Genomic DNA, 57,671 nt, shown 5'->3' on the forward strand with positions numbered 1-57,671 from the left:
TATTAATATATATCGGTGGCTTTGGATTATCATTCGCCCTTTTATATGCATCATTCAATTATTTACAGTTAAGCATTGCCTATGTTGTTTGGGTTGGTATTGGTACTGTTGGCGCTGTGCTTGTAAATATCATTTTCTTTGGAGAATCAAAAAACCTAACACGTATTATAAGTATTATTGCTATTATCATTGGTGTTGCAGGTTTAAAAGCAGTCTCTTAATCGGACAATATTACAGGACGCCCCTCAGAGGCGTCCTTTTTAATCCACTTCTTGCTGTATCCAATCTTTTCCTTCTATTGTTCTTGTTACAATCATACTTGCCACAGTATCACCTGTAGCATTTACCATTGTAGCAGGAGGGTCTACTACTACTCCTATAGCAGAGATCATCGGTAAAGCTTGAACTGGTAGACCGTACAATGTGACTATAAGCATTTCTCCAATGAAACCTCCACCTGGAATACCACTCATCACAATACCTGATAGTAAGGCGACGCCAATTGCGGTTACAAAAGTACTGAATCCTGTAAAATCCATATTAAACACACCGAAAACAAACGCTATTTTCAATATGGCGGACAAGCATGAGCCATCCATATGAATGGTGGCACCAAGCGGTAATACGGTTTCACGAATATCCTTTGGCACTCCAATCTGTTTGGCAGCTGTTAGATTAACAGGCAGTGTTGCAAAGCTACTTCCTGTACCTAATGCTGTCACAGCAGGCGTTAAAATATTTTGCCAGAACTTTATAACTCCTACTTTTCCACCTGCAATAAAAGCGTATAAAGTAAAGCCGATTAAAAAATAAAGGATAGCAACAGGATAGTAGAGAATGATGGCTTTAGCATAATCCCCAAGCAATGCCGCTCCAAAATCCCCTATTAATGTTGCAAAATAAGCCATTAATCCAATTGGTGCATAGTACATCACTAGCTTGATGACCTTCATAAATACTTCCGAACCACTTATTAAAAAACGCGCAAACGGCTTACCTGCTTCTCCTGTTAATCCTGTGCCAAGCCCGATTAAGACAGCAAATAAAATAAGTGCTAGCATATTACTTCTGGATAATAAATTCATAAAATCAGGCACAGTGAAGGTGTTAACTAATTGTTCAGCAAAGCTTAAATCCTCTGTTGTTTCAGGGGATACAATCTGAACGGATACCTCAGCCCCAGGGGGATAAATAGTAACAGCAATTAACATGATAATGGCGGCAATAATGCCTGTTGCTATAAATACGAGCATCATTGAGCCCATAATTTTACCTAAACGTTTGAGGCTTTCCATACTAGCAACGGAGGATGCAATGGAGAAAAACACTAATGGCACAACAATCATAAATAATAAATTAATAAAAATATCACCAAAAGGCTTTAACACCGTAGCCTTCTCACCAAAAAGCAAGCCAATAATAACACCTAGAAGAATGGCAATTAATAAAAACATAGAAAACCGATAAGCCCTCAGTTTTCCCATCTTCACATCCCTTCAAGGATCATTTACACTTCAGTGATATTGCTTGTAAATTTTTTAAGCATGCTCCGAAGAACAATGTGACTTGCTAGACGCTATAAAAATTCGTATATCCCCTCTGCAATAAACTCCGCTGGGCCTCGCATCCAAACATGGTCATCGTCAGCCCATCGTATGTTTAAGTCACCTCCACTCAGATGAACAGTTATCTCTTCTCCCCTCTGACAAAAACCATTTAAAATAGCAGCTACTACTGCAGCACAAGCACCTGTTCCACACGCCTCCGTAACACCAGAACCTCGCTCCCAAACTCTAAATTGTAAGGCTTTTGAATGGATGACCTGTACAAATTCAACATTAACACGATTAGGAAATCTCACATCATTTTCTATAATGCCTCCTAGTGTTCTTAACGGCGCTTTTTCTATATCATCGATAAAAAATACCGCGTTTGGATTTCCTAAAAACAACGCTGTTAGGAACAAATTATGTGGAGGCACTGTAAATAATTCATTGATGACGAGCTTATTAGGGGTACCTAACATCGGTATATCTTTACGATACAATAAAGGTTTACCCATATCGACAATCACATCTATGACTGTATTATCCTGAACCACTACCTCTACGTACATAATGCCTGCTTTTGTTTCAATTGTAAAAAACTTTTGTCGCACAATTTGGCGTTCAAAAATATATTTTGCAACACAGCGAAGTCCGTTTCCACAGTTAGATCCCTCTGTACCATCCTTATTAAAAATGCGCATACCACAGTCAGCAATTTTAGAAGGTTGAATAATAATTAATCCATCCGAGCCAATGCCTGTATGGACATTTGCTATCTTTTTAGCTAATTCACAAAAGATATTGTCATTATAATCATACCTGAAAAGATCAAGATAAATATAGCTGTTGCCAATACCATGCATTTTCGTAAAGGCTATTTTCATACATTCACTCCTTGTAAAGGATGGTAGATGTATAGACTTTTAACTTTCTTATGATTGGTTAACCTTTTTGGCAAATTGCTCTGGAACATATGTAAGATAAGGCTTACCAGTTAGTGGATGTATTTGAATATCAGCAAAAACATGAAATACTTCCCGTAACAACGTTGGAGTAAGTACTTCTTCTGGCGTCCCATGACAAACTATTCGTCCATTCTGTAAAACGTAAATTTGATCACAGTACATTGCTGCGATATTTAAGTCATGTAAAGCCGCGACTACAGTTAAATGTAGAGTTTGAATTAAGTCCATAAGCTGGAGTTGATGCTGTATATCTAAATGATTCGTCGGCTCATCTAATATCAATACCTTAGCTTGTTGTGCCAGAGCACGTGCAACCATTACGCGCTTTTTCTCTCCACCGGAAAGAGAGCTAAAGCTTCGTTTCTCCAAATGTGAAATACCAGTTTGTAGAAGAGCATCTGCCACAATTCGGAAATCTTGTTCTTGATCAAGCTCCAATAGTTTTTTATGTGGCGTTCTTCCCATACTGACTAAATCATGTACGGTGAAGTCAAATAAAACAGGTGTTTCTTGACTAACAACGGCTAAATTTTTAGCAATCGATTTACTTGATTGCTTTAAAATATCTTGTTCGTTTAATAATACCGTACCACTTTCCGGTTTTAGCAGACGGTACATATTTTTTAGCAATGTGGATTTGCCGCTACCATTAGGGCCAATGAGTCCAACAAGTTGTTTTTCTTTTATTTGAATACTTACTTCATGTAGTATACGCTCATCGTAAATGGAGAATGATAGCTGCTTTGCTTCTAATGTCATATAAGTTAGTCTCCTTCACCGAAAGAATAATTGTTACGACGGAGTAGCCAAATAAAAAATGGTCCTCCACAAAAGGCCGTTATAATACCAATTGGCATTTCTTGAGGTGCGATGATTATTCGGGCAAAAGCATCTGCCCACACTAAAAAGATTCCTCCAATTAAAGCACTAATAGATATCACATATTTATAGTTTGACCCCACAATTAACCGAACGATATGTGGAATGATTAATCCCACAAATCCAATAGAGCCACTGACTGCGACAAGTACACCAGTTAACAACGAAACAAGTAAAATGAGCTGAATACGAAATTGCTGTAAATTAACCCCTAACGTTACAGCTGCCTCTTCCCCTAGTAATAATAAATTTAAATTTCGATAGTGTAGCCATAGTAGCCCAAATACGAGGAAGAATATGAAAGCCGGGATTACAATATTATTCCACTTGGCTCCAGCTAGACTCCCTAGCATCCAAAACATAACAGCCTTTAAAGCCCCTTCTTGTTTCGACATCATCAAAATGAAATTGGAAACGGCCGTTAAAATAAAGGACACAGCCATCCCCGCCAATAACAAGCGAAAAATTGAGACACGACCACCAACTCGTGATAAGAAAAATACGAGCGCAATGGCAAGTAATGACCCTAAAAATGCAGATACAGAAAGAGCATAGATTCCTAAAAATGAAAAGGCACCTAAAATAATTACTGAGGTCGCTCCAACAGCTGCACCTGACGAAATCCCTAATATATAAGGGTCAGCAATGGAATTTCTCACAAGTGCCTGAATTGCTGCCCCAGCAATAGCTAGACCAGCTCCAACAATAGCTGCGAGTAAAACACGTGGTGCTCTTATTTGCCAAATAATGATTTCCTGTGAGCGACTCCAGTCTTGCTCTATGCCATTTTGTATAATGGGGATTTTAGAAAGAATAACTTTCCATACATAGAAGGGTGTAACTGATACAGACCCAACCATAACGGCTATTGTCATAGAAACGATTAATACGAAGAAAAGTATTAAGGAAAAAAACATAAATTTTTTATTCATCCGTTTAAAGCTCCTACTAAGTATTGATGGATGAAGCAATAAAAAAAGGTATTCCATACGAAAATACGCATAGAAATACCCTAGATTAAACAAAGTCAGAAAATATCCAGCTATTGTCCGTAATTGCTTGCATCCTCGTGGGCATTACAGGTATTACTAATGGCAGGTCTCCTGGCTTCGAATCAGCATCCTATAATGGCCTTCCCATACTAACACAGTGGCAAAAAATATTATAAGACTCCTCGTTACAGTTGCGGGACAGCGTCGGACTTCCACCGACTTCCCTTTTAAGTGACATTCAAAAAATATCACACCAATAGTACTTAAAGTTATAAAATTGTGACGATTCTATCATACATTTTTATAATTAGTTAGTCTACACTATAATTGAGTTAACTTAAAATTAAAATAAGGTTGACACAATTATATTCGTTTTTTACACTAGCAGTAAGAAGGTTTATAACGAGGTGAAATTTATGGCTACTGCTACACAACAGAGTCATCATAAATTAAGAACTATTGACATTACCTATATTGGGTTATTCTCAACACTTATGATGATAGGGGCTAATATTACCTCCTTTGCCCCATTTATGATGGTGGGTGGTGTACCGATTACACTACAAACGTTTTTTGCTATTTTAGCAGGACTGGTTCTTGGTAGCAGAAAGGGTGCGCTCGCCTGTACAGTTTATATGTGCATAGGATTAGCAGGAGCGCCTGTTTTTGCTCGTTTTGGTGGGGGAGTTGGACAAATTTTAAGCCCTACCTTTGGGTTTATTATTACATTTATTGGAGCAGCATTTGTTGCAGGACTAATTGTAGAACGAAGTGCAACAAAGAAAAGCTATATTGCGGCAGCGTTAATCGCAACTGCGCTTAATTATTTCCTAGGGACAAATTGGATGTATTTTGCCTACAAACTATGGGCAAGTGCACCAGAGGTCTTTTCATATAAACTAGCTTGGCTCTGGATGATCCCCCCACTACCAAAAGATTTTATCTTAGCGATTTTCGCTGGCATCCTCGCCTATCGATTACAAAAAACATTGAAAATCATGCCCATTCAATAAATAATTCCTCACATCTTTCTTGTTAGATGAAAGATGTGATTTGATTTTTGGTAGTAGATCATGTCCATTATTTCTGCACATTTATTTGCTACAGTATTAGCAAATAGTGAGGAGGATATGACATGATATTCAAACAAAAATGGTCAATGGCACTACTATCAGTATTAGCTTTACTTACTTTATCTGCTTGTACGGAGGATCAAACGAAGCCTGCGTCTACATCTAATCATACGACTGAAGAAATGGATCATTCGACAATGAACCATTCAAGTTCAGGCGAAGTACCAGCTACATTAAAAATTGCTGAAAATCCGAAGTTTCCTGTAGGAAGTACAGCTATTATTACGAACGGGCATATGGACGGTATGAAAGGTGCAGAAGCAGAAATAGTCGGGGCCTATGATACGACTGCTTATGTTATTTCCTATGAACCAACTACAGGTGAAGAACCTGTTAAAAATCATAAGTGGGTCATTCACGAAGAATTAATTGATCCCGAAGAAGCACCTCTGGCTCCTGGTACAGAAGTAAAAACGGATGCAGCGCATATGGAAGGTATGGAAAATGCGCTTGTCCATATTGAAGAGGCTGTACAAACAACTGTTTATATGGTGGATTACACTTCCACTTTAAATGGTGAGGCAGTAAAAAATCATAAATGGGTAACAGAAGAAGAGTTAACTTCAAAATAATTTAAACAACCTCTCCCAGTAGGTATGGTAGAGGTTGTTTTCTAGTTTTTATGTTCAAGTGCTGCGGACTTATGCCATTTATAACCGATACCCCATACTGTTTGTAAATAATCATCCGCAGGGAAGCCGCTTTTTCTTAATTTTTCTCGTAAATTACGCACATGTGAATCAATCGTACGATCTTCAATCATTACATTATATCCCCAAACTGTGTTGATAAGATGTTCTCTGGAAAATACTTTATTTTGATGATTTAAAAATAAGGCTAGCATGGAAAATTCCTTTGGTGTTAATGAGATTGCCTTTTGTTGAAAATAAAGTTCAAACGCTTCCTTATCTAATCGTAGCCCCTCAATGCATATAACTTTTTCATCTATTTTCGCCCTTCTTAATACCGCATGTATACGCGCTAATAACTCTTCCTCATCAAAAGGCTTTAAAATATAATCATCAGCACCCATGTTTAAGCCTTTTACAATATCAGCATGCTCTCCTTTTGCCGTAAGCATAATAATAGGCACATCCCAAAACTTCCTAATTTCCTGGCAAGCTTGCCACCCATCCATCTCCGGCATCATAATATCCAACAGAACTAAATCCACATGCTCTTCTTCTAAATAATCGAGTCCTTCTAGAACGGACGACATGGCTCTACAATGAAAAGTAGGCTCTAAGTAAAGGGTCAATAAATCTAACATTCTTGGCTCATCGTCTATGCATAAAATAGTCTTCATTCGCTTCTACTCCCTTAAACAATAATTCAAAAGTAGTTCCTTTATTGATTTCACTGCTAACCTTCACTTTCCCCCCATGTGCCTCTACCAATTCCTTAACAATAGCAAGTCCTAGACCAGAGCCACCTAGAGCACGACTACGGGATTTTTCCACTCGATAAAACCGTTCGAAAATATAAGGTACATCCTCCGCTGGAATCCCTTTTCCTGTATCTTTCACAATGATGCTTATCACATCTTTGTTTTTTTTAACAGTGACTGAGGTGGTTTCTCCAGGTGCACAGTAGATTAACGCGTTATTTAATAGATTAAGGAGGATTTGCTCTAGTCTTGCTTCATCTGCCCATAGAAGTAAGCCTTTTTCACAATGTACATCGAAATATATACCTTTCTCTTGAAAAGCAGGATGTAATTTTTCTTCCATGCTTGTAATAAATGAATGTAGCTGGATACATTGTTTTTCAATTACAAATGAGTTTTCATCCATTTTCGCTAAATCAAATAAATCCTTGATGAGTCGAGAAAGTCTATTGGTTTCTTCTATTATAATGGCTAAATACTTTTGACGATCTTGCTCTATCAAATCCCGTTTGGCAAGAATGTCGGTATAGCCTTTAATAAATGTTAGTGGGGTGCGGAGCTCATGTGCAATGCTTGACAAAAACTCCTTACGCTCTTGCCTTAAATGATTTAAGTCATTAGACAACAGTTGGATGGCATTCGCTAAATCACCAAGTTCGTCTTTTGAATTCGTAGAAAGGTCGACTGTAAAATCACCTTTACTCATGTTCAATGTAGCCTCTTTCATCTGGATTAATGGTTTTGCAAGCTTTTTAGATAGCACGATAATCACCGCTATAGTGACAAGACCAGAAACAATGCCAACTATAAGAAAATGCTTATTTAAACGTTTCATTAAGGCGTGGATGGAATCTGTATGTTGAAACATAAAAACGTAGCCAATCGTTGTTTGCTGTTCTTTAATAGGACTGATAGTGGCAATAGCCTTAGCCTCTTGCCAGTTAGCTTGCAATACTCTTCCCTTATAAGGTATTTCCCCGTCTATCTTACTGAACATATCTCTAATTTCTGGATGGGGTTGCGATGAAGCTAGTATTTCTCCCTGATGATTAGTAACCACTACATCCGTACTTTCATCCGATTCCATAAGTACTATATGGGCCAAGGTTTCGTTATTAAAGTTCTGTTCTAATATTGTACGATGGGAGTTTCCCCTTGCTTGTAAGCTTGCTAATTCCTCTTCAACACGAGAATTAGTCAAGGAGGCATGTAAAAAAAACATCATAAATGTTTCGATACAAAATAATGTGATGAAAAAAATGATACCTAACTTCAGTGATAACTTTCTCATCTATAACCACCATTTTTCTTTTTCTTAAAAGTATAACGTGTAAATGTGAAAAATCCATGCAGAAGTAAAAAAAGCCCATAAGTATATTGAATACCTATGGGTCAGATTAATTTAAATGTATTTTTTTGCCCAGTTTAAGAAGTTATCAATGACAACGTCAAGGAATTTCACAGTGCCTTCATCTGTTAAATTGCCTTCTGCATCGAATTTAGTGTGAACAGCACCAATATAAACATCATTGCCACTTAGTAATGGTGAGTTAATACCAGGAGAGAATAAAATATCTCGTAAATGTAATTGAGCTTTTACAGTACCTAAGTTCCCCATAGATGCGCCCATAATGATAGATGGCTTACCAATCATTACTTTATCTACACGAGACAACCAGTCAATGGCATTAACCATCACACCTGGAACTGTACCATTATATTCTGGTGTAACCCATAGCACAGCATCTGCTGCTTTTACTTTTGCTTTAAAATCAAGAACTTCTTGTGGTGCTTCATTTTCGATATCTTGATTGTACATTGGTAAATCCTTTAAGCTTAAAACTTCAAGCTCTAATTTTTCTGTATAACGCTTTTGAATAAAGTGAGCTAATTGCATGTTATAAGATTCTTTACGAATACTACCAACGATGGCTACTACTTTCATGATGTTTCCTCCTAAATGTACATTAAACTTAGTATTTGTATAGCTATTGTATTTTATACCACTTTAATAGTAAGTGGCAAATTCTTCAACTGGCTTTCGATAACCACGAAGACGACGACTACTTTCTTTTTCTTTCCCAATTGTGATCATTAGAGCTATTTCATGTGTTTCTGGTACATTAAATAGTTCACGCATTTTTTGATCATCAAAACCAATCATTGGACAAGTGTCCCAGCCGCGATTTTTTGCAGCTAGCATAAATAACATGGCAGACAAAGATGCATTACGAATTGCTTCATCTTTCATAAATGCATCCCCACGTTCTTCATAAAAGTTTGTATTTTCAGCTACTAGCTCATCTAATTCACAAGCTGTAATAATACCTAAATCAACCATACCTTGACTTAATTCAGCAGTATTTTTATACGCCTCTTTATCACCTAATACAAGTATTACCGCTGAAGCTGAATGTACTTTATATTGTCCATAGGCTGCTTCTCGAACCTTTTCTTTCATATCTTCATCCAACACCACTATATAATTAGCATGTTGTAAGTTAAATGCTGATGGAGCGAGCTTAACATCCTCCAAAATAGGACGTATGTCTTCCACAGTCATTTTGACGTCCTTGAGAAAATTATTAGCAGAGCGACGCTTATCAATCAGCTTGGAAAATTCCATTTTTAAACCCCCAATACAGTTATGTATTCATTCAGTAGAGAAACATCTCTCTACTGAATGGAATAGTATTACTCATATTCTTTATCGAACGTAATAGAGCTTCTTACAGTGTCAATTGGACGTACAAGTCCTTCAATCTGTGCGCGTTTAGGTTCTAAAAATGGTGGTAATGATAATTTTTCTCCTAGTGTTTCATATGGCTCGTCTCCCATAAATCCAGGACCGTCAGTAGCTAATTCAAATAAAATTTGCGGTGCAACTCGTGCGTACAATGATTCAAAGAAATGACGATTTACATAGCCAGAAGTGTGGAAACCAAAGCTTTCAAAGCGTGCAGTCCATTCATCTAATACCGCACGATCTTCTACACGGAAGGCTGCATGGTGAACTGTGCCAAAACCTTGACGAGCAACTGGTAACACAGTGTTATGCTCAACAATTATTTGAGCGCCATTCCCTCCCTCACCTACTTCAAATAGGTGGAAGTCGCCTTCTTCAGCAATTTCTTTAAAGAGCATTACTTTTTCTAACATATCTTTAAAGTATTTAAAATTGGCCACACGGACGAATACTGGACCTAATCCTGTAATCGCATATTCAAGTGGAATAGGGCCATCTTGCCAAGGCGTACCAGAAGCAACACCTGTATTATGTTCATCAGAAATAAGCTGATAGTGCTGATCGTCAAAATCAACGAACGACAGAGTTTTCGCACCAAATTGTTCCTTAATACCAGTATGTTTTACATTTAAACGATCAAAGCGTTTAACCCAATAATCTAAAGCTGCGTCCGTTGGTACACGGAAAGAAGTTTTTGAAATTTCATTTGTACCATGCACTCCTTTTGGAATGTTCGGGAAATCAAAGAATGTCATATCAGTTCCTGCACTACCTTTATCATCCGCAAAGAATAGATGATATGTTTGAATATCATCCTGATTCACTGTTTTCTTCACTAAACGCATTCCTAAAACAAATGTAAAGAATTTGTAATTCTCTTCAGCACTACTTGTGATAGCCGTTACATGGTGTACACCTTTTAAATGATTCATTTTCTATTCCTCCTATTTATCTCGATATCGAGATATATGTGTAAAAATTTTTTTATTGTTTTAAAGCATTTTTGCCAACCTTTTTAAGAGACAAAATCATTGTGTCCAGCTCTTGAGATTCCAATACTTCAAAAATCTCATTTATTTTTTGTTCATGCTTAGGGAAAATCTCTTCCATCAATGTCTGTCCCTCATACGTTAATAATACGTAAGTAACACGGCGATCTTTTGGACACGACTTTCGATATACAAAGCCTTTTTGTTCGAGCTTATCAATCACATAGGTAATACTACTACTTGCAATTAATATTTTTTTACCAATTACTTGAATAGGTTGTTCTCCGCGATGGTACAAAAATTCAAGAACCGAAAACTCGGTTTGATTTAAATCATATTGAAGTAAATCTCTTTTAGTTGCATCCTGAATCGTTTGATATGCTCGGAACAAGACCGTAAATGCTTTTAAGTTACGATTGTTATCCTTCATACGACTCCCTCTTTTACTTCGAATTCAATTATCTTTAATTCGAGATAATAATAACACATTCATTTTTAATCGGCAACTATTTTCTTTCTTCATGTTTGTTATCTTCTTGTACGGGTAGAAGGTAGTTGTAACTTATAAAGGAGGATTCTAAATGAAAAAAGATGTAAATCAAAAACAACAGCAGCTAGAAGCATTCCGAGTAAGTGATAAAGGTCAACCTCTCACAACCAATCAAGGCTTGAAAATATCAGAAGATGAACATTCATTAAAAGCAGGTGAACGAGGACCTACTTTAATGGAAGATTTTCATTTTCGTGAAAAGATGACGCATTTTGATCATGAACGAATTCCTGAAAGAGTAGTACACGCACGTGGATCTGCAGCACACGGAATTTTTGAAACATATGAATGTGCAAGTGACATTACAAAGGCACAATTTTTAAACGGAAAAGGAACCAAAACACCTGTCTTTGTTCGTTTTTCTACTGTTGCAGGCTCAAGAGGCTCAGCAGATACTGTCCGTGATGCACGTGGCTTCGCTACAAAATTTTATACACAGGAAGGTAATTACGATTTAGTCGGCAATAATATTCCTGTATTTTTTATTCAGGACGCTATTAAATTCCCCGATTTTGTACACGCAGTAAAACCTGAACCGAATAACGAAATTCCTCAAGCTCAAAGTGCCCATGATACATTTTGGGATTTCATTGCAAACAATCAGGAATCTGCTCATATGGTGATGTGGCATATGTCGGATAGATCCATTCCACGAAGTTACCGAATGATGGAGGGCTTTGGTGTGAATACCTACCGCTTCGTCAATAAAGAAGGAAAAGCGCATTTTGTTAAATTTCATTGGAAACCTAAACTTGGCGTTAAATCACTTGTCTGGGATGAGGCACAAATCATTGCCGGAAAAGATCCCGATTTCCATCGTAGAGATTTATGGGAATCAATAGAGCGTGGTCATTTTCCAGAGTGGGAGTTGGGTGTGCAGCTAATTCCTGTTGAAGATGAGTTTAAATTTAGTTTTGATATTCTCGATGCCACAAAAATATGGCCAGAAGAGGAAGTTCCAGTACGCATTCTTGGTAAGATGACATTAAATAAAAACGTTGATAATTTCTTTGCTGAAACAGAGCAAGCTGCATTCCATGTCGGACATGTTGTACCTGGTATTGATTTTTCAAACGACCCTTTATTACAAGGTCGCTTATTCTCTTATACAGATACGCAGTTAATAAGACTTGGAGGACCAAACTTCCATGAAATCCCTATTAATAAACCGATCTGTCCTTTCCATAATAATCAGCGTGATGGCTATGGCCGACAAACAATCAATGTTGGGCAAGTTAGCTATCATAAAAATTCCTTAGCTAGTAATACACCAAGCCCTGTCTCTGAAGCAGATGGAGGATACACACATTATCAGGAAAAAGTGGAAGGCCATAAAGTACGTGCACGTAGCGATAGTTTTAAAGACCATTTTTCACAAGCGAGATTATTCTGGCTTAGTATGACAGAAATTGAGAAAAAGCATATCATCAATGCCTTTAGCTTTGAATTAGGAAAAGTAAAGAATAAATCGATTCGAAAACAAGTTGTAGATATGTTTGCTCATGTCAGTTATACACTCGCAGCGTCTATCGCAGATAATATTGGTATTATTCCGCCAGTACAAAAAGAGGTACCCCCTATTACACAAACTTCACCTGCTGTTAGCCAGATCATCAATGCTGTTGAAAGTGCCCAAACTTCTAAAGTAGCGGTAATCGTTTCAGAAAACACGAATGAAAAATTAAATGATCTGATTGCTACTCTATTAAGTGAAAATATAGTAGTTGAACTTGTGAGTACTAAACAGGGCATAATAAATGGTTATGAAGTTCACGAAACATTTTCTACTACTTCTTCAGTGCTCTATGATGGTGTTTATGTTACGGGGACATTCCAAGATTCCTCACTACAAGTAAAATCAGAACAGTTCATTGAAGAGGCCTATCAACATTGTAAAACGATAGGCTTTACAGAAAATATTTCGTTTTTACAGCATATTGCCAATCAAAATGGTGTGACAAACAATCTAAACTCTTTTATTCATTTACTTGCAAAACATCGACATTGGGTACGCTAATCAAAAAGCCAGCTAACGTTTGTTAGCTGGCTCATATTATTTAATTCGTTTAAATTCCTTTTCATTGCCGTCAACAAACTCTACATCCACCTCAATGGATTGGAAGCTATCATCAATATTAAATACTTTGATTACTTGATCAATCACTTCATCATTAGGCGTTGTCGAATCAAAATTCAACTGCTTAAATAACGGCTCTAATTTTGTATAAGCCTCATCACCCTGCAGTTTTTCATTTTTTCGATCATCTTGTAACTTTGCCTCTATCCCTGTTTTCTTATCCTCATACTCTACCTCATAAGACTCCGTTGCAGAGTAATCAACATCTAATGAAAACTCAATAAAATTAAATGTCATTTGGTCTGTAGGCGTTTCACCAGTTTGTTGACTAGCATTCTGATCTGCTGGTGCATTAGCAGGTACATCCTTAACTTCATCCTTATTACAACCATAAAGAATGACAGTTACTAAAGAAACTGCTAATAAAAGTTTACATTTCATATAGACACTCCTTTCTTACATATTCTTCCCCGTTTCCTTTCAAACTAACCTAAAAAAGACATCCCCTTCAATTGAGGAGATGTCTTTGGATTTATTAATAGTAGAAGTTGCGATCACTTGTATTTTCTTGAATTGCTTTTGCTAAACGGACAGTTGAAACAGCAAGGTCTGCATAAGACACATTCTTAGTGGCATTAAAGTTATTTTGCTGTAAATCAATTAGTCCCATACCATTTGCTATGGCAATATGACCTGCATACGCTGGATCAATAGATGCCGCATCAGCAAAGTTTAGTTTGTAAATCTCCTTTAATTTCGCAACATTTTCTAATTGTAAAATTTTAACTGACCAAACTGCTAGCTCTTGGCGTGTTAACGTTTCATCAATTGCGAATTGATTTGCTGGTTGTAAAATTCCCATTCTTACTGCTTGTTCAACAGTTCCATATAATGGATGATTTTTATCGATATTGTTGAACGATTGCTTCTCTCCATCTCCGCCACCGTAATAGCCATATGTTAACGATTTCAGTAAAATCTTTAATGCCTCACCCTTTGTTATAGCAGCATCCGCGTTAAAGTTTGCTAAATCTTTAACTTCTAACACATTTTGATTTAAAAGATAATTTAATTCATTGGCTGCTGTAGGGTGTGAAATCGTAGGCTTCTCTTTTGAGCTATCTACCTGATATAACCACTCACCAGTAATTGCATCAATTTGATTAACTACACTACCATTGAAGATAGGAGCATACACTAAATCATACTGTTGTTTATCTTCTGTATTTTGTTTTACATATTGTAGCTGTAATGTAAGTGCATTACTATATGCCTCTTTTGCTTTTTCATTTGGTATTGCTTGGCTAATAGACGGCCAGTTATTTATCTTTTGTTTATTAACATTCAATGAAAGTAGTGATCCATCAGAGTCAATACCTACACTTATTTCATCTCCAACAACTGCAATACCATTCACTATGCGTGGGAAGGAGAAGTAATATGTTTTACTATATTCATCAATTGCGGGCTCATCGATCGGCATTGAATACTCATGTAAATAAGAAGGAGACCATTGCTTTAAGTATTCAATCGCCTTCGATAATGCAGCATCCTTAGAAAGGACATTTGTTTTATCAGAATTTGTAAAGTCTCTCTTTAGATCGTGATACTGTACAATGTCGCCTGTGGCCTTATTAATTTCAAAAGTCGTACCAGAACCACCATTACTGTACATATACATATAATTTATTGAATAAATTGTCTCACCATTTTCATTTTCTCTTTCATCAACCATTTCAATATTGAGCTTCGCCTTGTCATCGTCAACTTTTAAGAAAGTTTTAGCAAATTCTTCAGCGTCTGCTACTGTCATACCACTTTTTCTTGGTGGTAACTGCTGTGAAGATATTTTTATGGCACTCTTCGTTTTTGGAACTTGTGTAGAAAAGCCATTCGTTGTTTGCCATTGCCCCGTTAATGCATGTACACCATTAAATCCTGAAGCTGGCATATAGACAAGCTTCACATTACGTGTATCTGAAGAATAATCAACATAATAACGAAGTTCAACCGCTAAATTATCACGTACTTGTGAAACCATTTCTTCCTCATTCTTTTTCTCACTTACATTATCAAAAGATGCTTTATTTATAGATTCTGTATTACGATACATTCCTGTTATTTCTCCATTAGCAAGAACATCAATAGTAATACTTTGATCACCAATCAGCACATCATTATAAGTTGGTGAATAAGAGAATGAATACGTAATTGGTTGGGATAATGGTCGATTGAATCCCATGTTAATATAGTTTAATCCATCATTACGAAGTTTATAGTTCTCTGTATTTGCAAATTTTTTCAGGAAATCTTCTGCAATTTTTTTTGCTTCATTCTCTGAATATTTTGCGGGATACATTGCTTCTGTAATATTAGCTGGCTGGTAATAGAAATGCTCTAACTCTAAATCTTCTCCTTTAAATGTAAAGCCACCATAAATATCTTTACCATTCACTGTTTTATGGAAGTTTAAATCATAACGGACAGTTGTATCATCTCTATAGAAATGACCTCCCCCAGAATTAAAGTCGTTATCCGTTACAAAACTGAACTCATTAGGGAATAGTGCACGTAATTTTTTAATCAGCATGCTTTTTGTAACCTTTGTCTCTGATGCTGCAAGCTGAATTTCAATGCGCTCTGATGGTTCCTTCACATTTGCAGATGCTTGGGAAATTGGTGTAAGAACACCAACTGAAAATGCTGTAGCCGTTAAAATAATACCTAACTTTTTAAATTTACCCAAAATATCCCTCCTAAAATACTATTTACCATAATTATAATATACTTTACTATAATTAGAAATGCATTTGACAGTAAATTTCCACAAAGGAAACATATATTGGGTAATCCTTTGACTGTATCATTTCTTCACCACGTCAAAATTAGCACCTATTAATACCCAATTTTGTGGGAATGGTAATCCCAATTTCCAATAGCCAATACCACGAAGATTATACTGTTTGACAAGATTAAATTTAGCTTGAATAGATCTAGCATCCTCAAACCACACCACATGAGCTCTGCCTTGTTCATCATAGTATTCAAAAAATGGTGCTTGGGCACGCCAATCATACTGAATCGCAGCATTGTAACGTTTGGCAATTTCAATAGCTCTTTGCGGACTAAGCGCCTCTGCATTTGGTCCTCCCTGGACAAATGGTAATGTCCAGTCATAGCCATATAAATTTTGCCCTAGCATAATTTTATTTGCAGGCATTTCACTAATTGCATATTTTACAACTTCTTCTACTTCTGGGAGAGGTGAAACAGCCATTGGTGGGCCTGCCGAATATCCCCATTCATAGGTCATTAGTAAAACAAAGTCCACGATTTCTCCATGTGCCTTATAATCATGCGCCTCCGTCCATGGATTGCGCTCACCTGCACTTATTTTTGGTGCTAAGGCTGTAGATACTGTATATCCTTGTGCATGGAATTTTTCTACTGCCCTTCTTAAAAAATCGTTATAGGCTTGTCGTTGGTCACCTGGTAAATTTTCGAAATCAAAGTGAATGTCTTTAACGTCTCCAAGTTGTCTAGCTTCCGCAAGAATATTCTCAAAGAGTAAATCCTGAACAGCAGTACTTTGAAAAATATCTCTTGCTAATTCTCCGCTAAAACTAAAATTTTCCAGATTCGAAACGACCATAGCAAGAGATGCCCCAGTATCATTTGCAATTTGTGTCACACCTTGACTTGGTGGACTTTGTAGAGTACCGTCCCGTCTTGCCTCATAACTAAATAAAGCTAAATATGTTAAATAGGGACCCGCTTCTCTAGCTTGATTCAAGAGTGTTTCACTAACAGACGTTCCTCTTGGCTCTAAGTACGCTAATGTTTCTGCCTTTGTTTTTGGAGGTTGTGGAATATACAATCTCATTCCAACAGTTAATGGCTGATTCGGATTAATACCATTTACTTGAGCTAGTGTTACATAATTAATACCGAAGCGTTGTCCGATTGACCACAAACTATCCCCGGGCTGTACATAATAAAAGCTCCCGATAATCGGTATTACAAGAGCTTGCCCCACAACTAAACGATTTGGCTCTGGAATTTGATTGGCATCTACAATACTCTGTACCGTTGTCCCATATGCTTGCGCTATACCCCATATAGACTCACCAGCTCGTACAACATGTATTTGAATGGTTTTGCCTCCTTCTAGCTTGATAAAATCATACCTATAAAGCTTATGAATTCCGAAAAGAAAAGATGCCTTTCAACGATTTCACAAAAAACCATTGCTTCTTCTTATACAAATGATTTTTAGGAAAATACATTTTGAATGTATATAACTTTAATGACTTTGCTTTATGTATTTCTGATAGTGTATTGGTAAGCTATCGATCAGTTCGTATTTTATTTCATCATTCATTTTTTAAATTAGCCCATTGTTTCATATATTGAAGATTTCTTTTATGTCATATCTTCTACTTTTTCTTTGTTATTTTTATAATAAAGCGCAAAATGCTACATTCCACCATGTCATTAATCGTACAAATGTTCTATTTTCGATACTTCTTTGACAAAACTTCACCCCACTTTCTACCTTATCAGTACGTCTCTCCCTACTACTTTTCGTTACACTTTTCCCAAAATAATTTATACAACTAGCATCATATGCCTTATTCTTTTCAAGGTTATCACTCTTGTATAATGAAATTATTGTAAGGAGGTGTTAGATTGCGCTTATTTTACCAACAAAAAGTAATCGGTAAGAAATCTCGTAAGCTTCAAAAAATCCCATTCTCCATTGAGGAACCTGTTACAACTTTACAAGAATTACTCGTCCAGCTTGTGACACAGCAGGTACAACAGTATAACGATAAAAAGGTAGATACGCCGCTTCATCTTTATTTAACAGATCAACAAATAGAAGACGCAGCCCAGCATGGAAAAGTACATTTTGGAGAGAAAAAAAATGACACCTTACAGTCAGTTGACCAAGCTATCTCTACAATGCTTCAAGCCTTTCAAGATGAGCTTTTCTTAGTCCTTCATAATGAGGACTCACTCGATTCACTTACAACACCATTAACCTTACAGGAAGATGATGTTTTTACATTTATTAAACTAACAATGCTTGCAGGACGCATTTGGTAAGGAGAGGTTTTCCATGACACTTTCACATGAACAAAAAATGCATTTTCAAAATTTAATCGATTCCGCACCTGCCAGTTTACAGCCACTAGCAGCAGCATTACTAAATTATATGGATAATAGAGATTATGACATTGAACAGCTTATCGCTACTCAGCAAAATCATACACTTGAAGAGCTATTTAGTGGACCTTTTTTTGAGGTGCTTTCGCTATTATCTTCACCGGAACGTGCACTGAAAATGAAGCAATTAGCTTTACGTTTTGATACTACGATGTTCCAAACTGGTATTTTACGTCGATCTTTCCGTTCTGCTCAACCAGTCCAAGATCATCTTTTTCAATGTTTACAATTAATAGAAGAAATGCTGACATTCGAGGAAATAAGTCTACAGGAGTTATTGGCAAACCATAGTCAATATGAGCATGGTTCCTATCCGAACTATAGCTCCTATGTCTTGAAAAATGACAATGTAAAAGTAATGGGCTTTCTTGTATTTGAGCAATTGCTTGCTGAAGAACTGTCATTAAATAATCCTTTGATTGAAGAGGCAGTCGAGAGTATTTTATTCGATGAGCATCATAGTACCTTTTTTGGCCATCCATTAATCCGTGGCATTTTCAAATCAAGCAATTGTCGTATGCATGAAGCAGTCGGTAAATTATTAGTAGCAGCTGCGCGTCAGGAAGGGCTACGACAAGTGATTGTGGAAAACATAGATCACGGAAACTTGGAAGCACAAGTAGCGATGATGAAACTTATTCAGGAACATCAATTAACTCGTTTCTCCTCAGTAATACGAGCAATCGATACATGGATGGGTCTTGGCTATAATAGCTTTGAAAATCAAAAAATAACAGAGGAAGTTTTGGCCTTAGCCATCCAAGCAATGGAAGAGGACAATTTCGTCGAGCAACTACTAAAAAGTGAACGAACAATCGATATTTATGTCGGGCTATGGGCCATCTCCACAAAGGATTATACAAAGCTAGATAGTATACTAACAGAACTTTTAAAACGCGATAAACATATCCAACTGACAACACTTGCATTCTTGAAAAACTTATCTAAAATCTCCTTTACTGCACCGTATGTTAAGGATTTAATGTTAACAACAAAGGATATTGAGTTATTTGCCTTTGCATGGGGTAATTTCCTTTATGCCAACCATTATATTAATAGCGAGTATGCAAGCGATAATGAATGGGATCAAATCCTTCAAGACTTTATGAATGAAAATACTCAACTACAAGGCATTGAATATCCCTTATTTGAGCAACTTGAATGGGCTAAAAATGAGATCACGAGAGATGGACTAACTATTACAGGTAAACCTTTATCCTTTGTGCAAGTCCATCTGTCCTTAGAGGATTTAATTTCAACACAAATTATTTTAGCCTATCATATCCAAGACGAGGCATTATTCCAGCGAATTATTGCACAAGCAGATTCGTACTCGCCATCAAGTAGAATTGGCTTACTGAATATTTATTGCCTTGACCCTATCACACTAGGTCAACGTGAATTTTTATTTAACTCTTTACGAGATCGAAGCTCCATCAATCGTTCCCTTGCGTTAAAGAAAATACATGCTTTAACACCAACTGAAGATGAAATTATCAGAATCGAAGATCTTTTAGCTAATAAATCAGGGGCTCTTCGCAAAGAGGCTATCTCTCTCTTGAAAGTTCAGCCACAGGACCATTTACTGCAAAGTGCTGAAAGACTAATAAAAGACAGCAAACAATTGAAAAGACTTGGAGGACTTGAATTATTGTTAGAAGCCTCTAAGGAATATGACTTAGCAAGCGAACAAATTAGCGCTTTATGCACCTTATTACCAAAAGTAACCAAAAACGAACAAGTGCTATTAGAACAATTAATTACAAAGAATGTACCGGAGTATAACGAGAGCAATGGTTTTGGCTTATATACACCCCATCATCCTATTCAATACGATCGTATTACCGATGGTGCTATTCAGATGAGTGATGAAGAACCTTGGCAGCAGCTAGTTCCTTTCTATGTACAGACACCTAAACCATTTGAGAAGTTCTTACAATATGATATTGAAAACTTATTAACAAAGCTTGAAGAACTTATTGAAATACTTGATGATTACGCTGAATTGGAGTATGAAACATACCAATGGAATGACACGCCAATTGCTACTACTTTAGGTCAAAGATATAGTGTCCTAGCATCTAAAACAGATAATAAACGACATGCTAGTCTTGATGTTTACCCTATTCCTGAGAACATTGTTCAATGGATAAAGACATCTATGTTTAGTAAAGAAGACTTAGCCTATTTTAATTTTTACAATGGTCTATCAGTGTATCCTGCTGCTCGTGATCTTTCCAATGCAGCTCAAACTCTTATCAAACCTTTCTTCGATTATAAAGAAATCAAAAAACGTGTTGCACAATTTAATTCCTTGAAATATAACTATACACTGCAACAAATTTTTTCAGTTTTGTCACAGGACATTGACATTATTTCAGGAGAGATGGCGCTGCATAAGGAAGCACTCGCATTGCTAGAAAAGCATGCACCTGAATTTAACAGCTTTGAGCAGGCAATAGGTATCATGCTACAGCTATTCAACGAAATTCCTGCTGATCAGTGGCAACTTGATGTTAGAGATAAAGGTTATTATTACTATCGTTCTACATCAACCATTATTGATTTAGATGTTATAGAAGTATTTGTTGATCGATGCTGGTCTGATTACTCAACGTATGGCGAATTTGTCAAAATGTTAGCTATCAATGAAGAGCTAACAAAACGCATGAACAAAGAGAGCTATAGCCCAAATTTATACAATTTATCTATATTCCAATATTTAGAAGCTATGAAGACTGGCTTGTTAACTCGCGACCATTTATTCGAAGCAATCTTTACCAACACGCTCGCATCAGAAATTTTTAATGAACCAACTAAATTACTTGAACGTTATCAACCGTTATTTGAAGACTTAAACGATTTCCTTGCCATTCGTGAACAAGCAATCGATCGTATTTTAGCCATTGAGCTCAAACGTGGTGATACACCTACTGCTGTTACAAAGCTAGCGAGTAGTATTTCGTATTTTGAAGGAATCGATTATTTCTTCAAAATTCTCCAGGCCTTAGATGGAGAAAAACTTGCACGAGGCTATATTTGGCAAGCTGAAACAAAAAAGGATGTATTCTCGCGATTGTTAACTAGCTGCTACCCTAAAAAAGAAGAAACAGCACAGCAATTAAAAGAAGCATGGGAAAAAACAGAAATTTCTATAGAACGTTTAATTGAAGCCATGATGTATAACCAGCATTGGATTGACCTGGTTAGTGAAGTAATTGGTTGGAAAGGACTAAAGGAATCAGCTTGGTATTTTATCGCGCATACAACCGATTCTTTATCGGACTTTGCTAAAGATCAGATTGCCCTCTTCTCCAGCATAACAGCTGAAGATTTTCGTGATGGTGCATTCGATTTAGCCTGGTTCCAAAGTGCCTACCAAACACTCGGTGCAAAAAATTTCAAACTTGTCTATGATGCAGCAAAATATGCTTCAGAAGGAGCTAATCATCGTAGGGCACAGCTTTATGCAGATACTGCCATTGGTAAGCTTAGTTCAAAACCATTAATGCAAGAAATCCAAGACAAGCGTAATAAAGATAAACTACGTGCATTAGGCCTTATCCCACTAAAAAAATCAGATGATAAAGATGCCTTAACACGCTACCAATTTATTCAACAGTTTTTAAAGGAAAGTAAGCAATTTGGCGCTCAACGTCGCGCAAGTGAGGCACGGGCTGCAAGTATAGCAATGGAAAATTTAGCACGTAATGCAGGTGATGGAGAAGCTACTCGCTTCACATGGCGTATGGAGTTATCAGCCTTTGACGATATCAAGCATTTATTTAAAGCACAACAGATTGAGCAAATAACAGCTCATTTGCAAATTGAAGAAGATGCATCTGTTAGCATTATCGTTGAAAAAGATGGCAAACGTCTAAAAAGCATTCCTGCTGCATTAAAGAAGCATGCCGACATTGTAACCTTGCAAGAAGCTCGAAAAAGTTTACAAGAGCAGTATAAACGGGCAAGGCCAGCACTTGAGCAAGCAATGGAATTAGAAACAGTATTTTCAGCTAAGGAGCTCATCAATTTATTAGCCCATCCAATACTGGCTCCATTATTACAAAAGCTAATCTTTATCAGTGATGAGCATGTTGGAATGCTTACAGCTGACGGTTTACGTTTAGTATCGAATGATACGATGTCGCTTGCCCCAACATCTACTATCAAGATTGCTCACCCACATCATCTTCTTGAAAGTGGTCAATGGAGACAGTGGCAAGCTCATATGTTCGAACACAAAATACAGCAACCATTTAAGCAAGTGTTCCGTGAGTTGTACCTTATCAATGCAGATGAAAAAGCACAAAAACAATCATTGCGTTATGCTGGACATCAAGTAAATCCATCCCAAACTGTAGCCTTGTTGAAAACAAGAGGCTGGCAAATTAGTTATGAAACAGGGCCAAGAAAAGTTTATTACAAGGAAAATATTGTAGCATCCTTGTATGCTCAAACAGATTGGTTTACCCCAGCAGAAATTGAAGCACCTGCAATTGAAGGGATATATTTCTATGATCGTTTAACTGGTAAAGATATCGTCTTAGATGACATTCCTGCAACGATATTCTCGGAAATCATGCGGGATCTTGACCTCGTTGTTAGCGTCGCTCATGTTGGTGGTGTAGACCCAGAAGCTAGCCATTCTACCGTTGAAATGCGCAGTATCATCGTAGAAGAATTGGCCAAATTATTAAAGCTAAACAACGTGGAAGTGAAAAAACAGCATGCCCTAATCGAAGGTAAACTAGCAAGCTATTCCTTGCATTTAGGTAGTGGCGTGGTACATCAAATAGGTGGATCAATGATACCGATAATTGCAGTACCATCGCAACATCGTGGTCGAATCTTCTTACCAATGGTGGATGACGATCCACGCACAGCTGAAATTATGTCAAAACTATTACTGTTAAGTGAAGATACAAAAATTAAAGATCCTTCCATATTAGCCCATATTCGGAGTTATGAACAAATGCTTTAACAAACATTAATTAAAACAGGTGACGATCTATATCAGTCACCTGTTTTTATTGTCCATTCGTTTTAATCATTTCAAATAGTAACGGTACATTCGTCCCTCGTTGTAATGAATGGCAGCCTTCCATCAAAAATGACCAACTTTTTTTTATTTTTTCCCTATAAGGAAGCTCTGCACTAACCGGGAGGTAAGCACTTAAATAGTCCTCAATTGTGCCAGATAGATTGTCGATAAACTCGTCTGCTTTTTGTATTTTTTCTGTTGGAATTTCATTGCGTTCATCCCATAGGACATGCTCTAAATTCGTAGAAAAATAAAATAATTGATAAGGTACTTTCATTCGATTAATGCTAAAGTGGTCATTGGCTATTAAAATTTTAGCATTCTTTGCTTTCATATCATTGCGTTGTTCAATTTGCTCTTTACGCTTTGCCGTTTTTACTAAAATAGCGTCCTCCGTATAAAACAGACTGTGCTCAATATTCTCATCCACTTTGACACATTCTGGTGCAATAAAGCAGCCATCTGCATCTGTAATATGAACGACAGCAGTTAAGTCATTTGCTAAAAACTTATATTTTTCAAGATAGCTCTGAATCACCCTTACAACACTGTTTTTAATATTCGGTATACGTTTATGAGCATCCCACTTTGTCAAAATATCTTCGCGTTGCACATCAAAACGTATGGTTGAATTAGCAAAATGAGCATCTAAATAATCCTCTAAAATGATTTGCTCTGTCTGTCCTTCCACAATGATCAACAATACCTTTTTAGTCATGCTGAACCCCCGCTTTACGAAAGGCACGTTTTATTTTAAATGTTTTAGTTTCTTTATAAACCTCTTCATCCTGTCCGCCAAGTTGGATAGCACGCAGATAGACGTCTCTAGCATTATTCACTTCTTTAATACCTTTAAGCTGGATATAGCGGTGATGTTCATTTGTCGTTGTGAACCATAAATTTTTAATAGCTAACACCTCTAACACACGTAGATTATGGGATGTAAAAATAAGTTGTCCTTTTCCACCCTCATCTATCACTGTTAACAACTCACCCAACAAATATTCAAAAACACCTGAATCTAACTCATCAATAACGACACAAGCATTCGGATTATTGTATACGGCAATCAAGACACTAAGAACAGAAATGATCTTTAATATCCCCTCTGATTCTGTTCGTAGTGGTAATTCCCGTTCCCCGCGCTGTGATAAAAACTCAAACCGTATTCCCGGCTCTCCATTATCCATCATTTGTTTTGTAATCACATTAATTTTAATGGTCAGTCCAGGAATAATAGCTGTTAAAACACGATTACTTTGCTCAATTACTTCACACAAGGCATAGAATGCATCCTCTGGCAATATAGCTGGTCCATTTAAATCATAAGGAATTAGACCCCTCGTTTTCTCTAAATGTATACTAAATGGCATGATACGTTCTTCAAATAATGGTGCAATATTATGATTATTAACAACATGTAAATCTCTACTAAAATCAACAGCAATATTTTGCATGAGCTCCATTTCTTGCTCTGAAAGTCGTTCCTGTAATAAAGGCTTTAAATCTTTATGGAATAAAAAAGACGTATAACGCTTTCTTGCTATCTGTTGAATAACGAGTAACTGAATACGTGCCTGTTCACTCAAATCTGTTAGTCTTAATTTACGGATTTGTACATCCTTCTCTTTCGCAGCAAATAAAACTTTTGAACGCTTCCCTTTAGCATTTTCTCGATAAGAGAGTCGTTCCAGCGTCGTATATAGTCGATGCTGATCCTCCTGTAGCTCTACATAATAATCCACAAAAAAAGTACCGTATTGGTTTTCAACTAAAAACTCAACATGAATGCTGGCTGTATGCTCCCCTGCCAAAATGAGTCGCTTCTCTTGTGAAGGTAACTTCCCTTCAGTAAACCAACCTGATAACAGTGTTTTCAATATACCGAATGCATCCACAATGGTTGTCTTTCCTGAGCCATTTTGTCCATAAAGCCCTACAACAGTTGCTTGAAAAAATGTCTCAAAATTTACTGCGAGTTTAATTTCACCCTGTCGTACATTACGAAGATTTTGTATGTTCATTTTTTTTATTTTAATGATTGCCATTTGCTAAACATCCTTTTAGCTTTTTTCCCTATTATAATGAAAATTGTTATATTTTATAACAAATTTGATTTAAACAACTTCTGGCCAAAAGCCTATAATAAAAATCGCACTAGGCATATGTTAGAAAAAATGAAGAAAGGTGTGTTTAATTGGTTTATCCTAGATTAGCTCCAGAAGATTTCAACAGTCAATTTCGCCCTGGTATGAAAATATGGGTGACTCTCCCTACAGGCACTTACTCTGGTACATTAATTCGAACATTTGGAACTGGAGGAAGAACTGCAGAAATCCAACTTGATAATGGTCAAATAGTGACTGTTGATGTTAGTCAAATAACTGCAGCAGGTACAGGAACACCACCTGGAGGCTCCTACCCTCCACCATACCCTTATCCATACCCATCACCTTATCCACCACAACCTTACCCACCACGTCCGTATCCACAGCCATACCCATCACAACCTTATCCACCAATGCCATATCCACCGCAACCATATCCGCCACGTCCAGGGGGCCAATATCCTGGTTTTCCACCACCATTAATACCAGGACTTCCGAATATACTACCAGGTAACTTTGGTAATCCACGACCATAATAACAACTAGAAAGGCTATTTCTTTGTTCGCTGAATAAAGAAATAGCCTATTTTCATTTTATCCCGATAATAAAAAAAATATGGAAAACTATAATATTTCCAAGCACAAGCAATAATCAAATAAGTACAAAAGACCTATAACAAAATTAAAAAAAGGGATTACAGCCAATGTTTTTTATTCAAGTGAAATTGGCTCAGTTTTGAGCATACTTCTTTTTTGTACTAGAAATCACCCTACTTTTCGTAAAAATACATCCTACGATATGAAATAAATAGACAATTGAACTAAAAATTTATATTTATCTTTATTAAACCAACCTTTAAATAGGAAGTTTTCTGGGTTGTGAATCAATTTTTTTGGCAGTATAGTAGTTTAATGTTGGGGGATAAATAGATTATTTTGCATTTATACATATTTTGAGCGTACTTTAGCTTCTACGAATAACATCAGGCTCTAAGTATACAACACATTTACTGAATTATCCATTTATAGTTTTTGCATGAAATATTTGTTATACCATACTAGGAGGAAAAACATGAAAAAACGCAAGAAGCAACATATGTCCATAAGTAAAAAATTAACTGCGATAATGGTAAGTATTTTATTATTATTTGGATTAGTTACTTTAGGTCTTTCTTATTATATAGTACGAAACAGTAATTTAACAGACATGGATCAATCACTATCTGACAAAGGTATGATATTAGCAAAAACCATTGATATCGATACATTACGATCCATACTAGATAATCCATCAAAAAATAACTCTGATGCCCTTCGTTTAACAAGTGAAATGGATGCGATCAATGAAAACTCTGATAGTATTACCAATCTATATTTAATTACAGTTAATGGGGAAAATATTAATGCTCCTGTTCTTTCATCTAGTATATTGGAATTAGGAGCTGAGTATAATCAAGATATGATTGCCATGGGGCTATCTCCAGATTTCCTAGCAAGAATCAAAGAAATTTTTAATACAAAAAAAGCAACGGCTACTGACATTTATAGCGATGAATTTGGTAGTTACAAAACTGGTCTTACACCTATATTAGATGAGGATGGTAACATTTTAGCTGCTTATGCCATTGACTATGATGTATCCAGGGTAACTGCAAAAGCAATGTCTGAAGCACTCTGGACATTATTAGTAACTGTTATTTTCTTAATTGGTTCATCCATTGCTGTATACAGTCTTTTAAGAAAAAAATTAACACCTATTCAACAACTGTCCCTACAGTCTAAAAAAGTAGCAGAAGGTAATTTAGAGCTTGACCCACTACCAGTTACATCAGCGGATGAAATCGGAACACTTACACAAAACTTTAACTCTATGATTGAAACTTTAAAGAATGTTATTAAAAGCACAACAAATGTTTCTGCACGTGTTTCAAACACTGCTAATGTATTATCTGCCAATATGCAGGAAGCAACTGATTCTTACAATAATGTAGCTTCTTCTATGCAAGAAATTGCAAGTGGTGCTGACCTCCAAGTTCAAAAGGCAAAAGAAAGTACGATTACAATTGAAGAAATGAGTATAGGAATTCAACGTATTGCAATGACTTCCAACGAAATTTCGGAGTCCTCGATCTTAGCATCAGAGGAAGCTGAAAGAGGCAATGAATCGACAAATAAATCCGTCTCACAAATGAATGCTATTAGTAAAGCGGTTAATCAGTCTGCTGCTTCTGTCAAATTGCTTGGTGAGCATTCTAATAAGATCGAAGAAATTGTTGGGATTATTACAGGTATTGCTTCTCAGACCAATTTACTTGCATTGAATGCAGCTATTGAAGCAGCACGTGCTGGAGAAGCTGGTAGCGGCTTTGCAGTGGTAGCAGACGAAGTCCGTAAGCTTGCCGAACAATCTGAGGCATCTGCAAGAGAGATTTCTACCCTTATTTCTCATATCCAGCACGATACAAATGAATCGGTCAACATCATGATTCATGCTGTGGAAGAAGTAGATCATGGAATTGTCATGATCAATGATTCAGAAAAATCATTTAGTCAAATATTAACTTCCATTCATCATGTGACAGGTCAAATTCAAGAACTCTCTGCCACAATTGAGGAAATGGCAGCTGGTATGGAAGAAGTGACGTCCGCTGTAAAAGATATGGAAGAGTTCTCAATCAATTCTAAAGATAATACAAGAGCTGTAGCAGCAACGTCTGCTTCTCAGCTGAACACGGTACAGCGAGTTTCTGAAGAAGCTCAAGTCTTATCCGAGTTATCTGACGAATTATTAAATGTTGTTCATACTTTTGTAGTGAAATAAAAAACGAAAGGGCTGCTCTTATAAGGAGGTTGATGTCCATTAGCTCCCGCAGAGAATTCATTCTGTGGAACTAATACATCAAACACTCCTTCATAAGTGTCTGCCCTTTTCTAAAATAGGAGTTGTCATAATTGAATACTAAACATAATTTTGATGTACACCCATCGCATAATCATACGTACTCTTTTGAGCCACAAAGTTTTCCATCCGATCGTATTCAACTTTTAAATGAAGAAGATTTACGGGCATACAAAAAATTGAATCAAACAATAGCTGACTACGATAAAGATGCAACAATACCTGACGTATTTTATCAGGCTGCACAACAGTTTGCTGAACGAATTGCATTATCATATGAGGGTGGCAAATTGACATACCGTCAGCTAAATGAACAATCCAACCAAGTCGCTCATATGTTAGTTGCAAACGGTCTTCAAAAAGGAAATCATGTGGCAATTTTTATGGAGCGTAGTAAAGAAACTGTCATTAGCTTACTCGGTGTCCTAAAAGCAGGTGGAGTGTATGTTCCTATAGATCCAAGCTATCCAAAAGAACGTTGTCAATATCTATTAAACGATACAGGTGCTCCATATATCTTAACGAAAAGCGAATATAGAGCTTTATTGAACGATTTCATACATAGTGATTCTCAAAAACATACCGTGTTAACTGTAAGCCAATCAGAGAACGGCTATTCACAGGAAAATATTCATTGTGAATTACATCCATCTGATTTAGCTTATATCATTTATACATCTGGCTCAACAGGCAAACCAAAAGGTGTTTTGCTTAAGCATGGAGCTGTTATTAATTTAATTACAGATAATCAAAGAATCTACCATTCAACGGAAGATGATGTTTTTTCTCAATTTATCTCTTATAGTTTTGACCCTTCTGTCACAGAAACTTTTACTGCTTTCTTTTCAGGAGCAAGACTTCATATGCTAACAAGTGTAGAGCGTCTATCGATTGAAGCTTTTGCTGAAATGATTAGTCGTGAGCAAGTAACAACTGCCACTATACCAAATGCTTTCTTTACACAACTAGCGACACATTTACCTAAAGAATACCGAACAAAGCTAACTACTCTAAATTATTTATCTGTTGGTGGGGAAGCCCTACTGCCTGCTATTGTTCAAAAATGGCAGGAAAAATTCGGGCTATCTACAGAGATTATTAATGTGTATGGGCCAACTGAATGTACAGTACTGTCGTCCTATTTTAAAGTAAAGAGTCAGATAACAGACATGCAATCTAGCATCCCTATTGGTAGACCTGTCGCTAATTATGAGATGTATGTTGTAAATGCAGAGGAACAGCTTTGCCCTGTTCATGTAACAGGAGAGTTATGTATTGCAGGTGTTGGTTTAGCAGCAGGTTATTTACATCAGCCTGAGAAAACGGCTGAGGTCTTTGTTCCACATCTATTGAAACCGAACAAAAAAATGTATCGAACAGGTGATTTAGTTCGCCTATTGCCTAGCGGTAATATCGAATTTGTCGGACGTAAGGATTCACAAATCAAAGTAAGGGGCTTCCGTATTGAGCTTGGAGAAATTGAAACCGTATTAAGTAATCATCCAAGCATTCAAGAAGTCGTCATTATTGCAAAGAAAATGTCTGATGGTAATAATCATTTATTTGCCTACTATACGGTAGCAAGTGGTATGCAGCTTGACGAAGATATGTTAAGAGATTACTTAGCGAATCTTTTACCTGATTACATGGTGCCTGAGCGTTTTATGGAATTACCTGAAATGCCTCTATCTCCTACAGGAAAAATTGATCGAAAACAATTAGCCTCACTGGAAGTAACCTTATCAAGAAGCACTACATATATTGCACCAGAAAATGATACACAGCGTATGCTAGCTGCCGCATGGGAGTATGTGCTAGGTATCGAACCAATAGGTATTCACGATAATTTCTTCCACATTGGGGGACATTCTTTAAAAGTATTGGAAATTCTTGTACAAGTGAAAAAGCATATACCATTCTTAAAAATCCAGGACTTTTTCCAGTATCAAACCATTGCGGAGCTCGATCAATATATTCTTAGCTATCAGCCTGAAGCTGTTGATGTTCAGGAAAATGCAGCTCCAATTATTTTCAAGGATCTTATGGAACCAAGCCCGTTAGAAGTCTCACAAACTGCGAAACCATTGCCAATGACTTCCGTATTATTAACAGGGGCCACAGGTTATTTAGGTAGCCATGTATTATACGAGCTGTTAACTACAACTGCTGCACATATTTATTGTCTTATTCGACCAAGTGCTCATGTAACAATTGAAGAAAAGCTAATAGACAGTATGCAATTTTATTTTGGCAGTGCTTTTGCTGATCAGATAAAAGGCCGTATTACTGTTATCCAAGGCGACTTAGGAAAGCAACGCCTTCAATTATCTGATGCCGATGAACAAAAGATAATGGAAGAAATCACTACCATCATTCACTGTGGTGCAGATGTACGTCATTTCGGTGCGACTGACCACTTTAATAATGTGAATGTTAACGGTACTCGCTATTTGCTGGAAATAGCCAAAAAGAAACCAGGTGTACATTTCCATTACATATCAACAATTGGTATTCCAGAGGAGTTAGCTGCCCTTCAATGGGGACCAAATGAAGAAAAAGGGAATTTTAATTACGACGTGAAATTGGATAATGTTTATACACAAAGTAAGCTAGAGGCAGAAAATCTTGTTCGAAATGCGGTTCAAGATGCAATTCCTGTTTCCATCTATCGTGTAGGTAATTTAAGCTGTCATTCTGAAACGGGAAAATTCCAACGTAATATCGATGATAACGCCTTTTACCGTATGATTAAATCAATGCTTTATTTAGGTAAGACACCTACGGCACAATGGCATGTTGACTTTACCCCAATTAATTATGCAAGTCAGGCCCTCGTTTCTCTGGCAGCACAATCAGCGGTGAATGGTCATGTCTTCCACTTATGTAACCCTGTGTCGATTACTTATTTAGAATTAATCGACACTATTAAGGAACTCGGTTATGACTTAACAATTGTGTCTACTCAGGAATATACAAATTGGTTATTAAATGGTGAGCATTCGAAAGATGTACAGGAATTTTTATCATTAGCTATTGCACAGCTTGAAGGTGATGGAGCAAGTGACTCACCGTTTATCTTCAATTGCAAAAAAACTCTAGAATTTTTAGCTAATACGAAAATTGAATGTGCAGTACCAAATACAGCTTTTATTCAAAGAATGCTTCAATACGGCATTGATACAGGCTACTTCCCTGAACCACAACAAGTCAACATAAGATGATTCAACAGGATATACAACTATTTGCCACGCCTCTAGGGCCTCAGTTAACACCATCAGAATGGGATACTTTCAGCAAAGTACTCCCTTCTGATGTGAAAAAAAAGCTTAATCAATACAAGCATTGGCAGGACCGTCAAAGAGCATTACTAGGTAAGACTCTCATCAGATGGGCTCTTCTTCCATATTTAGATGATGCCTTATTACACACGGCACAGGATGAACATGGTCGCCCTTATATTGCAGGCCATCCCCATTGGCAAGGTGATTTTAATCTTTCTCATTCTGGTGATTGGATTGTGTTAGCCGTAACACCTAGTGGGCGAGTAGGCATCGACGTTGAAGAAATAAAGCCTGTGAGTAAAGAGCTCATGCACTATGCACTTTCCAAGGCAGAGCAACAATTAGTCTCTCATCAGTCTCACCATGTTTTTTATGAGCTTTGGACTTTAAAAGAAGCATTCTTTAAAACAGGCCTATTGCCGAGTCGTTCACCCCATTTGCTGGATACGGTTGATATTAAAAGAACAAGAAAAGACCTTTCAACACAGTTATTTTATCTCGATCCACTACACCCTGTATCTATATGCTGGAACAACGTATCCTCCACTATAAAAACCACAAAGTTAAATAGAGAGCAGCTTCTACAGAGATAACAAAAAAGCTATCCCATCATGTCCTTTATTCGACTCTCAGGGATAGCTCTTTCAATATTATTTAAATAAGTCAGGATACATTTCCTTAGCTAAGGCTTCCATTCCATCAATTGTGTTATAGCCATAACCGAACATATAATTATAATCTACAATGTACATTTGTTTATTTTTAATAGCCTTCATGCTTGAAAGTTTAGGATTAGCATAAATTTCTTCACGTACTTTTGTTAAATCAGAGCCATCCCAGTTAGGAAGAATTAATACATCTGGATCTGCTGCTATTAGTGTTTCGACACTTACATCACCTGTTTCATCTTTAAAAATATTCTCTAGCTTAACCATTTTGAATGCATCATTAAAGAATGTTTCATCGTGTGCTGGAAAGACAAAAAGCTCTTTTGGATCATTTGTATGCAAATAAGCAAATGTTTTCTCTTCTTTAATGCTTTCTAATTTTGAAGAAATATTTTGTTGTCTCCCTTTTAGTTCTTTAATAAAGCTATCCGCCTTATCTTGCACATTAAAAATTTCACCAATATTTTTGATATCATTGTAAATAGAATCATATGTACCACCTGTTACCGACGACTCTAAAACAAATGTTTTAATGCCCATTTCATTAAGTGAATCTACTGTACCTACTCCCCATTCAGCATTATCAAATAAGCCTCCGCGGCCAAATACTAAATCAGGGTCTGTTCCTAATGTAACCTCTTTGCCAACATATTCATCGCTTAAAATAGTCAGTTTAGCGTATTCCCCTTCCACAGATTTATCTACTGCACCAAAGTTTGCTCCAACACCAACAATTTTATCGCCCAATCCTAAATGTAATAATAATTCTGCAGCTGGACGTGTATTTGCCATAATTCTTTCAGGTGCTTTATCGAATACTTGATCTTTCTTTTCCCATGTTGATCCACCCTCTGTTTTTGAAAAGTTTTCAACTGTCAGCGGATAATGATCTCTAGCCTGTGTTTCCTCAGCTATATTTTTGGATGTGTTACCGCAAGCTGTTAATGTTAATAGCGCCGCTAGTCCGATTCCTATTAGTAGTTTTTTCTTCATCTTGCTCCTCCTATAGTCCATAAGCAAAACCTAATCCATTCGTCACTGGATTCGTAAACGTTTTACACTTTATATGATATAAAGCTTCTATTGTTTCTGGTGTTAAAACATCCTCTGGTACGCCATGTGCATAAACTTCGCCATCTTTAACTGCATAAAGATAATCACAGTAATGTGCTGCCATCTCTAAATCATGGAGCGCCGCTAATACACCAATCTTTAAACTTTTCACGCAGGATAGTATTTCAATTTGATAGCGAATATCTAAATGGTTTGTCGGTTCATCTAAAATCATAAATTGAGGCTGCTGAGCAATTGTTCTGGCTAAAATAACACGTTGTTTTTCACCTCCAGATAATGAAAGAAAACTACGTCCCTTATATGCTTGTAAATTCGTGCGTGTTAATGCCTCTTCCACAATGTCAAAATCCTTTTGATTATCTGACTCTAGCATTTTTTTATGGGGTGTTCTGCCTAACATCACCATTTGCTGTACCGTTAAATCAAAGTGCATTTCATTGAATTGCCCAACAACACCCAAGTGCTGTGATATCTTTTTTTCGGGACTTTTCAAAACATCTAAATCATCTAAAAAGACCATTCCTTTTTGTGGCACAAGGCTTTTATAAATACTTTTTAATAAAGTTGACTTTCCACATCCATTTGGTCCGATTAAACCCACAAATTGCTGCTTATTCACGTGAATCGATATGTTTTTTACAATTTCCTTTTTGCCAATCTTTACTTCTATTTCTTTTGCTACTAATTCCATTGCTCTACCCTCCGAAGTTGTAACCTTTTTTTACAATCATATAGATAAATAATGGTGACCCAATGACAGAAGTAATGATGCCAATCGGTAATTCAACATTTTGGATTAATGTACGAGACAGAATATCTGCCCAAATCATGAAAAGGCCTCCTAAGAGTAATGTCCCTAACATTAATCGTTTATGATCTGCTCCGAAAATACCTCTCGTAATATGGGGAATAATTAAGCCGACGAAGCCAATCATACCTGCATAAGCGACCATTGTTCCTGTAATTAAAGAAGTTAGAATCATATATAATTTACGATAAACACTTAAATTGATACCTAATGTAATAGCTGATTCATCCCCAAGTAGCATCGTATTAAGCACTCGATGCTGGAACAAAAATAAGGTAGCCCCGAGTACAATCACAATGGTTAAAATCGGTGTTTTGTCCCAACTGGCAGAAGCTAAACTCCCCATCGACCAAAATGTAACTGTTTTAATGCCCTCAGCATTATTCGCAAAAAAGATGATAAGACTCGAAAATGAACTACATAAGGCACCGATGACAACACCTGATAAAACGAGTTTTACAGATGTGGCTTTACCCCCTATGCTAGATAAGATAAGCACAGCCATAGAAGTTATCATCGCCCCAGCAAACGCACCAAAGGCCACACCAAACTGCGCTAACAATTCACTACTACCAAATCCAACCAAAATGGCAAAAGTTGCTCCCAGCGAAGCGCCTGAAGAAATACCAAGTATGTATGGATCAGCCAGAGGATTTTGCACAACTGCCTGCATAACAGTCCCACATAATGCAAGTCCAATCCCAATCAATAAGGCAAAAATTACTCGTGGCATTCTGACTTGTAAAATAATATTCAAGTAGGATTCACTATCCACATTGTCAAGCGAGCCTAGCCTTCCATTGGTTATAGCATGAAGCAAAATATCCATTGATTGCTTAAAAGGAATACTAACCTGTCCTATTGATACAGAATAAACTGCAGAGACTATAATGGAGCCGATTAAAAGTAAAATAATAACATAATAAATAGTACCCATCCCTATTCTGTTAGCTTCCTGTTTATCCAAAATTTCACCTCTATCTATAAAATTAATCATTATTGATAACGATTATCATTATCAATATGTATTGTAAGTGATAATCTATTGAAAAACAACAGGAAAATTATTTTCATAGTTTTCAACATCATTCTTAATCGGTTCAATAGCAACGCTATTATGCTAGTAAAAAACCAGTTCCCAACTGAAGCATTGAGAACTGGTTTTACATCATATTTTGAGATATAATTTCCCACGGAAGAAAAGCAAAAAAATAGAAGCTCCTCAAAAGTTTTCACAACTAATGAGAAGCCTCTACTAATTCACTATGTTTAGCCTTACATACCTAACGAAAGGGGTAAGGTTCTTACATCATTCCCGGCATACCGCCCATACCGCTCATATCTGGCATTGCTGGTGCTGCTTCAGGGATATCAGCAACAACTGCTTCTGTTGTTAAGAATAATGCTGCAACAGATGCTGCGTTTTGTAGCGCTGAGCGAGTTACTTTCGCTGGGTCTACTACGCCTGCCTCTACCATGTTTACCCATTCGCCAGTAGCTGCATTGAAACCAATGCCCACTTCTTCACGTTTTAGGCGATCCACGATGATAGAGCCCTCTAGACCAGCGTTATTAGCAATTTGGCGAACTGGTTCTTCTAAAGCACGTAGAACAATTTTCACACCTGTAGCTACATCGCCTTCTACAGCTTCAGCTGCTTTTTCCACAGCACCATAGACGTTAAGAAGAGCTGTACCACCACCTGATACGATACCTTCTTCAACAGCAGCACGAGTAGAGTTAAGCGCATCTTCAATACGAAGTTTACGTTCTTTTAGCTCTGTTTCAGTTGCAGCACCAACTTTAATGACTGCTACACCACCTGCTAATTTTGCAAGACGTTCTTGTAATTTTTCTTTATCGAATTCTGAAGTTGTTTCAGCAAGTTGTGCACGGATTTGAGTAATACGTGCTTCAATTGCGTCTGCACCGCCTACACCTTCAACAATTGTTGTGTTATCTTTTGTCACAACAACTTTTGCTGCACGACCAAGTGAAGAAATATCAGCTGATTTTAGGTCTAAGCCTAATTCTTCTGTAATCACTTGCCCACCAGTTAAGATAGCGATATCTTCTAGCATTGCTTTACGACGATCACCGAAGCCAGGTGCTTTTACTGCTACAGCATTAAATGTACCACGAAGCTTGTTCACTACAAGTGTTGCAAGAGCTTCACCTTCAACATCTTCAGCAATAATTAACAGTGGACGACCTTGTTGTACCACTTGTTCTAATAATGGTAATACTTCTTGGATGTTTGTGATTTTTTTATCAGTAATTAAAATGTATGGGTTATCAAGAACCGCTTCCATTTTATCTGTGTCTGTTACCATATAGTGTGAAGCATAGCCACGGTCAAATTGCATACCTTCTACTACATCTAATTCTGTTGTGAAGCCTTTAGACTCCTCGATTGTAATAACACCATCGTTACCAACTCGCTCCATTGCTTCAGCAATAAGTTGTCCAACTTCATCATCAGCAGCCGAAATAGCAGCGACTTGTGCAATTTCTTCTTTATTGCTTACAGGACGAGAAATCGCGTGTAATTCTGTAAGTGCAGCAGCAACTGCTTTATCAATACCTTTACGGATACCTACAGGATTTGCACCAGCTGTTACATTTTTCAAGCCTTCACGAATAATTGCTTGTGCTAATACTGTTGCTGTAGTTGTACCATCACCCGCAATTTCGTTTGTTTTAGAAGCAACTTCTGCTACTAATTTTGCTCCCATGTTTTCATATGGGTTTTCTAGCTCGATTTCTTTTGCAATTGTAACACCATCATTTGTAATTAGTGGTGAACCGAATTTTTTTTCTAATACAACATTACGTCCTTTTGGTCCTAATGTTACTTTCACTGCATTCGCTAATTTATCTACACCTTGTAACATTAATGAACGAGCGTCTTCTGAGAATTTAATATCTTTTGCCATGTGAATTTACCCTCCTGAAATGGAATATTCGTTAAGCTTCTTCAATATATTTATATCAATTTCACCTTATTGTCACTTATGTTAAGAAACAATAGGCAATCACCTTACTTAAGGTGCTTTACATGTTCTTATTCAATAATTGCAAGGATATCGCTTTCGCGTAAAATTAGGTATTCATTACCTTCAAATTTAACTTCTGTACCAGAGTACTTAGAGAAAATAATGTGGTCGTCAACTTTAACGTCAAGCTCTACACGTTGTCCGTTCTCTAATACACGACCTGTCCCAACTGCTACTACTTTACCCTCTTGTGGTTTTTCTTTTGCAGAGTCAGGTAGTACAATACCGAATGCAGATTTTTCTTCTACCTCGATTAGTTCAATTACAATACGATCTCCTAGTGGTCTTAACAAGTGAAACAACCTCCTAATAATAAATAATTGTTTAAATTTATTAGCACTCTATCTCAATGAGTGCTAACACAATTATTATGATAATCAATCGCTCTTTTTTTTGCAAGTCAGAACTTCGAAAAATTTTGTTTTCTTTCCATATTCCTCTACAATAGAAAGGAAGCATATAAATGGAAAGGATTTTGATTGTGACTAATTCTCAAAAAATAACGAAACATAAAAAAACAGCGCTGTATGTTTTGCTGATTTATATTCTTATGCAGATTTCAAGCAGATGGCTGCTCTTACCGTTCCATAAGCTCGTTATGAAGATAACTGGTCTAGCTTCTGAACAAGCGGCCCCCATTACGCAAGGCTGGTATATTGCCCTTAGTTTTGCTGTTGCACTCATTTTGAGCTTAATTCTTACATCTCGTGATAAAGCCTTTTGGAATATTTATCAAGGACAAAAGGAAACGATACCTCTCACGATTGTTTGGGGGATCATCGGCTTCTTCCTGGTGTTCTTTGGTCAAATGATTGGTGCCGCCATTGAAATGGCTGTTTTTGGTATCGAAGGAGGCTCCCAAAATACCGCAGATATCGTTGCTATAGCAAAAGGAGCTCCTATTGCTATATTAGCAATTGTTGTATTTGGGCCCATATTAGAAGAGTTTGTTTTCCGAAGAGTTATATTCGGTTCGCTTGTCCAAACAACAAATTTCTGGGTGGCCGCAATCGTAAGTGCCATATTCTTTGCGATTATCCATTTCGACTTCTCTCATATCTTGCTTTATACTATTTGTGGTTTAATCTTTGCCTTTTTGTATCACAAAACAAAACGTATTTGGACTTCTATTATTGCACACGTCATGCTCAATGGTTTTGTAACACTTGTACAATTCTATGCAGAACCATTGCAAAAGTTTCTTCAAGAACTAGAAAAAATGCAATAATTTTTTGTAAAGCTATGTAAATTTATTGAAAAAAGGAATTGTAACAAAAAAAAGCTCGATGCCTTTATTTTGGCATCGAGCTTTATTTATTACTGTTGATTGAATTCTTCTATTTGTCTTCTTTGCTGTTCAAGTGCCTCTTCAATCTGACGCTTTTGTTCAGCTTCCTGCTCTTCTTTTAATCGGATCTCCTCAGATTTAAGGTATTTTTTATAACCAATCCGAGAAATCATAATACTAATTTCATACAAAATAAACAAAGGTACCGAAACCATTAAATGTGACGCCAGCTCAGGCGGTGCAATGATAGCAGCACAGACGAATAAAGCAAAGTATGAATATTTACGGATACGTATTAACAAGTCAGGATTTAAAAGCCCAATTCGAGAAAAGAATAATACAACAATTGGTAACTGGAAAAGGAAACCAAACGGTATTGTGAGCTTAAACAAAAATGTAAAATACTCATGTATACCAATGGTTTGCTGTATGTCTAAATCATTTGATAAATTCATCATGAATTTTATGACATACGGGAATAGCAAAAAGTATGAAAAGGATAACCCTGCGATAAACAATAAAAATGAATACGGTATATAGCTTAAGGTTGCTCTTCGTTCTACCTCCCTTAGTCCAGGGCTAATAAACGACCATAATTGATACATTAACACAGGCGATGAAAGAATAAATGCTATTAAAAATACAATTTGGATATAAATTGCAAGCGGTGTTACTACGTCAAATGCATGGAGCTCTATATTATATTTTGCTCCAGTAGCTTGAAGGTATTTTACAAGCGGCTTTGCGACGAAAAAACCGCCAGCCATAGCTAGAACAAAGAAAACGGCAACAATGAACAGCCGTTTTCTTAATTCTTCTATATGCTCAATAACAGTTAGATCTTTTGGATTCATTCCTCAAACATCCTAACTTACTTATCTAGTTCTTTCTTTTTCTTATCATCATCATCTTCGTCTGCTAAACCTTTAGTAGCATTTTTGAATTCACGTAGTGTTGAACCAAATGCCTTACCAAGCTCTGGTAACTTTTTAGGACCAAAAATTAGTAACGCGACAACTCCGATAATAATGAGGCTCATAGGACCAATACCACCCATTACAGCCACCTCCTCTTTATATCCATCATTTTAACGCATAATTCGCCATTTTGCTAACTAATTATATGTGAAAGTTTTTCGTCATTCTCACAGTTTTTACCGCCTTTTATTTACAATTTCTATTTGACAGAAACGGTGAACTACACTTAAAAAATATGTATAATTTTCACTCTTCCTGATTACGAATTAAATAAATAAGCGCTTGCAATTCTACCGATAAATCAATAGTTAAGAGTTGCATTCTATCAGGTACTGTTAACCGCTCTGGTGTAAAGTTCAAAATGCCCTTTGCATCCATTGCCGCTAAGCGATCTGCCATTTTTTGTGCAGAGCGTGGCGAAACGGTTAAAATGGCAAGCTCTGCGCCATACTCCGCATATTTCTCCTCCAATAAATCTGGATGAAAAACAGGAATATTGCTAATCATTTTGCCATCCTTAGGCGCTTTTGAATCAAAAGCTACGACAATATGGGTATTATGGTTTTTTTGAAAATTATATTTTAATAATGCACTGCCCAAATTCCCCACGCCAATTAACGCTACTTTTGTTGTTTCATGCTGATCAAGCGTCTGGCTAAAAAATTGTAATAGATGCTGCACATCGTAGCCATAGCCTTTCTTCCCTAGAGCACCAAAGTAAGAAAAATCACGGCGAATGGTTGCAGAATCTATTTTCATCGCTTCACTCAGTTCCTTTGACGATATACGTTCCATACCTTCTTGTGCAAAGTTTTGAATAAATCGATAGTACAGAGGAAGTCTTTTTGTAGTGGCTTGTGGAATTTTTAATTCTTGTTTCAAACTTTTTCCTCCTTACAATGTACCTCAGTCCATTTTACTTTATATAACTAATAATTTTAATACATTCATCCTGAACTATATACTAAATTTTTGCTTACCCTCTAGTATTTCTCTTTAGTTAACGGCGCTTTTACGCAGCTAACTAAAAAGAAATCGTTTCAATCTTACATGACTGCTAGGAATAAGTAAAGCACCGACATTGCACGTAGATCGTTCATCCATTAAACTAAGGTAGAATTGAGGTGTCAAGAATGATTGTTTTACAGGTCAATCAACTAACAAAATCCTTTCTTGCAGATGAAATTTTAAGTGGCGTTAAATTAGAAGTTCAACACCGTGATCGCGTTGCCTTAGTAGGGCGAAACGGTGCAGGTAAATCGACATTATTAAAAATAATCGCTGGACAAATGTCCTATGATTCAGGCGATATCATTATTCCAAAGGATATTCAGATTGGTTATTTAGAGCAGCATGCTGGATTAAATTCTACACTAACTATTTGGGATGAAATGATGACAATTTTCGAATCACTTTTAGCCCAAGAGCAAACACTACGCTCGCTCGAACAGCGAATGGCTGATCCTGCAGTATACGAAAATCCAACTGTCTATGCGAAAGTTATGTCTGAATACGATCAATTACAACATAATTTTAAGGATGCTGGTGGTTATCAATATGAGTCAGACATTCGCTCAGTACTTCATGGAATGCAGTTCTATCCAGAAGACTATGATAAACCAATTAGCTCACTATCCGGCGGACAGCGCACACGTTTAGCACTTGCTAAGCTCTTGCTTAGTAAACCTGATCTGTTAATTCTCGATGAGCCTACAAACCATTTAGATATCGAAACATTATCATGGTTGGAATCCTACTTAAAGAGCTATGAAGGCGCTATTTTAATTGTTTCCCATGACCGCTATTTCTTAGACCAAGTTGTTTCTATTGTCTATGAAGTATCCCGCCATCGTGTCACTAAATACACAGGTAATTATAGTGCTTATTTAGATGAAAAAGCTAAAAACTACGAACGAGATGTTAAGCTCTATGAACGTCAGCAAGACGAAAAGGCCAAGCTAGAGGATTTTATTCAAAAGAATATTGCTCGTGCCTCCACAACAAAAATGGCACAGAGTCGACGTAAAATGCTTGAACGAACTGAGTGGATGGATTCACCAGACGGTGATGAAAAATCTGCTAGTTTCGGTTTTACTATTGAAAGACAAAGTGGTAATGATGTTTTATCAGTTGATGATTTAACAATCGGCTATAATCTTCCTATTTCTAATGGCATCAACCTCCGAACTTTTCGCGAAGACCGGATAGCGCTTGTAGGTCCTAACGGGGTTGGTAAATCGACATTATTAAAAACAATTGTGAAAGACTTACCACCTATTTCAGGCGATATTCGCTATGGTACAAATGTACAAATTGGTTATTATGATCAAGAGCAAGCCAAGCTCTCAAGCAATAAAAGTGTCTTGAAAGAGCTATGGGATGAATGGCCGCTCATGAATGAAAAAGATGTTCGCACCGTATTGGGGCGTTTCCTTTTTAGTGGAGAAGATGTAGACAAAGTCGTATCCTCTTTATCTGGTGGAGAAAAAGCACGACTTGCTCTCGCTAAATTAATGTTGCAAAAGGCAAATTTTTTAATCTTGGATGAGCCTACAAACCACCTAGACTTAGATAGTAAAGAAGTGCTGGAAAATGCGTTAATCGATTATCCTGGCACGCTTCTATTTGTCTCACATGACCGCTACTTCATTAATCGGATTGCGACAAAAGTTGTTGAATTATCTGGAACTGGGTCATTTGAATATTTAGGTGACTATGATTATTATGTGGAGAAAAAACAGGAACTATTGGAGCTAGCTCAAATGAAGGCAGCTTCTCAACCACAAGTACAGCAAGACCTTCCTGATAAAACTTCCACCTCTAAAATTGATAAAGAAGCAAAAAAACGTGAACGTCAAATTAAACGTTCTATCGAAGATTTAGAAGGTAAAATGCAAGAAACAACAGCTATTGTTGAAAATCTAGAGGAAGCCCTTTGCAACCCTGCTATTTTCACTGACCATGAAAAAATTTCACAGCTACAAAATGAATTAGCCACTGCTAAAGAACAGCATGAGCTATTGGAATTAGAATGGCTTGAGTTGAATGAGGAATTAGAAAATATTAATATGTAATTTGATTTAAGCCATATGCCTTCACATATGGCTTTTTTCTTTACTCCTCTTTATTTTTCATATATATTGGTCAAGTGCTATTTTTCGACAAAAAATGCCCACAGTTTTATACACACTAAAAATCTAGTAATACCAACATATCAACAGAGTTTTCCACATTGTCCACAACCAAAATTTATTTTATCCACATATATTCACGTAAAAAGAGCTACTATATATTGAATAATCACAAGTTATGCACAAGTTATCAACATTTTGTGCATAAGTACGCGTGTTCGCTATTTAGTTCAGTACTTTACCTGTGGATAATTTTCTGAAAAATTTGTCAATTAAACTTAAATAGTACCTATTCTCTTAGCATCATTCTTATATTATCTACATATTTTCGACAATCAAAAAGAGATATCTAAAAAATAGATACCTCTTTCATCTCTACACCCAGGATTTTAATTCCATTCCTGGACGTCCATTCATCGTTAAATTTCCTCTAACGCCCGCTTCCAACATTGGCATAGCTGCAGCACCAATCATCGCCGCATTATCCGTACACAATTTAAGTGGTGGTACAAAAAACGGAATACCTTCCTTTGAAAATACAGCCTCTAATGAAGCACGCAAGCCTTTATTCGCGGCTACACCGCCTGCTGCAATGACCTGTTTCACTCGATATTGTCGAGCAGCTCGCAACGTTTTAGCAGTTAATACTTCTACAACACTTTCCTGGAAGCCTTTTGCAACAGCTGCGGGTGAAATGTCTTCACCTCTTTGATCCATATTATGTTTATAATTAATGACGGCTGATTTTAAGCCACTAAAACTAAAATCGTAAGAATCCTCTTCTAGCCATACCCTTGGAAATGGAACAGCCTCTTCGCCCTCATGAGCAAGCTGATCAATACGTGGGCCACCTGGGTAAGGTAAATTTAATACACGTGCCACTTTATCATAGGCTTCTCCAGCTGCATCATCTCGCGTTTCACCAATGACCTCGAAAGAACCATGTTCCTTCATATAGACAAGCTCTGTATGACCACCTGATACGACAAGTGCTAATAAGGGAAATTCCATTGGCTGAACGAGTGCATTTGCATAAATATGACCCGCAATATGATGTACACCAACAATCGGCAAGTTGTTTGCAAAAGCAAAAGCCTTAGCCGCATTAATGCCAATCAACAAGGCCCCTACTAGACCAGGACCCTCTGTAACAGCAACCGCATCTAAATCTTCTGGCTTTAACTTAGCTTGTGCTAATGCCTCTTCTATCACCATTGTAATTTGTTCGACATGATGACGTGAGGCAATTTCAGGTACAACGCCACCAAATCGCTTATGACTTTCTATTTGAGAAGCAACCACATTCGATACGATTTCATGTCCATTTCGAATGATTGCTGCTGCTGTTTCATCACAGCTCGATTCTATTGCTAATATCAATCCATTTTTCATTATAAATTCACCCACATGACAAGGGCATCCTCCCCGTTATCAGTATAATAGCCTTTACGTATGCCACCATCTTGGAACTGTAGCTTGCGATAAAGGTTTTGCGCAATGCTATTTGTCACACGTACCTCTAAAGTCATAACTTCCATTCCGTGTAAACGAGCTATTTGCATCGCCTCACGCATTAGCCCCTCGCCTATCCCTCGGCCACGTGCTGCTTCTATAACAGCTACATTTGTAATTTGGGCTGCATCTATAACCATCCACATGCCACAAAAACCAATAATAGTGTCATCTGCATCGATGGCTAATACATAGTGTGCATACTGATTTTCATGTACCTCATAGTAAAATGAATCTAGTGTCCATGGCACAGGAAAAGAAGCCACTTCAATTTCATAGACTGCAGGTACATCATCAGAGACCATTTTACGATAAGTTACAGTACTACTCATGTTCCTTCTCCTTCTGTTCTTTCAGCCAATTTGCCTCTGCTTCCGCAATACGTTTATATTGTGGGACAAAGTGATGGGTAGCTTCAACACTTGGAAGTTCCATTTTAGTCGCAACACGAATTACTTCCGCCGCTCGTGGCAAGTCAAGACTAAATGGTGCACGTACTGCTGTATCACCAAGAACTTCTACAATATTGTCCCAAAAAATATCTACATCTGTTCCCACAAACAAAATAGGTGCCTCTAATGCCTTCAAACGCTCTAATAAATCAGTGATATGTGTATGATAATCCTCGACAATAGCCTCTAATGCTTGGCCTTGATAAACGGCCGTATAGACATTGCCTCTTCTTGCGTCAAAAATTGGGCAAACCAACCCATTATATAAGGCGGCATTTGCAGCTAATGCCTTTAAACTAGATATCCCCACTAAAGGCTTCTGCAATGTCCATGCAAGGGTTTTGGCTAGCGTCACTCCTATACGGACACCTGTATAAGAACCTGGCCCTTCAGATACGGCAATTGCATCCAATTCGTTTGGTTTAATACCTACTCGAGCTAGTATCTCCTCAATAGCTGGCATCGCACCTGCTGAATGGGTTAATTTTATATTTTGTATCATTTCGGCCACCACTTTGCCATCCTTCACAACTGCAACAGAAAGCGGTGTATTCGCTGTTTCTATTCCTAACCAAATCATTTCATTAGCTCCTCACATAGTGCCTCATAGCGTTCCCCACGAGGTAATAACACAAAGCGTCGTTCATTTTCTCCGATTCGGTAAATCTCTATCGCCAAGCGATCCTGTGGCAAATCTTGTTCAATTAAATGTGCCCATTCGATCACTGATACCGCATCTCCATAAAACAATTCATCCCAACCAAGATCCTCATCACTTTCTGCTAACCGATAGACATCTAAATGATTAAAGGGTAACCTTCCCTCATACTGCTTAACAATCGTAAAAGTTGGGCTGTTGACTGTTCTTTTGACTCCAAGTCCCTTCGCTAAAGCTTTTGTAAATGTTGTCTTACCAGCGCCTAGATCCCCCTCTAATGTTATGGTGTCTTGCGCTTCTAGTAAATTTGCTAGCTTCACGGCAAAGCGTTCTGTATCATCAACTGAATTCATGATTATTTCATACATACTCTTTTTCCTCTCATCACTACATTACCTCTAGTTTACCTAAACTAGCGGAAATGTTCAAAGCATCCAATATGAATTATATCTTGCTGAAATGGTTCTAACTAAAGAAGCAATGTGTCTTGGCTTTGATATTGTGCTTGTAAGAAGGGTAACCATTGAATAAAAAAAACACGCCTTCTATTGTGAAGACGTGTCAACTATCTATCTATTGGAATGGCCTTTAACAGCAATAATCTCTTTATCAATTAGTTTATCATTCTTAAATTTCAATAAATAAGCCTGTGTCATCAGGATTTCATCATTCCACCGATATTCATTATTTTTGATCTTTTTACCTGCGCCGCCTACTGTTTCTACTACTTCAATATATGACATATCATTTTTTAATTTCTCAAATTCTGCTTCATTCATATTTTTTTGCCAGTGATACGCATTTGATTCTTCTATCTCTATAATAGGATCTCCACAGCCTACCATCAATATCATGGAACCAATAAGCAAAGGTAAATAAAGACGTTTAAAAGAATAGTCTTTGCTCATATTAACACCTCCGTAGCCAATCCGATTACTTCTAATGTTTACCCCTAATTTTTATTTTAGAAACATATCTAATTTTACCTTATAGAAACGCCATCATTTATCGGTAATTTTTACTATCTTTAGATAATATTAAATATATGCAATAAGTTTTATTTATTACACTTATAAAAAGCTTTTACAGCGATTAGACATCTTTCTAAGAGAATTTGATGAGCTATTTAGGACGTTAGATGTTATTTTTTATAAAATAACGGTAGGTTCGTCATGAGTCCTTCGCCGACTATAAAGCTTTAAGCCCCAATGTTGATACGCTATGAACTAGGTCCTCATGAAGTTTAACATTGACGCTTCCAGCATATTTGAAAAAGTCCACTTTGGAGGTGTATAACTGAATGAATATCCGATTGAACACAATAAAGCCCTTATGACTTTAACAATCATAAGGGCTATATATTTAATTATAAATGGCGGTCCCGACCGGGATCGAACCGGCGATCTCCTGCGTGACAGGCAGGCATGTTAACCGCTACACCACGGGACCTCTTTAAGACATTTATAAATATATCATAAAAAAATTAGATATGCAACAAATATTTTCATATTTTTTATTCAAAAATTATCTACGTATCTATTTTTTGTAGACTCTAAACATGATGCAAAATTTGCAGTATAGTTAACGTAAAGGGGGAAAATTATATGTCAAAATTAAACGAATTACGACAATCTTTACAAGGACAAGATATGGACGCAATTATTATTACAAACGCTCAGAATCGCCGTTATTTAACAGGGTTTACAGGCAGTGCAGGAACAGTTATCGTAACAAACACTCGCGCTCTCTTATTAGTAGACTTCCGCTATACACAACAGGCAAAGGATCAATGTAAAGCTTTTGAGGTTCTAGAAATTGATCGCAACCGTTTATATGAAACCATTCAGGAAATTTTTGAACAGGATTCAATTAAAACAGCAGGTTTTGAGCAACATCATGTTACATATCATAGTTATCAATTAATGAATAATAAATTGACAGCCACATTGAAGCCATTGTCTACTATTGTAGAAGATTTACGAAAGATTAAAACACCCGAAGAAATTGAAATAATAAAAAAAGCAGCATGGATTTCGGATGAGGCATTTAAATATATTTTAACTATCATTGAACCAGGCATTTCTGAACTTGATATTGCCCATGCATTAGAATCTCATATGCGAAAAAATGGTGCCACTGGGGCAGCCTTTGACATGATTATCGCTTCAGGTTATCGTTCAGCATTACCGCATGGTGTAGCGTCCTCTAAAGTAGTTGAGCAAGGTGATATGCTGATAATGGATTTTGGCGCTTATTTTCAAGGCTATCGTTCGGATATGACTAGAACGATTGCAATTGGGGAGCCATCAGACCACTTAAAGGAAGTATACCAAATCGTTTATGACTCTCTCCAACATGCCCTTTCCAAAATGAGAGCAGGTATTACAGGACGAGAGGCAGATAGCTATACTCGTGACTATATTACAGCAAAAGGTTATGGACATAATTATGGACATGGTGCAGGACATGGTATAGGATTAGATATCCATGAAAATATATTTATGACTACGGTCTGTGAAGATATTCTAGAAGAGAATATGGTATTAACAGTTGAACCAGGTATTTATATACCCAATATAGGCGGCGTACGTATCGAGGATGACGTTATCATTAAGAAAGACAGTGTGGAAGTACTTACCCACTCTCCAAAGGAACTCATTATTTTATAAATAAACAATAACATCAAAGAATAATTACAAATGTAATTATTCTTTAATTTTTTAAATAAAAAAGCAGCCAGCTCACAGCTGACTGCTTTCTTGCCTAGCGACGTCCTACTCTCACAGGGGGAAGCCCCCAACTACCATCGGCGCTAAAGAGCTTAACTTCCGTGTTCGGTATGGGAACGGGTGTGACCTCTTTGCCATCATCACTAGACTATGTTCGACCTTCAATACACGGCGTATTACTCCGTCAGCTGCTCTCGCTCAATCAGTCACGTACATTAGTACGCTCCCTCAATCACTCGGTTGCTTCCTTGTTCTACTTGTGTCTTGAAGCTCTCATTTTTATTGTTGAAAGTATTGTTCTTTCAAAACTGGATAAACGGTGCATTGAATGCTTCAAACAATTTGGTTAAGTCCTCGATCGATTAGTATTCGTCAGCTCCATGTGTCACCACACTTCCACCTCGAACCTATCTACCTCATCGTCTTTGAGGGATCTTACTTACTTGCGTAATGGGAAATCTCATCTTGAGGGGGGCTTCATGCTTAGATGCTTTCAGCACTTATCCCGTCCACACATAGCTACCCAGCGATGCCTTTGGCAAGACAACTGGTACACCAGCGGTGTGTCCATCCCGGTCCTCTCGTACTAAGGACAGCTCCTCTCAAATTTCCTACGCCCACGACGGATAGGGACCGAACTGTCTCACGACGTTCTGAACCCAGCTCGCGTACCGCTTTAATGGGCGAACAGCCCAACCCTTGGGACCGACTACAGCCCCAGGATGCGATGAGCCGACATCGAGGTGCCAAACCTCCCCGTCGATGTGGACTCTTGGGGGAGATAAGCCTGTTATCCCCGGGGTAGCTTTTATCCGTTGAGCGATGGCCCTTCCATGCGGAACCACCGGATCACTAAGCCCGTCTTTCGACCCTGCTCGACTTGTAGGTCTCGCAGTCAAGCTCCCTTGTGCCTTTACACTCTACGAATGATTTCCAACCATTCTGAGGGAACCTTTGGGCGCCTCCGTTACCTTTTAGGAGGCGACCGCCCCAGTCAAACTGTCCGCCTGACACTGTCTCCTGCCCCGCTAAGGGGCATGGGTTAGAATTTCAATACAACCAGGGTAGTATCCCACCGACGCCTCCTTCGAAGCTGGCGCTCCGAGATCTCTGGCTCCTACCTATCCTGTACAAGTTGTACCAAAATTCAATATCAGGCTACAGTAAAGCTCCACGGGGTCTTTCCGTCCTGTCGCGGGTAACCTGCATCTTCACAGGTACTATAATTTCACCGAGTCTCTCGTTGAGACAGTGCCCAGATCGTTACGCCTTTCGTGCGGGTCGGAACTTACCCGACAAGGAATTTCGCTACCTTAGGACCGTTATAGTTACGGCCGCCGTTTACTGGGGCTTCAATTCGCAGCTTCGCTTGCGCTAACCACTCCTCTTAACCTTCCAGCACCGGGCAGGCGTCAGCCCCTATACGTCACCTTACGGTTTTGCAGAGACCTGTGTTTTTGCTAAACAGTCGCCTGGGCCTATTCACTGCGGCTCTCATGCGCTTGCACGCTCAAGAGCACCCCTTCTCCCGAAGTTACGGGGTCATTTTGCCGAGTTCCTTAACGAGAGTTCTCTCGCACACCTTAGGATTCTCTCCTCGACTACCTGTGTCGGTTTGCGGTACGGGCACCTCTCACCTCGATAGAGGCTTTTCTTGGCAGTGTGAAATCAGGAACTTCGTCCATACGGACTCGCCATCACAGCTCAACGTTACAGTGTGCGGATTTGCCTACACACACGCCTTACTGCTTGGACGCGCATAACCAACAGCGCGCTTACCCTATCCTACTGCGTCCCCCCATTTCTCAAACGGTGAGGAGGTGGTACAGGAATATCAACCTGTTGTCCATCGCCTACGCCTGTCGGCCTCGGCTTAGGTCCCGACTAACCCTGAGCGGACGAGCCTTCCTCAGGAAACCTTAGTCATACGGTGGACGGGATTCTCACCCGTCTTTCGCTACTCATACCGGCATTCTCACTTCTAAGCGCTCCACCAGTCCTTCCGGTCTGACTTCAACGCACTTAGAACGCTCTCCTACCACTGACATCGTAGATGTCAATCCACAGCTTCGGTGAATCGTTTAGCCCCGATACATTTTCGGCGCAGCGTCACTCGACCAGTGAGCTATTACGCACTCTTTAAATGATGGCTGCTTCTAAGCCAACATCCTGGTTGTCTGTGCAACGCCACATCCTTTTCCACTTAACGATTACTTTGGGACCTTAGCTGGTGGTCTGGGCTGTTTCCCTTTTGACTACGGATCTTATCACTCGCAGTCTGACTCCCGTGTATAAATATCTGGCATTCGGAGTTTGTCTGAATTCGGTAAACCGGGATGGCCCCCTAGTCCAAACAGTGCTCTACCTCCAGTATTCTCATCACGAGGCTAGCCCTAAAGCTATTTCGGAGAGAACCAGCTATCTCCAAGTTCGATTGGAATTTCTCCGCTACCCACACCTCATCCCCGCACTTTTCAACGTGCGTGGGTTCGGGCCTCCAGTAAGTGTTACCTTACCTTCACCCTGGACATGGGTAGATCACCTGGTTTCGGGTCTACGACCACGTACTATTTCGCCCTATTCAGACTCGCTTTCGCTGCGGCTCCGCCTTCTAAAGCTTAACCTTGCACGTAATCGTAACTCGCCGGTTCATTCTACAAAAGGCACGCTATCACCCATTAACGGGCTCTAACTACTTGTAGGCACACGGTTTCAGGATCTCTTTCACTCCCCTCCCGGGGTGCTTTTCACCTTTCCCTCACGGTACTGGTTCACTATCGGTCACTAGGTAGTATTTAGCCTTGGGAGATGGTCCTCCCGGATTCCGACGGAATTTCACGTGTTCCGCCGTACTCAGGATCCACTCAGGAGAGAACGAACTTTCGACTACAGGGCTTTTACCTGCTCTGGCGGACCTTTCCAAGTCGCTTCATCTAACTCGCTCTTTTGTAACTCCGTATAGAGTGTCCTACAACCCCAAGAGGCAAGCCTCTTGGTTTGGGCTCTTCCCGTTTCGCTCGCCGCTACTCAGGGAATCGATTTTTCTTTCTCTTCCTCCAGGTACTTAGATGTTTCAGTTCCCTGGGTCTGCCTTCAAGACGCTATGTATTCACGTCAAGATACTACGCGATTAAACGTAGTGGGTTCCCCCATTCGGAAATCTCCGGATCAAAGCTCACTTACAGCTCCCCGAAGCATATCGGTGTTAGTGCCGTCCTTCTTCGGCTCCTAGTGCCAAGGCATTCGCCGTGCGCCCTTAATAACTTAACCTACAGCTTTCAATACACATCGCATTTCGTTGTCAGCTTCACTCGTTCAATCAGTCACGTACTGAAGTACGCTCCTTCATTCACTCGATTGCTTCCTAGAACTGCTTGTGTCTTGAAACCTTACTAATGTTATTAAGCCTATAAAAAACTTAAAAAATAAATGTGTTTGTTACAATTTCAATGTCGTTTTATCCAGTTTTCAAAGAACAAGTTTTGAAGTATTTCATTCGGAAGAATGAACCTTCAAAACTGAACGCAAAACGTAATCTTACAAACCCTAGGTTTGTATTCCGAAATAATCCTTAGAAAGGAGGTGATCCAGCCGCACCTTCCGATACGGCTACCTTGTTACGACTTCACCCCAATCATCTATCCCACCTTCGGCGGCTGGCTCCAAAAGGTTACCTCACCGACTTCGGGTGTTACAAACTCTCGTGGTGTGACGGGCGGTGTGTACAAGGCCCGGGAACGTATTCACCGCGGCATGCTGATCCGCGATTACTAGCGATTCCGGCTTCATGTAGGCGAGTTGCAGCCTACAATCCGAACTGAGAACGACTTTATCGGATTAGCTCCCTCTCGCGAGTTGGCAACCGTTTGTATCGTCCATTGTAGCACGTGTGTAGCCCAGGTCATAAGGGGCATGATGATTTGACGTCATCCCCACCTTCCTCCGGTTTGTCACCGGCAGTCACCTTAGAGTGCCCAACTAAATGATGGCAACTAAGATCAAGGGTTGCGCTCGTTGCGGGACTTAACCCAACATCTCACGACACGAGCTGACGACAACCATGCACCACCTGTCACCGTTGCCCCCGAAGGGGAAACTATATCTCTACAGTGGTCAACGGGATGTCAAGACCTGGTAAGGTTCTTCGCGTTGCTTCGAATTAAACCACATGCTCCACCGCTTGTGCGGGCCCCCGTCAATTCCTTTGAGTTTCAGTCTTGCGACCGTACTCCCCAGGCGGAGTGCTTAATGCGTTAGCTGCAGCACTAAGGGGCGGAAACCCCCTAACACTTAGCACTCATCGTTTACGGCGTGGACTACCAGGGTATCTAATCCTGTTTGCTCCCCACGCTTTCGCGCCTCAGCGTCAGTTACAGACCAGAAAGTCGCCTTCGCCACTGGTGTTCCTCCAAATCTCTACGCATTTCACCGCTACACTTGGAATTCCACTTTCCTCTTCTGCACTCAAGTCCCCCAGTTTCCAATGACCCTCCACGGTTGAGCCGTGGGCTTTCACATCAGACTTAAAGGACCGCCTGCGCGCGCTTTACGCCCAATAATTCCGGACAACGCTTGCCACCTACGTATTACCGCGGCTGCTGGCACGTAGTTAGCCGTGGCTTTCTAATAAGGTACCGTCAAGGTACAGCCAGTTACTACTGTACTTGTTCTTCCCTTACAACAGAGTTTTACGATCCGAAAACCTTCTTCACTCACGCGGCGTTGCTCCATCAGGCTTTCGCCCATTGTGGAAGATTCCCTACTGCTGCCTCCCGTAGGAGTCTGGGCCGTGTCTCAGTCCCAGTGTGGCCGATCACCCTCTCAGGTCGGCTACGCATCGTCGCCTTGGTGAGCCGTTACCTCACCAACTAGCTAATGCGCCGCGGGCCCATCTTATAGCGACAGCCGAAACCGTCTTTCAGTGTTCCACCATGAGGTGGAACAGATTATTCGGTATTAGCCCCGGTTTCCCGGAGTTATCCCAAACTATAAGGTAGGTTGCCCACGTGTTACTCACCCGTCCGCCGCTAACGTCAAAGGAGCAAGCTCCTTCTCTGTTCGCTCGACTTGCATGTATTAGGCACGCCGCCAGCGTTCGTCCTGAGCCAGGATCAAACTCTCCATAAAAGAAATTTGATTAGCTCAAATTGTTTTGCTGGCATCAATTTTGATGTCCAAAATTTTGTTTTGTTCACTAGCCGAAACTAGTTACTTAAAACTTTATTGATTACGTTTTGCTTGTTCAGTTTTCAAGGTTCATAACGTCGTCTTTCAGACAACTTCTTTATGTTATCACACAACCATTTGGTTGTCAACACTTTTTTTGGAGCGGGTGATGAGAATCGAACTCACGACATCAGCTTGGAAGGCTGAGGTTTTACCATTAAACTACACCCGCGTATTTATTGTTTAAAATTGGCGCGCCCGGCAGGAGTCGAACCCACAACCTTCTGATCCGTAGTCAGACGCTCTATCCAATTGAGCTACGGGCGCATATAAAATTAAATGACTTGGTGCGGCCGAGAGGACTTGAACCTCCACGGGGTTGCCCCCACTAGGCCCTCAACCTAGCGCGTCTGCCGTTCCGCCACGACCGCATTCGATTAGTAACTTTCTCATTATACTACGATAACCAAAAAAGTCAACCTTTTTTCTTAAAATAAGATGAGCCATGAAGGACTCGAACCTTCGACCCTCTGATTAAAAGTCAGATGCTCTACCAACTGAGCTAATGGCTCAAATTAAGAAATGAATGGCTGGGGTACTAGGATTCGAACCTAGGCATGACGGAATCAAAATCCGTTGCCTTACCGCTTGGCTATACCCCAATAAGTGGCGGTCCCGACCGGGATCGAACCGGCGATCTCCTGCGTGACAGGCAGGCATGTTAACCGCTACACCACGGGACCAAATTATTGTAATTTAAAATATAAAGAAAATGACCCCTACGGGATTCGAACCCGTGTTACCGCCGTGAAAGGGCGGTGTCTTAACCACTTGACCAAGGGGCCATGGCTCCGAAGGCAGGACTCGAACCTGCGACAACCTGATTAACAGTCAGGTGCTACTACCAACTGAGCTACTTCGGAATAATCATGTAATGTTGTCGTCGTTATCTTGTCGACTTTTACTATTATAGGGACAACTTAATAAAACGTCAACTGTTTTTTTATTTTTTTACTCTAATAGTTTTAATCTCCCCAAACACTTGCTACAACAATACTTTTCAACATTCATTTTTATTTTTCGAACATATAATTGTTGGCAATTGACACAAGTATAAGTATAACGACGACTATATTTGGTAGTTGATGCTTTAGGAGGTTGTAAAACTGAGCAAAATCGAGGTGCATTTACTTTTTTTAATAATGCCCGAAAGTCTTGATCTCGATGTTGATACCCTTTACCTTCTATATGTAAATGATAATGACATAGTTCATGCAGGACTATACCTTCAATTTCCTTAACGCCATATAGCTCAAAGGCTTTAGGATTAATTTCTATATTATGGGATTGTAAAAGATACCGCCCTCCTGTTGAACGTAATCTAGCGTTAAAGTAGGCTTGATGTTGAAATGGCTTTTGAAAACTTTCCAAGGATAAGCGACGAACAAGCTGTTGTAATTCCTCATTGTTCATAATGATCACCTCTAACAACAAGAATACCACACTGCGTAGTATAGACAGTGTGGTAAAAATTTATTACTTATTCTAATGTTTGATTTTTAGGCGGAAGCATTGTTAAAGAAATACGCCCTTTATTTACGTCTATTTGTTCAACCCAAACAGTGACAATATCACCTAAAGCTACAACTTCTAATGGATGTTTAATGCGCTTAGTTTGTAGTTTAGAAATATGCACAAGTCCGTCTTGTTTCACTCCAATATCAACAAATGCACCGAAATCTACTACATTTCGAACTGTCCCCTGGAGCTCCATCCCTATTTTTAAATCTTCCATTTTCAACACATCGGTTTTCAGCAATGGTTGCGGGAAGGCATCACGTGGGTCTCGGCTTGGTTTCATTAAAGTATCCACGATATCTTGAATGGTCACAACGCCTATGCCAAGAACTTCACTTAACTTGTCAATATCTAAAGCTGCAATTGCTGCTTCTGCCTTGGATGTTCCGAGCTCTTTTTTATCTATTTGTGCCTCAGCTAAAATTTGCTCAGCAAGTTTGTAGCTCTCAGGGTGAATTCCCGTCGCATCAAATGGATTTTTTGCTTCAGGAACACGCAAGAATCCAATAGCTTGTTCATAAGTTTTAGCACCAAGCCTTGGAATCTTCTTTAATTGTGCTCGTGTAGTAAATTGACCATTTTCCTCTCGCATCTTAACGATATTCTCAGCAACTGTTTTCGATAAACCAGAAACATATTGTAAGAGTGATGAGGAAGCTGTGTTAACATCAACCCCCACTTGGTTAACAGCTGTTTCTACTATAAATGTTAGCGATTCATTTAATTTTTTTTGAGAAACATCGTGTTGATATTGACCTACCCCTACTGCTTTTGGTTCAATTTTCACCAACTCTGATAAAGGATCCTGCAAACGGCGTGCAATGGAAACAGCACTGCGTTGCTCAACCTGCAAATCAGGAAATTCTGCACGTGCAATATCAGACGCCGAGTAGACAGACGCTCCCGCTTCATTGACAATAACATAAGCCACATCGGTCGTAATTTCACTTAATACGTCCGCAATAAATTGTTCCGTTTCTCTGGATGCTGTTCCGTTACCGATTGCAATTATACTTATTGGATACTTAGCTAAAATACCTTTCACCGTAGCTTTAGATTTTGCCACATCGGGCTTAGGGGGATGTGGATAAATAGCTGTTACCTCTAGCATTTTCCCAGTTTCATCTACAACCGCTAGCTTACAGCCTGTGCGGTAAGCCGGGTCAACTCCCAATACATATTTCCCTTTCATTGGTGGTTGCAGTAATAAATTTCTTAAGTTTTCAGAGAAGATGTGAATAGCTTGAGCCTCCGCTTTTTCTGTAAGCTCATTTCGTAATTCTCTTTCAATAGAAGGCTGAATTAAACGCTTGTATGAATCTTCTATAGCTAGTTTAACTTCTGCAATAGCAGGAGATGAACCAGTGGCAGGTATCCATTCCTTCCACATAATCATTAATACTCGATCCACTGGTACATGGATTGAAACCTTTAAAACTTCTTCTTTCTCTCCTCTGTTGATGGCTAAAATACGGTGTGGAACGATACGACTAACAGGCTCTTCGTACTCGTAATACATTTCAAAAACATTTTTTTCATCGATTTCAGCATTTTTCACAGTTGTTACAAGGACTCCATCTTTCCATGAGTACGCACGGATTTTCTCACGAATTGCAGCATCATCAGCAAAACGTTCTGCTAAAATATCTCGAGCTCCCATTAGAGCTTCCTCTGTATTGGCAACTTGTTCATTATCTACAAAATCAACAGCTAATTGCTCTAATGTATCATTACTAAATGCTAATAGAAGGTCTGCCAGTGGTTCTAAGCCTTTTTCTTTCGCAACAGTTGCCTTTGTACGTCGTTTTTGCTTATACGGTCTGTATAAATCCTCCACGCGCTGTAAGACTGTTGCTGAAAGAATCGCCTTTTCTAATTCGGGCGTAAGTTTATCCTGTTCCTGAATTAAACGGATAACCTCCTCTTTCCGTTGTTCAAGTTGCTGTATGTAGTGATAACGATCCTCTACAGCTTTAATCTGCACTTCATCGAGAGATCCTGTTACTTCTTTACGATAACGCGCAATAAATGGTACCGTGTTTCCCTCTTCTAATAATTTTATAACAGCATCTACTTGCCCTGGTTTGACCGCTACATCTTTTGCAATGAGCTGTAACATTTGTTTTTGTTCCACATCATCACTACCCTTTTTCTTTTCATTTTACCATTACACTTTACTAAAAATGCAAAAAAATAGTCTACTCATATCTGTTTGAGTAGACTATTTTTTTGCATATTAACAAACCGATAGATAGATTAGAGCGAAACACTGCCACTCGCTAGAATAGCCTCTTGTAATTTCTTTATTGCTTTTCTTTGTATTCTTGATACATGCATTTGAGAAATTCCTAATCGTTCTCCAGCTTCTTTTTGACTAAGTTGCTCTAAATATGTAAGCTGAATAATCTGTTTTTCTCTCTCATTCAACACAACTAGCGCATCAGCAACGATCATTCGTTTATCAGTTATTTCGTAGCCGTCATCTTCTCTACCCAAAATATCGAATAACGTGACTGTACTACCATCTGAATCTGACTCTATCGAATGATCCATAGAAAGAGCTTGATAACTACGGCTCATTTCCATAGCTTCTAAAACTTCTTCTTCAGCAACCTCTAAGCGTTCTGCAATATCTTTAATAGAAGGAGAGCGCTGTAGTTCAATTGTCAGCGCCTCCACCGTTGATTTGATTCTCGGTCCTAGTTCTTTTATTCGTCTAGGCACGTGAACATCCCATGTTTTATCACG

At 38.4% G+C, this 57,671-nt stretch carries 44 protein-coding genes, 9 tRNA genes, 3 rRNA genes and 1 riboswitch (2 of these 57 only partly in view); of the genes, 13 read left to right on the forward strand and 43 right to left on the reverse strand.

Annotation, left to right across the window (positions count from 1 at the left end; all coding sequences use genetic code 11):
• Positions 1-221, forward strand: the 3' portion of a protein-coding gene (locus OU989_RS19730; protein ID WP_274794634.1) for a DMT family transporter. It extends 94 nt beyond the left edge of the window; only the last 221 of its 315 coding nucleotides appear in the window; the start codon falls outside the window, past its left edge; the stop codon is at positions 219-221.
• A gap of 39 nt (positions 222-260) precedes the next feature.
• Here OU989_RS19730 and OU989_RS19735 read toward each other — a convergent pair whose 3' ends face one another.
• From OU989_RS19735 to OU989_RS19750, 4 genes are all read right to left on the reverse strand, one after another.
• Positions 261-1,484: a dicarboxylate/amino acid:cation symporter gene (locus OU989_RS19735; protein WP_274794635.1), complete on the reverse strand. Its 1,224-nt coding sequence runs from the start codon at positions 1,482-1,484 to the stop codon at positions 261-263.
• Between the two features lie 92 nt (positions 1,485-1,576).
• On the reverse strand, positions 1,577-2,431 hold the full coding sequence (gene dapF, locus OU989_RS19740) for a diaminopimelate epimerase (RefSeq protein ID WP_274794636.1): 855 nt from the start codon (positions 2,429-2,431) through the stop codon (positions 1,577-1,579).
• Positions 2,432-2,479: 48 nt separating this feature from the next.
• On the reverse strand, positions 2,480-3,271 hold the full coding sequence (locus OU989_RS19745) for a heme ABC transporter ATP-binding protein (RefSeq protein WP_274794637.1): 792 nt from the start codon (positions 3,269-3,271) through the stop codon (positions 2,480-2,482).
• A gap of 5 nt (positions 3,272-3,276) precedes the next feature.
• Positions 3,277-4,323, reverse strand: coding sequence for a FecCD family ABC transporter permease (locus OU989_RS19750; protein WP_274794638.1), 1,047 nt, complete (start codon positions 4,321-4,323; stop codon positions 3,277-3,279).
• A 144-nt stretch (positions 4,324-4,467) separates the two neighbouring features.
• A riboswitch (cobalamin riboswitch) is annotated at positions 4,468-4,656 on the reverse strand.
• Between the two features lie 143 nt (positions 4,657-4,799).
• Here OU989_RS19750 and OU989_RS19755 point away from each other — a divergent pair.
• Positions 4,800-5,396, forward strand: coding sequence for a biotin transporter BioY (locus tag OU989_RS19755; protein ID WP_274794639.1), 597 nt, complete (start codon positions 4,800-4,802; stop codon positions 5,394-5,396).
• Between the two features lie 122 nt (positions 5,397-5,518).
• Complete coding sequence (locus OU989_RS19760) at positions 5,519-6,088, forward strand: YdhK family protein (RefSeq protein WP_274794640.1); 570 nt, start codon at positions 5,519-5,521, stop codon at positions 6,086-6,088.
• Between the two features lie 41 nt (positions 6,089-6,129).
• Here OU989_RS19760 and OU989_RS19765 read toward each other — a convergent pair whose 3' ends face one another.
• The 6 genes from OU989_RS19765 to OU989_RS19790 form a co-directional block, all read right to left on the reverse strand.
• Positions 6,130-6,822, reverse strand: coding sequence for a response regulator transcription factor (locus tag OU989_RS19765; protein ID WP_274794641.1), 693 nt, complete (start codon positions 6,820-6,822; stop codon positions 6,130-6,132).
• Entirely contained in the window at positions 6,794-8,194 is a 1,401-nt protein-coding gene (locus OU989_RS19770) for a HAMP domain-containing sensor histidine kinase (protein ID WP_274794642.1), read from the reverse strand. The genes OU989_RS19765 and OU989_RS19770 overlap by 29 nt, the downstream gene beginning before the upstream one ends.
• A 111-nt stretch (positions 8,195-8,305) precedes the next feature.
• Positions 8,306-8,848, reverse strand: a complete 543-nt coding sequence (locus OU989_RS19775) for an NADPH-dependent FMN reductase (RefSeq protein WP_274794643.1) — start codon at positions 8,846-8,848, stop codon at positions 8,306-8,308.
• A gap of 63 nt (positions 8,849-8,911) precedes the next feature.
• Positions 8,912-9,529, reverse strand: a complete 618-nt coding sequence (locus OU989_RS19780) for a nitroreductase family protein (protein ID WP_274794644.1) — start codon at positions 9,527-9,529, stop codon at positions 8,912-8,914.
• Between the two features lie 68 nt (positions 9,530-9,597).
• Positions 9,598-10,581 (reverse strand): ring-cleaving dioxygenase, encoded by a 984-nt coding sequence (locus OU989_RS19785; protein ID WP_274794645.1) that lies wholly within the window; start codon positions 10,579-10,581, stop codon positions 9,598-9,600.
• Between the two features lie 52 nt (positions 10,582-10,633).
• The gene (locus tag OU989_RS19790; RefSeq protein WP_274794646.1) at positions 10,634-11,068 is read right to left on the reverse strand and encodes a MarR family winged helix-turn-helix transcriptional regulator; all 435 of its coding nucleotides are present in this window, start codon (positions 11,066-11,068) and stop codon (positions 10,634-10,636) included.
• 151 nt (positions 11,069-11,219) lie between these two features.
• On the opposite strand from OU989_RS19790, the gene OU989_RS19795 reads away from it, so the two are divergent.
• Positions 11,220-13,205 carry a catalase gene (locus OU989_RS19795; protein ID WP_274794647.1) on the forward strand — a complete coding sequence of 662 codons (1,986 nt, stop codon included), beginning with the start codon at positions 11,220-11,222 and terminating at the stop codon, positions 13,203-13,205.
• A gap of 36 nt (positions 13,206-13,241) precedes the next feature.
• Here the strand turns inward: OU989_RS19795 and OU989_RS19800 are convergent, their stop codons facing one another.
• From OU989_RS19800 to OU989_RS19810, 3 genes are all read right to left on the reverse strand, one after another.
• A complete protein-coding gene (locus tag OU989_RS19800; protein ID WP_274794648.1) occupies positions 13,242-13,706 on the reverse strand; it encodes a YusW family protein in 465 nt (154 codons plus the stop codon).
• Between the two features lie 94 nt (positions 13,707-13,800).
• Positions 13,801-16,011 carry a YcdB/YcdC domain-containing protein gene (locus OU989_RS19805; protein ID WP_274794650.1) on the reverse strand — a complete coding sequence of 737 codons (2,211 nt, stop codon included), beginning with the start codon at positions 16,009-16,011 and terminating at the stop codon, positions 13,801-13,803.
• A 117-nt stretch (positions 16,012-16,128) separates the two neighbouring features.
• Complete coding sequence (locus OU989_RS19810; RefSeq protein WP_449826345.1) at positions 16,129-17,301, reverse strand: glycosyl hydrolase family 18 protein; 1,173 nt, start codon at positions 17,299-17,301, stop codon at positions 16,129-16,131.
• A 653-nt stretch (positions 17,302-17,954) separates the two neighbouring features.
• Between OU989_RS19810 and OU989_RS19815 the strand changes: the two genes are divergently transcribed.
• Positions 17,955-18,374 carry a hypothetical protein gene (locus tag OU989_RS19815; protein WP_274794651.1) on the forward strand — a complete coding sequence of 140 codons (420 nt, stop codon included), beginning with the start codon at positions 17,955-17,957 and terminating at the stop codon, positions 18,372-18,374.
• A 13-nt stretch (positions 18,375-18,387) separates the two neighbouring features.
• Positions 18,388-23,478, forward strand: a complete 5,091-nt coding sequence (locus OU989_RS19820) for a DUF4132 domain-containing protein (protein WP_274794652.1) — start codon at positions 18,388-18,390, stop codon at positions 23,476-23,478.
• Positions 23,479-23,524: 46 nt separating this feature from the next.
• On the opposite strand, the gene OU989_RS19825 is transcribed toward OU989_RS19820, so the two are convergent.
• Both OU989_RS19825 and OU989_RS19830 read right to left on the reverse strand, forming a co-directional pair.
• Positions 23,525-24,256: a hypothetical protein gene (locus OU989_RS19825; protein WP_274794653.1), complete on the reverse strand. Its 732-nt coding sequence runs from the start codon at positions 24,254-24,256 to the stop codon at positions 23,525-23,527.
• Positions 24,249-25,586: an AAA family ATPase gene (locus OU989_RS19830; RefSeq protein ID WP_274794654.1), complete on the reverse strand. Its 1,338-nt coding sequence runs from the start codon at positions 25,584-25,586 to the stop codon at positions 24,249-24,251. The genes OU989_RS19825 and OU989_RS19830 overlap by 8 nt, the downstream gene beginning before the upstream one ends.
• A gap of 149 nt (positions 25,587-25,735) precedes the next feature.
• Between OU989_RS19830 and OU989_RS19835 the strand changes: the two genes are divergently transcribed.
• The 4 genes from OU989_RS19835 (at position 25,736) to OU989_RS19850 (ending at position 32,419) form a co-directional block, all read left to right on the forward strand.
• Complete coding sequence (locus OU989_RS19835; protein WP_274794655.1) at positions 25,736-26,182, forward strand: hypothetical protein; 447 nt, start codon at positions 25,736-25,738, stop codon at positions 26,180-26,182.
• Between the two features lie 536 nt (positions 26,183-26,718).
• Positions 26,719-28,467, forward strand: coding sequence for a methyl-accepting chemotaxis protein (locus OU989_RS19840; RefSeq protein WP_274794656.1), 1,749 nt, complete (start codon positions 26,719-26,721; stop codon positions 28,465-28,467).
• A gap of 131 nt (positions 28,468-28,598) precedes the next feature.
• Positions 28,599-31,766: a non-ribosomal peptide synthetase family protein gene (locus OU989_RS19845; RefSeq protein WP_274794657.1), complete on the forward strand. Its 3,168-nt coding sequence runs from the start codon at positions 28,599-28,601 to the stop codon at positions 31,764-31,766.
• Complete coding sequence (locus OU989_RS19850; protein ID WP_274794658.1) at positions 31,763-32,419, forward strand: 4'-phosphopantetheinyl transferase family protein; 657 nt, start codon at positions 31,763-31,765, stop codon at positions 32,417-32,419. Before OU989_RS19845 ends, OU989_RS19850 begins: the two co-directional genes overlap by 4 nt.
• Before the next feature lie 57 nt (positions 32,420-32,476).
• On the opposite strand, the gene OU989_RS19855 is transcribed toward OU989_RS19850, so the two are convergent.
• From OU989_RS19855 to groES, 5 genes are all read right to left on the reverse strand, one after another.
• Positions 32,477-33,487, reverse strand: a complete 1,011-nt coding sequence (locus OU989_RS19855) for an ABC transporter substrate-binding protein (protein WP_274794659.1) — start codon at positions 33,485-33,487, stop codon at positions 32,477-32,479.
• A 10-nt stretch (positions 33,488-33,497) separates the two neighbouring features.
• Positions 33,498-34,259, reverse strand: coding sequence for an ABC transporter ATP-binding protein (locus OU989_RS19860; RefSeq protein WP_274794660.1), 762 nt, complete (start codon positions 34,257-34,259; stop codon positions 33,498-33,500).
• Between the two features lie 4 nt (positions 34,260-34,263).
• Positions 34,264-35,313: a FecCD family ABC transporter permease gene (locus tag OU989_RS19865; protein WP_404809741.1), complete on the reverse strand. Its 1,050-nt coding sequence runs from the start codon at positions 35,311-35,313 to the stop codon at positions 34,264-34,266.
• Between the two features lie 367 nt (positions 35,314-35,680).
• Entirely contained in the window at positions 35,681-37,312 is a 1,632-nt protein-coding gene (gene groL, locus OU989_RS19870; RefSeq protein ID WP_274794662.1) for a chaperonin GroEL, read from the reverse strand.
• Between the two features lie 128 nt (positions 37,313-37,440).
• Entirely contained in the window at positions 37,441-37,725 is a 285-nt protein-coding gene (groES, locus tag OU989_RS19875; protein ID WP_054612084.1) for a co-chaperone GroES, read from the reverse strand.
• A 170-nt stretch (positions 37,726-37,895) separates the two neighbouring features.
• Here groES and OU989_RS19880 point away from each other — a divergent pair, with 170 nt between their 5' ends.
• A complete protein-coding gene (locus OU989_RS19880) occupies positions 37,896-38,660 on the forward strand; it encodes a CPBP family intramembrane glutamic endopeptidase (RefSeq protein ID WP_274794663.1) in 765 nt (254 codons plus the stop codon).
• An 89-nt stretch (positions 38,661-38,749) separates the two neighbouring features.
• On the opposite strand, the gene tatC is transcribed toward OU989_RS19880, so the two are convergent.
• The 3 genes from tatC to OU989_RS19895 form a co-directional block, all read right to left on the reverse strand.
• The gene (gene tatC, locus OU989_RS19885) at positions 38,750-39,574 is read right to left on the reverse strand and encodes a twin-arginine translocase subunit TatC (RefSeq protein WP_274794665.1); all 825 of its coding nucleotides are present in this window, start codon (positions 39,572-39,574) and stop codon (positions 38,750-38,752) included.
• 17 nt (positions 39,575-39,591) lie between these two features.
• A complete protein-coding gene (locus OU989_RS19890) occupies positions 39,592-39,777 on the reverse strand; it encodes a twin-arginine translocase TatA/TatE family subunit (RefSeq protein ID WP_008176991.1) in 186 nt (61 codons plus the stop codon).
• A gap of 166 nt (positions 39,778-39,943) precedes the next feature.
• The gene (locus tag OU989_RS19895) at positions 39,944-40,579 is read right to left on the reverse strand and encodes a redox-sensing transcriptional repressor Rex (protein WP_274794666.1); all 636 of its coding nucleotides are present in this window, start codon (positions 40,577-40,579) and stop codon (positions 39,944-39,946) included.
• A gap of 251 nt (positions 40,580-40,830) precedes the next feature.
• On the opposite strand from OU989_RS19895, the gene OU989_RS19900 reads away from it, so the two are divergent.
• Positions 40,831-42,771 carry an ABC transporter ATP-binding protein gene (locus OU989_RS19900; RefSeq protein ID WP_274794667.1) on the forward strand — a complete coding sequence of 647 codons (1,941 nt, stop codon included), beginning with the start codon at positions 40,831-40,833 and terminating at the stop codon, positions 42,769-42,771.
• A 432-nt stretch (positions 42,772-43,203) separates the two neighbouring features.
• Here OU989_RS19900 and tsaD read toward each other — a convergent pair whose 3' ends face one another.
• From tsaD to OU989_RS19930, 6 genes are all read right to left on the reverse strand, one after another.
• Complete coding sequence (tsaD, locus tag OU989_RS19905) at positions 43,204-44,220, reverse strand: tRNA (adenosine(37)-N6)-threonylcarbamoyltransferase complex transferase subunit TsaD (RefSeq protein WP_274794668.1); 1,017 nt, start codon at positions 44,218-44,220, stop codon at positions 43,204-43,206.
• Positions 44,220-44,672: a ribosomal protein S18-alanine N-acetyltransferase gene (rimI, locus tag OU989_RS19910; RefSeq protein WP_274794669.1), complete on the reverse strand. Its 453-nt coding sequence runs from the start codon at positions 44,670-44,672 to the stop codon at positions 44,220-44,222. The genes tsaD and rimI overlap by 1 nt, the downstream gene beginning before the upstream one ends.
• Positions 44,665-45,372, reverse strand: a complete 708-nt coding sequence (gene tsaB, locus OU989_RS19915) for a tRNA (adenosine(37)-N6)-threonylcarbamoyltransferase complex dimerization subunit type 1 TsaB (protein ID WP_274794670.1) — start codon at positions 45,370-45,372, stop codon at positions 44,665-44,667. The genes rimI and tsaB overlap by 8 nt, the downstream gene beginning before the upstream one ends.
• Complete coding sequence (gene tsaE / locus OU989_RS19920; RefSeq protein WP_274794671.1) at positions 45,369-45,818, reverse strand: tRNA (adenosine(37)-N6)-threonylcarbamoyltransferase complex ATPase subunit type 1 TsaE; 450 nt, start codon at positions 45,816-45,818, stop codon at positions 45,369-45,371. Before tsaE ends, tsaB begins: the two co-directional genes overlap by 4 nt.
• Before the next feature lie 201 nt (positions 45,819-46,019).
• On the reverse strand, positions 46,020-46,358 hold the full coding sequence (locus OU989_RS19925; protein ID WP_274794672.1) for a hypothetical protein: 339 nt from the start codon (positions 46,356-46,358) through the stop codon (positions 46,020-46,022).
• Between the two features lie 465 nt (positions 46,359-46,823).
• Positions 46,824-46,899, reverse strand: a tRNA-Asp gene (locus tag OU989_RS19930).
• Between the two features lie 155 nt (positions 46,900-47,054).
• Here OU989_RS19930 and OU989_RS19935 point away from each other — a divergent pair.
• Entirely contained in the window at positions 47,055-48,119 is a 1,065-nt protein-coding gene (locus tag OU989_RS19935; RefSeq protein WP_274794673.1) for a M24 family metallopeptidase, read from the forward strand.
• 92 nt (positions 48,120-48,211) lie between these two features.
• Here the strand turns inward: OU989_RS19935 and rrf are convergent.
• The 14 genes from rrf to sigB form a co-directional block, all read right to left on the reverse strand.
• Positions 48,212-48,327, reverse strand: a 5S ribosomal RNA gene (gene rrf, locus OU989_RS19940).
• A 194-nt stretch (positions 48,328-48,521) separates the two neighbouring features.
• Positions 48,522-51,449 (reverse strand): 23S ribosomal RNA (locus OU989_RS19945).
• 305 nt (positions 51,450-51,754) lie between these two features.
• Positions 51,755-53,306: ribosomal RNA gene (locus OU989_RS19950) — 16S ribosomal RNA — on the reverse strand.
• Together the 16S, 23S and 5S rRNA genes with 8 tRNA genes alongside form the textbook arrangement of a ribosomal RNA operon.
• A 197-nt stretch (positions 53,307-53,503) precedes the next feature.
• A tRNA-Gly gene (locus OU989_RS19955) sits at positions 53,504-53,577 on the reverse strand.
• Between the two features lie 18 nt (positions 53,578-53,595).
• Positions 53,596-53,672, reverse strand: a tRNA-Arg gene (locus tag OU989_RS19960).
• 18 nt (positions 53,673-53,690) lie between these two features.
• Positions 53,691-53,776 (reverse strand) — tRNA-Leu (locus tag OU989_RS19965).
• Positions 53,777-53,844: 68 nt separating this feature from the next.
• Positions 53,845-53,917: transfer RNA gene (locus OU989_RS19970), tRNA-Lys, on the reverse strand.
• A 15-nt stretch (positions 53,918-53,932) separates the two neighbouring features.
• A tRNA-Gln gene (locus OU989_RS19975) sits at positions 53,933-54,007 on the reverse strand.
• 5 nt (positions 54,008-54,012) lie between these two features.
• Positions 54,013-54,088: transfer RNA gene (locus OU989_RS19980), tRNA-Asp, on the reverse strand.
• 30 nt (positions 54,089-54,118) lie between these two features.
• A tRNA-Glu gene (locus OU989_RS19985) sits at positions 54,119-54,190 on the reverse strand.
• A gap of 1 nt (position 54,191) precedes the next feature.
• Positions 54,192-54,268: transfer RNA gene (locus tag OU989_RS19990), tRNA-Asn, on the reverse strand.
• An 88-nt stretch (positions 54,269-54,356) separates the two neighbouring features.
• On the reverse strand, positions 54,357-54,818 hold the full coding sequence (locus OU989_RS19995; protein WP_274794674.1) for a SprT family protein: 462 nt from the start codon (positions 54,816-54,818) through the stop codon (positions 54,357-54,359).
• 67 nt (positions 54,819-54,885) lie between these two features.
• Positions 54,886-57,057, reverse strand: coding sequence for a Tex family protein (locus OU989_RS20000; RefSeq protein WP_274794675.1), 2,172 nt, complete (start codon positions 57,055-57,057; stop codon positions 54,886-54,888).
• Between the two features lie 122 nt (positions 57,058-57,179).
• Positions 57,180-57,671 carry the 3' portion of an RNA polymerase sigma factor SigB gene (sigB, locus tag OU989_RS20005; RefSeq protein WP_274794676.1) on the reverse strand. The gene runs 294 nt beyond the window's last position, so the window shows 492 of its 786 coding nt (coding positions 295-786); its start codon lies beyond the right edge, outside the window; it ends in the stop codon at positions 57,180-57,182.

The organism is Lysinibacillus irui (assembly GCF_028877475.1).
Lineage (GTDB): Bacteria > Bacillota > Bacilli > Bacillales_A > Planococcaceae > Lysinibacillus > Lysinibacillus irui.

Bases quoted from the DNA above. Each gene is read 5' to 3' on its own strand.
- OU989_RS19735 (WP_274794635.1), bottom strand. From the start codon at position 1,484: ATGGGAAAACTGAGGGCTTATCGGTTTTCTATGTTTTTATTAATTGCC.
- dapF (WP_274794636.1), bottom strand. From the start codon at position 2,431: ATGAAAATAGCCTTTACGAAAATGCATGGTATTGGCAACAGCTATATT.
- OU989_RS19745 (WP_274794637.1), bottom strand. From the start codon at position 3,271: ATGACATTAGAAGCAAAGCAGCTATCATTCTCCATTTACGATGAGCGT.
- OU989_RS19750 (WP_274794638.1), bottom strand. From the start codon at position 4,323: ATGAATAAAAAATTTATGTTTTTTTCCTTAATACTTTTCTTCGTATTA.
- OU989_RS19755 (WP_274794639.1), top strand. From the start codon at position 4,800: ATGGCTACTGCTACACAACAGAGTCATCATAAATTAAGAACTATTGAC.
- OU989_RS19760 (WP_274794640.1), top strand. From the start codon at position 5,519: ATGATATTCAAACAAAAATGGTCAATGGCACTACTATCAGTATTAGCT.
- OU989_RS19765 (WP_274794641.1), bottom strand. From the start codon at position 6,822: ATGAAGACTATTTTATGCATAGACGATGAGCCAAGAATGTTAGATTTA.
- OU989_RS19770 (WP_274794642.1), bottom strand. From the start codon at position 8,194: ATGAGAAAGTTATCACTGAAGTTAGGTATCATTTTTTTCATCACATTA.
- OU989_RS19775 (WP_274794643.1), bottom strand. From the start codon at position 8,848: ATGAAAGTAGTAGCCATCGTTGGTAGTATTCGTAAAGAATCTTATAAC.
- OU989_RS19780 (WP_274794644.1), bottom strand. From the start codon at position 9,529: ATGGAATTTTCCAAGCTGATTGATAAGCGTCGCTCTGCTAATAATTTT.
- OU989_RS19785 (WP_274794645.1), bottom strand. From the start codon at position 10,581: ATGAATCATTTAAAAGGTGTACACCATGTAACGGCTATCACAAGTAGT.
- OU989_RS19790 (WP_274794646.1), bottom strand. From the start codon at position 11,068: ATGAAGGATAACAATCGTAACTTAAAAGCATTTACGGTCTTGTTCCGA.
- OU989_RS19795 (WP_274794647.1), top strand. From the start codon at position 11,220: ATGAAAAAAGATGTAAATCAAAAACAACAGCAGCTAGAAGCATTCCGA.
- OU989_RS19800 (WP_274794648.1), bottom strand. From the start codon at position 13,706: ATGAAATGTAAACTTTTATTAGCAGTTTCTTTAGTAACTGTCATTCTT.
- OU989_RS19820 (WP_274794652.1), top strand. From the start codon at position 18,388: ATGACACTTTCACATGAACAAAAAATGCATTTTCAAAATTTAATCGAT.
- OU989_RS19825 (WP_274794653.1), bottom strand. From the start codon at position 24,256: ATGACTAAAAAGGTATTGTTGATCATTGTGGAAGGACAGACAGAGCAA.
- OU989_RS19830 (WP_274794654.1), bottom strand. From the start codon at position 25,586: ATGGCAATCATTAAAATAAAAAAAATGAACATACAAAATCTTCGTAAT.
- OU989_RS19840 (WP_274794656.1), top strand. From the start codon at position 26,719: ATGAAAAAACGCAAGAAGCAACATATGTCCATAAGTAAAAAATTAACT.
- OU989_RS19850 (WP_274794658.1), top strand. From the start codon at position 31,763: ATGATTCAACAGGATATACAACTATTTGCCACGCCTCTAGGGCCTCAG.
- OU989_RS19855 (WP_274794659.1), bottom strand. From the start codon at position 33,487: ATGAAGAAAAAACTACTAATAGGAATCGGACTAGCGGCGCTATTAACA.
- OU989_RS19860 (WP_274794660.1), bottom strand. From the start codon at position 34,259: ATGGAATTAGTAGCAAAAGAAATAGAAGTAAAGATTGGCAAAAAGGAA.
- OU989_RS19865 (WP_404809741.1), bottom strand. From the start codon at position 35,313: ATGGGTACTATTTATTATGTTATTATTTTACTTTTAATCGGCTCCATT.
- groL (WP_274794662.1), bottom strand. From the start codon at position 37,312: ATGGCAAAAGATATTAAATTCTCAGAAGACGCTCGTTCATTAATGTTA.
- OU989_RS19880 (WP_274794663.1), top strand. From the start codon at position 37,896: ATGGAAAGGATTTTGATTGTGACTAATTCTCAAAAAATAACGAAACAT.
- tatC (WP_274794665.1), bottom strand. From the start codon at position 39,574: ATGAATCCAAAAGATCTAACTGTTATTGAGCATATAGAAGAATTAAGA.
- OU989_RS19890 (WP_008176991.1), bottom strand. From the start codon at position 39,777: ATGGGTGGTATTGGTCCTATGAGCCTCATTATTATCGGAGTTGTCGCG.
- OU989_RS19900 (WP_274794667.1), top strand. From the start codon at position 40,831: ATGATTGTTTTACAGGTCAATCAACTAACAAAATCCTTTCTTGCAGAT.
- tsaD (WP_274794668.1), bottom strand. From the start codon at position 44,220: ATGAAAAATGGATTGATATTAGCAATAGAATCGAGCTGTGATGAAACA.
- rimI (WP_274794669.1), bottom strand. From the start codon at position 44,672: ATGAGTAGTACTGTAACTTATCGTAAAATGGTCTCTGATGATGTACCT.
- tsaB (WP_274794670.1), bottom strand. From the start codon at position 45,372: ATGATTTGGTTAGGAATAGAAACAGCGAATACACCGCTTTCTGTTGCA.
- tsaE (WP_274794671.1), bottom strand. From the start codon at position 45,818: ATGTATGAAATAATCATGAATTCAGTTGATGATACAGAACGCTTTGCC.
- OU989_RS19925 (WP_274794672.1), bottom strand. From the start codon at position 46,358: ATGAGCAAAGACTATTCTTTTAAACGTCTTTATTTACCTTTGCTTATT.
- OU989_RS19935 (WP_274794673.1), top strand. From the start codon at position 47,055: ATGTCAAAATTAAACGAATTACGACAATCTTTACAAGGACAAGATATG.
- OU989_RS19995 (WP_274794674.1), bottom strand. From the start codon at position 54,818: ATGAACAATGAGGAATTACAACAGCTTGTTCGTCGCTTATCCTTGGAA.